Below are 54,741 nucleotides of genomic sequence, written 5' to 3'. Positions count from 1 at the left end.
TTGCCCAGCGATTTGCTGGCCTGGCTGGGGCCCTGCATCGGCCCCATGGCCTACGAGGTGGGGCCGGATGTCCGATCCGCGTTCGAGGCCTGGGACCGGCAGGCGGCTTCCTTGTTCCGGCCCGTGCCCGGCAAGACCAGTAAGTGGCTGGCCGACCTGCCCGGACTGGCCCGCCAACGCCTGCACGCATTGGGCGTGCAGCAGATCTATGGCAACAACGGCTCGGACAACTGGTGCACCGTCACCCAGCGGTCACGGTTCTTTTCGCACCGGCGCGACCGCGTCAGCGGTCGCATGGCCGCTTGCATCTGGCTGGGCTGAGGCTATCGTCTCCTGGGTGGGCGGCCGCAGATCCTCGGCCGTGACCACTTCGCTCGTGTTCTGCTCCTGCGTCTCCTTGAGACGGCGCAGCTTCTTGCGCAGCGGCGTTCCCAGGATGTAGAGGAGCAACGCGACCGGGCCCACGCCGTACAGCAGGAAAGTGACGATGGCGCCCAGCACGCTGCCGATCGGGCTGCTGGCCTCGGCCACGGCCATCATGAGGGCCACGTAGAGCCAGGCGATCGCGATCAGGGGAAGGAACATGGCGGCTAAACCCGATGAAAGAAGCGGGCCGTGTCTTGGCACGGCGGGCGGCGCCTGCAATACTGGGCGCCGAACCTGTGACGCGGCATCGTGCCGCGCCGGATGCGAGGAGCGTACATGAGCGGGGCGAGCGGGTCAGAAGGCCAGAACGCGCAGGGGCATGAGCATACCGCCGAAGCGATGTCGTCCTGGGGGACTTGGATGCAAGCCGTGGTCCAGGCCCAGCAGGCGCAGTTGGCCACATTCGCCGCCTCCATGACCCAAGGCGTGGCCCCGGGGTTGCAGGGGCTGTTCAACTGGCCTGCTGGCGGGTCTGCCGCGTCCGCGTCGATCCCGGCTGCTGCTGTGCCTCCCGTCAGTGGCGCTTTGCCCTTGGGTATGCCGGCCTCGGCTTTTCCCTCGCACGAATTGCCGCGCATTCCCCCCGACACCTTGCAATCCTTGCAGCAGCAGTACCTGAATGACTGCGTCCAACTCGGCAGAGAGGGCTGGAAGGAAGGCACGGCCCAGGCCCTGCACGCCCTGAATGCCCGCTTGCTCACCCAGATGGCCGAGGCTGTGCAAGCCGACGCCAAGACCCGGGCGCGCATCCGCTTTGGGGTCGATCAATGGGTGGCCGCCAGCGCACCCGCCAATTTCATGGCCTTCAACCTCGAGGCCCAGCGCAAGGCCATCGACACCCAAGGGCGCAGCGTGGCACAGGGCTTGCAAAACCTCTTGCACGACCTGGGGCGAGGCCAGGTGAGCATGACGGACGCGAGTCAGTTCGAGGTGGGCCGCAATGTCGCCACCACGCCGGGTGCGGTGGTCTACGAGAACGAGCTGTTCCAATTGATCGAGTATCAGCCCATCACGGAGCAGGTGCACGCACGGCCGCTGTTGCTGGTGCCGCCGTGCATCAACAAGTTCTACATCCTGGATCTGCAGCCGGGCAACTCCTTGATCCGCTACGCGCTCAGCCAAGGCCATCGCGTATTCGTCATCAGTTGGCGCAATCCGCCCGTCGATCCCGCTGATCCTGACCATGCCAGCCTGGCTGCCAAGACCTGGGACGACTATGTGGAGCACGCCGTCATCCGCGCCATCACGGTGACGCGGGAGATCTCCGCGCACAGGCCCAAGAAGAGCGATGTCGTGGGTCCGGACGAGGCCGACGCCGACGGCCAGGGCACCATCAACGCGCTGGGTTTCTGCGTGGGGGGCACCTTGCTCGGCACGGCCCTCGCGGTGCTGGCGGCGCGTGGGCAAAAACCAGTGACCAGTCTCACCTTGCTCACCACTTTCCTGGATTTTTCCGACACCGGTGTGCTCGATGTGTTCATCGACGAGGCCGCGGTGCGCTTGCGCGAGCAGCAATTCGCCCAAGGCGGCGTGATGTCGGGGCGTGATCTGGCCACTACCTTCAGCTTCTTGCGGCCGACCGAACTGGTCTGGAACTATGTGGCGCGCAATTATTTGAAGGGCGAGACGCCACCGCCTTTTGACCTGCTGTACTGGAACGGCGACAGCACCAATCTGCCCGGCCCTTGGTATGCCTGGTACCTGCGCAACACCTACCTCGAAAACAATCTGGTCCAGCCCGGACGGCTGAAGGTCTGCGGGCAGAGCATTGATCTGCGCCGCATCGACTTGCCGGTCTACATCTACGGTTCGCGCGAGGACCACATCGTGCCCGTGGCCAGTGCCTATGCCAGCACCCAGGTCTTGTCCGGTCCGCGGCGCTTCGTGATGGGTGCCTCGGGTCACATCGCGGGGGTCATCAATCCGCCCGAAAAAAAGAAGCGCAGCCATTGGGTGCGTGGCGATGGCCAGCTGCCGCAGCGGCTGGACGACTGGCTGTCGGGCGCGCAAGAGCAGCCGGGGAGCTGGTGGCCCGATTGGGCTGCATGGCTGGCCCAGCACGCGGGCCCATGGGTTCCTGCCCCCAAGAAGTTTGGCAAAGGCAGGTACAAGGCGATTGAGCCAGCGCCGGGGCGTTACGCTCGTCAGCCTGCCTGAATCCTCTCAGACTTGGCCAGGCCTGGGGCGCAGTCTGAATCTGGACTCAAACCAAACTGCTTGGGGCGGAATCAAAAAAAGGGAGCCTAAGCTCCCTCTCGGGTCTGTGGCGTCTGCGCGCTTATTTCCTGGCAGCGATGGCTTTTTTCGCAGCGTTGACGAGTTCGACGCCGATGGTCTGTTTCCATTTGTCATAGACCGGGCGCGAGGCCTTCACAAAGGCCTCGCGCTCGGCGGGCGTCAACTGAGTCACCGTCACGCCGAAGCCCGCGATTTCCTTGAGCAGGGGCTTGTCGGCTTCGATCAGTCCCTTGCGGGCGATGGCCACGCCTTGCTTGCCCGCGTCGATGGCGGCCTGGCGCACGATGGCCTGGTCGGCGGGCGTCCACGAGGCCCAGACGTCCTTGTTCACCACGAAGACCAGCGGGTCCGCCATGTAGCCCCAGGTGGTGACGAACTTCTGGCCCAGGTTGTGCAGCTTGAGCAGGGGGAACATGAAGAGCGGGTTCTCCTGCCCATCCACCGCGCCGCTGGCCAGCGCCGGTTGCGCGTCCGCCCAGCTCATCTGCGTGGGGTTGGCGCCCAGGGCCGTGAACATGTCGGCGAACAGCGGCGACCCTACCACGCGGATCTTCATGCCCTTGAGGTCGGCCGGTGAGCGGACCGCGCGCTTGGAGTTGGTCAGCTCGCGGTAGCCGTTCTCGCTCCAGGCCAGGGGCAGCACGCCTGCCTTGTCGATGGCAGCGAAGATCTCCTGGCCCACCTCGCCTTGCGTGAGCGCGTCCACCGCCTTGTAGTCCGGCATCAGGAAGGGCATCGAGAACAGATTGAGCTGCTTGACCTGGGGTGACCAGTTGATGGTGGAGCCCACGGCCATGTCGATGATGCCTTGGCGGATGGCACTGAACTCGCGCGTTTGGTCACCCTGGATCAGCGAGACGCCGGGGTAGAGCTTGATGTTGATGCGGCCCTGCGTGCGCTCCTTCACCAAGTCAGCCCAGATCTGGCCGGATTGGCCCCAGGGCGTGGGCGGGCCCAGCACCAGCGAAAGGCGGTACTCGGGTTTGTAGTTGCTCTGGGCCAACGCGGCGCCCGCCAGCAGGGCGGTGGCCAGGCCGGTCGTCAGCGCGCGAACGATGCGATGCAGTTTCATGGTCTTGTCTCCTTGGGGTTGCGTTGTTGGATTCGTTGAAACTCAGGTGAAAATTTGAACGCTGGTGGCGCCGAGCCTTGACCTCAATAACCCAGCGCGTTGGGCAGCCACAAGGCCAGCGGCGGGAAGGCGATCACCAGCACCATGACCAAGGCCATGGACACCAGCAGCCAGCCCACCCAGCGCATCGTGGCTTCCATCGGGATGCCCGCGATGCGGCTGGACACCATCAGGTTGACCGCCAGCGGCGGCGTGAACTGGCCGAGCGCCACCTTGAGCGTGAGCACCACGCCGAACCACACCGGGTCCCAGCCGTAGTGGCGCATGATGGGCAGCAGCAGTGGCACGAAGATCAGGAAGATGGACACGCCGTCAAGGAACATGCCCACCGTCACCAGCAGCACGATGAGCAAGGCCAGCACGCCGTACTCGCCCAGGCCTGAGTGGACGATGGCGTTGGTCACCGGGTCGATCACGCCCAGGGTCGAGAGCGAGAAGGCAAAGATGCCCGCCAGCGAGATCACCACCAGCAGCACGGCCGACAGCTCACCCGACTCGCGCAAGATCTCGAACAGATCGCGGACCTTGATCGTGCGGTGGATCACCATGCCCACGAACAGGCCGTAGAACACCGCGACCACGGCCGCTTCGGTGGGGGTGAACCAACCCGCGCGCATGCCCCCCAGGATCAGCACCGGCGCGGCCAGGCCCCAGAGCGATTCGCGCAGGCTGCGCCAGAACGGCGGACGCGGTAGCTCAGCCTCCAGCAGGCCCATCTTGTGCTTGCGCGCCAGCCAGACGGCTGGAACCATGAGGGCCAGCCCCGCCAACACGCCCGGCACCATGCCTGCGGCAAAGAGGGCCGGCACGGAGGCGCCAGGCACCAGCACCGAATAAACGATGAAAGCCACCGAGGGTGGAATCAGGATGTCCGTCGCGGCCGCCGCGCCGACGATACTGGCTGAGTAGGCGGGCGGGTAACCCGCGCGCTTCATGGCGGTGATCATCACCGCGCCCACGGCGGCGGCGTTGGCGGGGCCAGAGCCCGATATACCACCCAAGAACATGGCCACCGCGATCGCGACCAGTGGCAACATGCCCGGACCACGTCCTACGATGGCCACCGCGAAGTTCACCAAGCGAGAGGCTACGCCCGATCGGTCGAAGATGCTGCCCACCAGCACGAACATGGGAACGGCCAGCAGCGGGTATTTGCCCAGGCCCGCATAGAAATTCTGCGGCACGGCCAACAGACCGAACCAGGGCGCGTCCAGGTTCGCCAGGGCAATGCAGACCGCACCGGCCAGACCCAAGGCGGCTCCGATGGGCACGCCGAGGAACAGCAGGGCCAGAAAGGCGGTGAAGAGCAGGGTGGCGATCATGAGGAGGCCCCCCCACGCTCACTCTCCACTGGACGTTCGCTGTCCGGTGGTGGCCCGCCCTGCTGTTCGTCCTCGCCTTTCTTGCCATGGCGCAAGAACAGGCAGAGCGCTCGCAGCGCGATCACGGCGGAGAGCAAGGGCAGCCAGACCGTGTACCACCACTGTGGCACGCCGATGCCCGGCGATGTCTCTCCCCAGCGGATGTCGTCGTACAGCGTGCGACTGCTCAACACGGCGATCAAGGTGAAGAGCAGGGCCACCATCAGCGCGCCAAAGCGTGCCAGCAAGCGACGGCGCCGCGCCGGCCCGTTGTCAGCGAAGAATTCGATGCGTATGTGGCTGTTGCGCACCACGGCGGCCGAGCTTCCGACCAGGGCCAACACGATCATCAGGAAGACGGAGATTTCCTCCGTCCAGGCGAACGATTGGTTGGTGAAATAGCGCACCAGCACATTCGCGAAGGTGATGAGCGCCAGCAGCGCCATCGCGATGACGGTGAGCCGGTCTTCGAGTTTGGGTGGATCCGATGGTGTGGATCGATCGAGGTCGTTGTCGGGGGTGGGCTGGGGCGTTGCGGGATCGGAGTTCACAAGGCGCTGTTGGAAATTGGAATGGCGTGGCGATCGGAGCCGCTTGCAAGCTTGTCGTCTGCGGGGAAGCGGAAAAACGCGGGCCTTCCAGCTTGTGACCGGGGCACCGGCAGATGCCGTTGTGGGACGCGGGAATTCTAGGCCAGGGCATCGCGGGCGCGCGCCAATGCGACGCCCCACCGTCCCCGTGTTTTCCTAGGGAGACAGCCTTCTGGTTTTGGGTACAGTTCTTGCGGAGATTCAAGGCACATCGCACATCAGAGGAGGACACCGTGCAACAGAAAGTCGCTTACGTGACCGGCGGCATGGGCGGCATCGGCACCGCGATTTGCCAGCGCCTGCACCGTGATGGTTTCAAGGTCATTGCCGGTTGCGGACCGACGCGCGACCATGTCAAGTGGCTGGCAGAACAGCAGGCCTTGGGCTACACCTTCCATGCCTCGGTGGGCAACGTCGGTGTCTGGGAATCGACCGTGGAAGCCTTCGCCAAGGCCAAAGCTGCGCATGGCCCGATCGACGTGCTGGTCAACAACGCGGGCATCACCCGTGACCGCATGTTCCTCAAGATGACCCGTGAGGACTGGGATGCCGTGATCAACACCAATCTCACCTCGATGTTCAACGTGACCAAGCAGGTCGTGGGGGACATGGTCGAAAAAGGCTGGGGCCGCATCATCAACATCAGCAGCGTCAATGGCGAGAAAGGCCAGGCTGGTCAGACCAACTACTCCGCCGCCAAGGCGGGCATGCATGGTTTCACGATGGCCTTGGCCCAGGAGTTGGCGGGCAAGGGCGTGACGGTGAACACCGTGAGCCCGGGCTACATCGGCACCGACATGGTCAAGGCCATCCGTCCCGACGTGCTTGAAAAGATTGTGGGCACCATCCCGGTCAAGCGCCTGGGGGAGCCGGGCGAGATTGCTTCCATCATCGCTTGGCTCGCGAGCGACGAAAGCGGCTATTCGACCGGGGCCGACTTCTCGGTCAATGGTGGCCTGCACATGGGCTGAGCTGCGGTCGTTCTGCCCCCAAGGGCGCTGGCCTGTAGGGTGCCCTCGTTGACAATCGAGGCCATGCTGCCCGAACTCAAAACCCTGGCCCTGTTCTTGCTGACCGCGTTGGCTGAAATTGCAGGGTGCTACTTGTCCTGGCTCTGGCTGCGCGAGGGCAAAAGCGCTTGGTTGCTATTGCCTGGTGCGCTGTGCTTGGCGCTCTTTGCTTGGTTACTCACCCTGCACCCCACTGCGGCGGGCCGTGTCTATGCCGCATACGGCGGTGTCTACGTTTGTGCGGCCTTGCTCTGGCTTTGGTGCGTGGAGGGCATCCGGCCGGGCCTCTGGGATGTCGTAGGAGGCGTTGTGGCCCTGTCCGGCATGGCCATCATCATGTTCGCGCCGAGGCACTCCTAGAGGGTTCCGTCGCCGAGCCCTTGCGCAGCGTGGCTTGCGCGAAGATCCAAGTCATGGTCGCTGCGCCCGCGATGCACGCCACCATGGGCAGACCGGTGCCATCGGCGACCTGGCCAGAGATGGCGATCATGAGCGCGCCAGTGCCGAACTGCAAGGTGCCCAGCAGCGCCGACGCGGTGCCGGCGATCGGGCCGTGGCTTTCCAGCGCCAGGATGGCCGAGGTGGGCACGATGAGGCCGAGAAAGCCAAAGCCGATGAAGAGCAGCCCCAGCATCACGGGCAAGGCTTCAACACCCAGGGCGAACAGCATCAGCAGGGTGAGCATCACCGCAGCGTGGCCGTGCGCGGCCACCCGCACCATGGGCTTGAGACCGAAACGTCGGCTCAAGCGGCTGGTCAATTGCGACATCCCGATGAAGGCCGCCGCGTTCGACGCAAATGCGATGCTGAACTGCCGTGTCGTGAGTCCGTAGTGGTTGATCAGCACGAAGGACGAATTCGCGAGGTAGGTGAAGAAGGCCGCGATGCCAAAGGCACCAATGAAGACCAAGCCCAGAAAGTGCCGATCCGTCACCAGCGTGCGGTAACTGCCAAGCACCATCGACCAGTCACCGATCGGCTTCTGCGTTCCGTGGCCGACGCGCGCTTCTCGTTCTGTCGCGCGAACCTCGGCGGGACGCGTTTCCCTCAATTGCGTCCCCATCAGCAGCAGACCCAGCAAACTGGCGCCCAGCATGCCCCAAAAACTGCTACGCCAGCCCAAGGCATCGATCAAGAAGCTGCCGAGCAGCGGGGCCAGGATGGGGGCGACGCTGAAGACGAGCATGAGCATGGACATCATGCGCAAGGCCTCGTGTCCGGTGTAGAGGTCGCGCACCACGGCGCGCGGAATGACCGTGCATGCGCAGGCGCCCAGGCCTTGGAAGAAGCGCATGAACAGCAGGAACTCCACGTTGGGCGCAAAGGCGCAGCCCACACTGCCGACCGCGAAGAGAACCAGGCCAAAGTACAGCGGAGGTTTGCGTCCCAGCATGTCCGAGACGGGCCCGTAGACCAACTGGCCGACACCCAGCGCGATGAAGAAGATCATCAAACTGGCTTGCACTGCGCCGATGGAGGCTTGGAGTTCTTGCCCGATCAGGGGTAGGGCGGGCAGGTAGAGGTCGATGCCGAGGGGGCCGACGGCGGACAGCAGGCCCAGGACGAGGGCCGTGCGCAAGAAATTCTGTTGCATGGGGGAGCGGAATGACAGCGGGGGCGGATTGTGGCACGCCCTGGCTTGGCTTGCTGGCGCTTGGGCATGCCACCCGCATTAGACGCCACGGTTCCTTCCGGGCCCTACTTGCGCCGCAATTCCTCGCGCTCGCGTTCGTAACTGTCGTAGCTCTTGCCGCCCACGCCTTCGTTCACCCTGCGCATGCAGTCCTCGTAAGCCCCGGGCGGCTGTTGATTGCACTGCTGGCGGGCGCTGGCGCGGGAGCCTTCGTACCAGGCTTGCGTCGTGCACCCCGCAAGCAGTGACGCGCCGGCCAAGATCAGCAAAAAGGCCCGGCGCCAGCGGGAATGGATGTCCGGGCGTGGCGGCCGGGTCGTCATGTCAGATCACCTTGGCGCTGCGCAGTTCTTCGATCCGCGCCTTGCCATAGCCCATCTGAGCCAGCACTTCCTCGGTGTGCTCGCCCAGCAGCGGTGAACGTGTCACGTCCACGGGACTGTCCGAGAGCTTGATGGGATTGCCCACGGTCAGGTACTTCCCGCGCACCGGATGGTCCACTTCCACGATGGTCCCCGTGGCGCGCAGGGAGGTGTCTTCGGCGATCTCCTTCATGGACAGGATGGGACCGCAAGGAATGTCATGCTCGTTGAGGATGTCCATGGCCTCGAACTTGGTCTTGGTCTTGGTCCATTCCTCGATGCGCGCGAAGATCATCTTCAGGTGCGGCAGGCGCGCCTCGGGCGTGGCGAAGTGCGGGTTGGTGATCCAGTCTTCCTCGCCGATGACCTTGCAGATCGCGGGCCAGACGGCACCTTGCGTGATGAAGTAGATGTAGGCGTTCGGGTCTTTCTGCCAACCCTTGCACTTCAGGATGGAGCCGGGCTGGCCACCACCCGAAGCATTGCCTGCGCGCGGCACGGCCTCCCCAAACTCGATGTCCGGATACTGAGGATATTCCTTGAGCACGCCCGTGCGTTCCAGGCGCTGCTGGTCGCGCAGCTTGACGCGGCAGAGGTTGAGCACGGCGTCCTGCATGGCGGCGCTGACCTTCTGTCCGCGACCCGTTTTCTCGCGCTGGAAGAGGGCGGTCACGATGCCCAGGGCCAAGTGCAGACCGGTCCCGCTGTCGCCGATCTGAGCCCCCGTCACCGTGGGCAAGCCATCCGGGTCACCGGTGGTGGAGGCTGCGCCGCCCGTGCATTGCGCGACGTTCTCGTAGACCTTGCAATCTTCGTAGGGACCGGGGCCGAAGCCCTTGATCGAGGCCAAGATGATGCGTGGGTTGATTTCCTGAATTCGTTCCCAACTGAACCCCATGCGATCGAGCGCGCCCGGCGCGAAGTTCTCGACCATGACATCGCATTGCTTGATCAGGTCCACCAACACGTCCTTGCCCTTGGGGTCCTTGGTGTTGAGCGTGATGGACCTCTTGTTGTGGTTGAGCATGGTGAAGTACAGGCTGTCCGCGCCTGGGATGTCGCGCAGCTGCGCTCGCGTGGCGTCGCCTTCGCCCGCTTTTTCCACCTTGATCACGTCCGCGCCAAACCATGCCAACAATTGCGTGCAGGTGGGGCCCGACTGCACGTGCGTGAAGTCGAGGATGCGGACTCCTTCGAGCGCCTTGGTCATGAAAAAAACTCCAGAAGTTGAAAACTCTTGTGGTGAATGCGGCATTTTTTGCCGCCGGACCGCTCCAAGGCAAAAAAGCACCCCCTCGGGGGGCAGCGACCCGCGCAGCGGCGGAGCTTGGGAGCATTCATTCAATTGTTGCTTGAAATGCGCGCATCACCTCGCCGAGGACCCATGGTCATCGGCATGTCAAATATTCCAAATGATTATAGGGAGCACCCTTGTGTACGCAGCCTGCGCGATCGCACTGTTCCATGCAGAACACCTTTGCTTTTTTGGGTGTGCTCCTGCGCAGTGAAAAGGGGTTTCGTTAAAGGAAAAAAATCGAGAAAGTGTTGACCAAGAAAAACGGCGCCACTCCCAAAGGAGTGGCGCCGTCTCAGGCACGTTGCAGAGGTCGGTCAGACCGCCTTGTTGCTGTGCATCTTGGTGATTTGGTCCTTGCTGTAACCCAGCTCGGCCAGCACCTCGTCGGTATGTTCGCCCAGAAGCGGGGAGGCCGTCACCTCGGGCTTGAGATCCGAGAACTTGATCGGGCTGCCCACCGTCCAGTAGCTACCGCGCACCTTGTGCGGCACTTCGACGATGGAGCCGGAGGCGCGCAGCGACTTGTCGTGCAGCAATTCCTTCATGGACAGCACCGGCGCGCAAGGGATGTCGTACTTGCGGAAGATGTCCACCGCTTCGAACTTGGTCTTGTCCTTGATGAAGTTCTCGATGGTGGCGAAGATGTCCATGATGTGCGGCTGGCGCGCCTTGGCCGTGGTGTAGTTGGGGTCCGTCTTCCATTCCGGTTTGCCCAGCGCGTCGCAGATCGGTTCCCAGGCATGGCCCTGAATCGTGAAGTAGATGTAGGCGTTGGGGTCGGTTTCCCAGCCCTTGCACTTCAAGATCCAGCCCGGCTGGCCGCCGCCGCCCGCGTTGCCACCGCGCGGCACCACGTCGCCGAACTTCTCGTGCGGGTACTGGGGGTACTCCTCCAGATAGCCGACTTTGTCCAGGCGCAGTTGGTCGCGCATCTTGACGCGGCAGAGGTTCAGCACGGCATCCTGCATGGACACGGCCACCTTCTGGCCCTTGCCGGTTTGCTGGCGGCCGATGATGGCGGTCAGGATGCCGATGGCCAAATGCATGCCGGTGTTGGAGTCACCCAGGGCGGCCGCTGAGATGGTTGGGCCTGCGTTCTCGCCCTTCCACCAACCGGTGGTGGACGCCGCGCCGCCCGCGCACTGCGCCACGTTTTCATAAACCTTGAGGTCTTCGTAGTGGTGGCCGTCGGAGAATCCCTTGACGGAGGCGAGGATCATGCCGGGGTTCAGTTCCTGAATGCGCTGCCAGGTGAAGCCCATGCGGTCCAGCGCGCCGGGACCGAAGTTCTCGACCATCACGTCGGACTTCTTGATCAGCTTCTCCAGCACTTCCTTGCCCTCGGGGGTCTTGGTGTCCAGCGTCAGCGAACGCTTGTTGCTGTTGAGCATCGTGAAGTAGAGCGCGTCGGCGTCAGGGATATCACGCAGCTGGCTGCGTGTGACGTCGCCGGCACCCGGGCGCTCGACCTTGATGACGTCAGCGCCGAACCAGGCCAGCAACTGCGTGCAGGCGGGGCCGGCTTGCACGTGCGTGAAGTCGATGATCTTGATGCCCTTGAGGGGTTTGTTTCCGGACATTTTCTGCTCCTTCTGAAATAAGTCCCGTCGATGCGGAACGGGTTTTGAATGGGTGTTGTATCTAGGATTACTTCTTGATCGCGGCAGCCGGGTTCAGGCTCGTGATGCGGCCGCTTTCCGTGCCCGCCGTCTCGTCGATGATGGCGTTGATCAGCGTGGGCTTGCCGGACTTGAGGGCGTCCTCAATGCCTTTGCGCAGCTCGGCCGTGGTCTGGGCATAGACGCCCACGCCGCCGAAGGCTTCCATCAGCTTTTCGTAGCGCGCGTCCTTGACGAACACGGTCGGGGCCACGTCGGCGCCGCCGGTCGGGTTCACGTCGGTACCGCGGTAGACACCGTTGTTGTTGAAGATCACCACGCAGACCGGGAGGTTGTAGCGGGCGATGGTTTCCACTTCCATGCCCGAGAAGCCAAAGGCGCTGTCGCCGCAGACGGCGACGACCCGCTGGTTGCTCTCGACCGCGGCGGCGACGGCGAAGCCCATGCCGATGCCCATCACGCCCCAGGTGCCCACGTCCAGGCGCTTGCGCGGCTTGTACATGTCCACGATGGAGCGGGTGAAGTCCAGGGCGTTCGCACCTTCGTTCACCAGCAGGGTGTCGGGGTAGGCCTTGAAGATGTCGCGCACCACGTTGAGCGCGCTGTGGAAGTTCATCGGCTTCGGATCCTTGGCCAGGGTCTCGGCCATCTTGGCGATGTTCTTGCTCTTCTTGTCGTTGATGGCGCTGGTCCACTCGGCGGGCGGCTTGGCCCAGCTGTTGCCGATGCCGTTCAGCAGCGCCGCGACGCAGGAACCGATGTCCCCGGCGATGGGCGCGTCGATGCGCACATTGCTGTCGAATTCAGTCGAGGCGATGTCGATCTGGATGAACTTTTGGCCCCCCCAGTCCTTATGATCCTTGCCGCCCCAGGTCTTGCCCTTGCCGTGCGACAGCAGCCAGTTGAGGCGCGCGCCAATCAGCAGCACCACGTCGGCCTCGGGCAGCACGAAAGACCGTGCCGCCGCCGCCGATTGCGGGTGGGTGTCGGGCAAGATGCCCTTGGCCATGGACATGGGCAGGTAGGGGATACCCGTCTTCTCGACCAGGGCCTGGATGTCGGCATCGGCCTGCGCGTAAGCCGCACCCTTGCCCAACAGGATCAGGGGCTTCTTCGCGCCCTTGAGCAGGTTCAGTGCGCGCGTGATGGATTCCGGCGCGGGGATCTGGCGCGGAGCCGGGTCGACCACCTTGATCAGCGAGGCCTTGCCCGCAGCGGCGTCCATGGTCTGCGAGAACAGCTTGGCTGGCAGGTCCAGATAGACACCGCCCGGACGGCCTGAGACCGCAGCGCGGATGGCGCGGGCGATGCCCACGCCGATGTCTTCGGCATTGAGCACGCGGAAGGCCGCCTTGCACAGCGGCTTGGCGATGGCGAGCTGGTCCATTTCTTCGTAGTCGCCTTGCGACAGATCCACGATTTCACGCTCGGAAGAGCCGGAAATCAGAATCATGGGCCAGCAGTTGGTGGTGGCGTTGGCCAGGGCGACCAGGGCATTCAGGAAGCCAGGCGCGGACACGGTGAGGCACACACCAGGCACGCCTTTCGCGCCGTTCATGAAACCGGCGATCGCCGCTGCATTGCCGGCATTGGCTTCATGGCGGAAGGAGATCACCCGCATGCCTTCGGCCTGCATCATGCGGGTCAGGTCGGTGACCGGGATGCCGGGCAAGCCGTAGATGTTGCTGATGCCGTTGAGCTTGAGCGCATCGATGACGAGGTGGAAGCCATCGGTCAGCGTGCTGGTTTGGGCGTCGTTGGACATGGTGCGTCTCTCTGCTGTGTTGCTGTAAAAGTTATCGTCGGCCATTGCGCGCGGCATGCCGCACAGGGGCGGCAGGCACGCGAAGGTGCAACGCGGGGGTATGATAGGAAGCTGTTTTGGAGGCTCCATTGACCACGGTCAATTTCGGAACAAAGACCTCGGTCAATCAGAGTAGCGCTAACCCGGAGCCCCCTGCCGGCGCGGAGGGCGTGTGCGCGTGGAAAGCATGAGCAGTATCGAGAATCACCCGGAAAAAAACATCATCCGGGTCCAGTTGCGCCAAAACCAAGTGCTCAAGGATCTGGGCGTGGAGGCTCATCAGTTCCTCGAACCCCATTTGACTGTCGTGGATTGCAGCAAAGGCGATTTCCTGCTGCATCAAGGCGTCCACGAGATGGAACAGTATTTCATCCTCGACGGCGTGCTCAAACGCGTCGTGGCCAATCCCCAGGGCAAGGAAATGATCCTGCGCTTCGCGGCAGAGCGGGAGATGGAAACCAGCTACGCCGCCTGGATGCTGAAAACTCCGGCGCCCTACAGCATCGTGTCCGTGACCAAGGCCCGGGTGGTCAAATTGCCCATGCCCGAATGGATCGCCTTCCTGGAGCAACACGCCGAGGAAAAGCGCTTGTTCGAGCACAGTGTGATGAGCCACATGAGCGAGATCATGGCGCACACCATCACCCTGCACCTGCTGGACGCGCCAGGGCGGGTGCACCGCTTTCTTCGCAAGCATGGTGAACTGTTTGACCGCATTCCCAAGAAGGAATTGGCGGCCTATCTGAATCTCTCGGCCGAGACACTCAGTCGCCTGAAACAGCGCGGCAAGATTTGAACCTCGGGCTCGTCGCATGGTTTGAAGCCTCATCCAGCGAACCACCCGCTGTGCCTGCACGAAAAAAGGCCCGCTTCGATCAGAAGCGGGCCTTTCGCCTTGAGTTGCAGTGCCTGTCGCCGGGTATCAATCCACCGGGCGTTCGGCCGCGAACTGCTGCTGCTTGGGCGTCTTGACCAGCGCAATCAGCTTGGAGATCAGCGGCCAGAACAGCATGACCAGCGCCAGGGCAGTGATGCCACCCACCAGGGCGTTGGAGAACATGATGCTCAGGTCACCCTGTGACAGCAGCATCGACTGTCGGAACGCGTCTTCTGCCTTGTCGCCTAGCACCAGGGCCAGCACCAGCGGAGCAAGCGGGTAATCCAGTTTCTTGAACACGTACCCGACCACGCCGAACAGCAGCATGAACCAGATGTCGAGCATGGCGTTGTGCACGGTGTAGGCACCGATCGCGCAGATCACGATGATCACCGGGGCAATGATCGAGAAGGGGATGCGCAAGATCGAGGCGAACAGCGGAACGGTGGTCAGCACGACGATCAAGCCTACCAAGTTGCCCAGGTACATGGATGCGATCAGGCCCCAAACGAAGTCCTTTTGCTCGACGAAGAGCAGCGGGCCGGGTTGCAGGCCCCAGATCAGCAGACCGCCCAGCAGCACGGCCGCCGTCGGGGAGCCAGGGATGCCAAGGGCCAGCATGGGCAGCAGAGCGCTGGTGCCAGCGGCGTGTGCGGCGGTCTCCGGTGCGACCACACCCTCCAGTTCACCATTGCCGAAGTTGTTGCCGTTCTTGGACATCTTCTTGGCCACGCCATAGCTCATGAAGGAAGCCGGCGTCGCGCCACCGGGCGTGATGCCCATCCAAATGCCGATCAGGGAGCCGCGCAGCGATGTTGCCCAGTAGGCAGGGAGTTGCTTCCAGGTATTGAACACCACCTTCGGGTCGATGCGTGCGCTCTTGCCGTTGAAGGCCAAGCCTTCTTCCATCGACAGCAGGATTTCGCCGATGCCGAACAGGCCGATCACCGCGATCAGGAAGTCGAAGCCGCGCATCAGTTCGTGGAAGCCGAAGGTCAGACGCAGTTGGCCCGTCACCGTGTCCATGCCGACACAGGCCAGCGCGAAGCCCAGGGTCATCGAGGCCAGGATCTTGAACGGCGAGCCCTTGCCCATGCCCACGAAAGAGCAGAAGGTCAGAAGGTAGACCGAGAAGAACTCCGGCGGGCCGAACTTCAGCGCGAATTTAGCGACCAGCGGTGCGAGGAAGGTGATCATGACCACCGCGACGAAGGCGCCGATGAAGGACGAGGTGAAAGCACCCGTGAGCGCCTCGCCGGCCTTGCCCTGTTGGGCCATCGGATAGCCGTCGAACGTCGTCGCGACGGACCAGGGCTCACCCGGAATGTTGAACAGCACCGAAGTGATCGCACCGCCGAACAGCGCGCCCCAGTAGATGCACGACAGCATGATGATGGCCGAGGTGGGGTTCATGCTGAAGGTCAGCGGCAGCAAGATGGCCACGCCGTTGGCGCCGCCCAAGCCCGGCAGCACGCCAATCAGAACGCCCAGGATGATGCCCACGAACATCAACAGGAAGTTCATTGGTGATATGACGGTCGCAAACCCGTGGAACAGTGCGTTGAGTTCTTCCATTTTCTTTTGTCTCCGAGATTGATCCGCGTGTTTGTTTTCAATATCCCAGGAAGCTCAGCGGATCCAACGAGCCTTTGTGCAGCGGTACTTTGAACCAGACTTCGAACATCAGGAAGAACAGGGTGTTCACGGCCAAGCCGACGATCAAGCTCTTGATCCAGCCGTATTTGCCCAGGTACACCATGAAGAGGGTGATGTAGATCGCCGAAGCGACGTAGATGCCGATCAGGCTCACCGCCGCCACGTAGACGATGGCAGGGACCAGCACAGCCAGCACGCGGCCCATGGACTCACGGTCCACGAAAGCCTCGGCGTTCTTTTCCTTGGCCTTGCCTTTGGCCAACAGGTTTTGAGCGAGCACGCCCAAGCCCGAGATGCAGAGGATGACGCCAATGTAGTAGGGGAAATATCCCGGTCCGGGGCCGTCGTCGCCCCACTCGGCGCCGAGTTGTCGGCTGCCGAAAACCACGAGCACGCCCAGGAGAAAGACCAACACCGCGACCACGGCGTCGACCGTGCCGTTGGTGGCGAGGGCGCGGCCCTCCTCGGAAGTTTGATTGGATTCCATGACGAGATGACTTCTGACGATTACTGACTCAAAAAAAGCCGGGCCTCGCTGACGGTGCTGTGTCGTCCTTCAAGGCCCGGCGTGCTGTCTACTTCCGTAGGTCGACCGGTTTACTTCGCCAGGAAGCCGGCTTCGGTCATCAGTTGGCGGTGGTTCGCTTCCGCGGTGGTCAGCCACTTGGTGAAGTCAGCACCGCTCATGCTGGTCTGGTTGAAGGCGCCTTGTTCCATGGCGGCCTTCCAATCCGGTGTTTCACGCACCTTGGCCAGCAGATCGACGTAGTACTTGATCTGGTCGGCGCTGACACCGGGGGACGTGAAGATGCCGCGCAGCATCACGTAGTCGGTGGGCACGCCCGATTCCTTGCAGGTCGGAATGTCGTTCCAGCTCTGCGTGTCCGTCACCTTGGCCTTGTAGGGCAGGCGTTGGTCATCGAACACGCACAGCGCGCGCAGCTTGCCCGCGCGCCATTGGGCCACGGCTTCGGCGGGGTTGTTCACCGTGGAGTCGATGTGGCCCCCCACGAGTTGCACGGCCACTTCGCCGCCGCCCTTGAAGGGAACGTAAATGAACTTGGTTCCGGTGGCCTTTTCAAGACCCACGGTGATGATCTGGTCTTCCTGCTTGGAGCCGGTGCCACCCATCTTCATCTTGTTCGGGCCAGCGGCCTTCACGGCATCGATGTACTGCTTGGCGGTCTTGTAGGGCGTGTCGGCGTTGACCCAGAGCACGAATTGGTCCAGCGCCATCATCGACACCGGTGTCATGTCCTTCCAGTTGAAGGGCACGCCGGTTGCCAGCGGGGTGGTGAACAGGTTGGACAGGGTGATGATGATCTTGTGCGGATCACCCTTGGCCTCCTTCACGGACAGAAAACCTTCCGCGCCTGCGCCGCCCGACTTGTTGACGACGATGAGCGACTGCTTCATGAGGTTGTGCTTAACGATGATGCCCTGGATCAAGCGGGCCATCTGGTCAGCGCCGCCACCCGTGCCAGCGGGCACCACGAACTCGACCGGCTTGCTCGGTTCCCAGGCCTGAGCCGCCATTGGGGCGACCAGGCCAGCGGCCGCGATGACAGCGGCGGCCACCGTGGCCACCTTGGTTTTCAGTCTGGCTTGAAAGCTCTTCATCTTTGTCTCCTGTTGACGTTGCACCGTCGCGGACGGTTTTAGGACGTGGATTTCTTCTTCGATAGCCGCATCGAATGGACTCATTCGCATCAGCACCAATCGATGGGGCGTACTCTAAATTTTGGAGCTGAAATCCTCTTGATTGCGGTCAACTTTCTTTATTTTTAAGAGGCCTCCTAGGGTTTCCGTGATTGGGGCTACTCCGAGTGTGGGGGATCGCAGCATGGGCCAAAGCGAGGGCAAACACCAATGAAAGCGCGTTTCGCAGGCGCAACAAAAAAGGCAGCCCCGTCGTGTGACGGGACTGCCTTGCAGTGTGAGTTTCAAAAATTCGTAAAGTGACTTCAGCCTTGCCTGAACATCGCCAGTGTCATCTCGCTGACTCTTGCAGTTGGCAAAAAGTCATCTCTCCATGTGCCACGCGAACCGTGAGATTCAGCTTGCCGCACGCAGCCCGTGTTCGCGAGCGAAGGTTGCGGCGTCCACCTTCTTGCCGCCTGCCCCCCCGATCTGCGCCTTGACCCGCAGCACCTCGATTTCGCCGCCTTGCACCGCGATGAAGATGGACTGCGCCGCGATCTCCACGATGTCACCCGGCTTGCCTCGCACGCCAGCGAAAGTTCGGGTCACATGCTTGCGACAGTCATAGACCGAGACCTTCATCGGTCGGCCTTGGCTGTCGCTCATCTCGAACCAGGCCCCTGGCGCAGGATTGCAGGCGCGAATGAGGTTGTAGACCTGGTCCACATGCCGAGCCCAGTGAATCCGCGCCTCCTCGGCCTTGAACCAGCCTTCGTAGCTGGCCTGGCTTTCGTCTTGGATGCTCTCGGTGTGCCGTCCCGTGACAACCAAGTCAGCGGCTTCCAGCAGAGCCTGCACGCCCAAGGGGAAGAGCTTGTTGAAGTAGACGTCGCCCAGCGTGTCATCGGCCTCGATCGTGCAACGCTTTTGCAGGATGACGGGGCCTTCGTCGAGTCCATCGGTGGGCCGGAAGATGGTCAAGCCAGTTTCGGTCGCGCCCAACGCAATCGGCCAATTGATGGAGGAAGGGCCGCGATGCCTGGGCAGCAGGGAGGGGTGGTACTGGATGGTGCCATGCTTCGGAAGGTTCACGAAGCTCTGCGGGGCGAATTGCAGCACATAGGCCATCACGCCCAGGTCTGCATCCAGCGCGCGCAGAGCGGCATGCGCTTCCTCGCTCTTGAGGCTAGCGAATTGAAAGACCGGCAGACCGGCCGCCTGCGCAGCCTCCCGCAGGGCGTCTGGCTTCTCTCCGGGCTGCTCGGGTTTGCAGAACACGCCCACGACGGTGTCACCCTGGGAGGCGCCGCGCGCGAGAAAGGCGTGCAACACGGCCTTGCCGAAATCCTGTTGACCGATGAGGGCGATGCGCATGAAGTGGGCGGGGGAGTGTCGCTGGCTGATGTGCCGATGCGCGTGAAGGCAGCGGCGCGGAAAGAGGGTGTCTGCAATGGTCCCACCGGACCGGCATCCTGAACCAGGGGTTCAGGTGGGCGAGGTCAACCCAGCCTTGGGTTCATCTGACGCGAGACGATCACGCTGGCGGGGCAATGTTCCAAGCCCTTGCTCAAAGAGCATTGGTTCAAGGAAATATAAAGCCCGGCAGGCATTGCAGACCGGCACATTGTAGGCGCAGCGCGCCGACCTGCACAGGCGCGCGCCTTCAATCAAATAAGACGCCCGTCCTCGCCCAGCGCGACGTCCAGCCGCTCGATCAAGGCATTGAGCGCCGCTTCGCTCTGGGTGGAGTCCGGCGGGACGGACGAAGAGGGTGCCATGGCTTCCGAGCGCCCCGCCTTTTCGTCGCTCGCTGGCGACGCACCCAGATCAAACGCCAGGTTCAGCGCCGCGAGCACGGCGATACGCTCGCGCGCCTTGATCTTGCCCGCGTCGCGGATCTTGCACATCGCATCGTCCACGCGCTGCACCGCCTGGCGCAGACGCTCCTCACCGCCTTCAGGCGCGCCCAACAAATAGCTTTGTCCCATGATCTGAACTTCGAGCTGTTTCATGGGCTGTCCTTGAGGTCTTCCTTGTTGACCGGCTCGCCGATGCGTTCCAGCAGCGCGTCCACGCGCGTGCGCGCCGCCAACAGGCGCTGCTTGAGCTGATCACGTTCCGCGGTCAGCTCGTCGACCTGGCCGACCAGCAGTTGATTGGTGCGCTGCAATTCTTCGTATCGCACGAGCAGGCGGTCGACGCGTTCGACCAATGCTTCGATGGGGGTGGGTTCGGACATGGATCGGTGGTGAAAGTGTTCCCATTCTAGGGTTTGCGAGAGATTTCGAACGTAGAATCTCCGCCGTTGGTGCTCGCGGCGTGGTTCACAGGCCGCAGTTCAACGGGAAGCAGGAAGGCGCGCCGTCACGCGGTCAGCCCAACCTGCGCTGCCCCCGCAACGGTAAGTGGACGCGCCTCCAATCTAAAACGAGGCGCCGCTTTCCTCACTGGCCACTGACTGCCCTGAACAAGCAGCTGGGAAGGCGAGGAAGGTTGCTTCCATCAGCCCGGATACCGGCCAACGAGGTGGATGCGTGCTTCTGTGCGCATCCGTGACGTCCATGCCCTGGCGGGGAAGCCGGGGAAGGACTTCGTTTGCGTTCCCTTTCCAATGAAAAATTGCGTTTCCTGTCAGCGCTCGATTGTGCTCGTGCTGACCCTGGTCGCCGCGGCCTCCCTGCACGCCCAATCGGCTGAACTCCCACCCACTGTCGTGACGGCCACGCGCACCGAATCGCGCGCCGACGCGGTGCTCAGCGACATCACCGTCATTACCCGAGATGACATCGAACAGGGCACCGGTCGCACCGTGGCCGAGCTGCTGGCCCGCGTCGCTGGCGTGCAGATGTCGTCCAATGGCGGCTTGGGCAAGACGTCCAGCATCTATATCCGTGGCGCCGAGAGTCGCCACGTGCTGCTCCTGGTGGACGGTGTGCGCGTGGGTTCGGCCACCACCGGCACCCCCAATTTCGACACCATTGCGCTTGAGAGCATTGAACGCATTGAAGTGCTCAAGGGGCCGGCCTCGGCGCTGTACGGCAGCGACGCCATCGGCGGCGTGATCCAGATCTTCACCCGCCAAGGGCGCGAAGGCTTTTTCCCTCAGGCCACGGCTACGGTGGGCAGTGCCGGTCGACGTGAGGTCAGTACCGGTCTGAGTGGCGGCGGCAAGGAGGTGTCGTACAGCCTGGGCGTGCAAACCTTGCGGGAAAAGGGCTACTCGGCTACCAATTCCAATGTCAAAAGCCGCTACCACGATGACCTGGACGGGTTCTCCCAGGACAGCGCCAACGCCTCCCTGGCCTGGCGCTTTGCACCCGGATGGAAACTCGACGCGCGCGTGCTCTATGCGGACGGCGTGAATGACTCCGACAGTGGCTCTGGCAGCTATGACACGCATACCGATTTCCAGGCCCAGAACTATGGCTTGGGCCTGGAAGGCCGCTTGTTGCCAAGCTGGACATCTCGCCTGGCCTACGGTGGCAATGACGACAAGTCGACCTACTATTCAAGCAGCACGACATCGCGCACGGACACGCACCAGGATCAATGGTCCTGGCTCAACGAGATCGGCACACCGCTGGGCTTGTTGCTGGTCGGCCTGGAGCGTCTGGAGCAAAACGTCAGCAGCACCACGGACTATGCGTTGACCCAGCGCAGCGTCGATTCGATCTTCGTAGGTCTCAATGGCAATGCTGGCAGCCATGGCTGGCAGCTCAACGTACGCCAGGACGACAATTCGCAGTATGGCGACGCGACCACCGGCTTGGTGGGCTATGGCTACAAGCTGACTTCGCAGCTGCAGGTGCATGCCTCGTACGCCACTTCGTTCAAGGCCCCGACATTCAACCAGCTGTATTACCCCCCTGACTCCGATGGCGATGGCGGCAATCCCGACCTGCATCCCGAAGAAGGGCGCAACCGCGAGTACGGTGTGAGCTATACGCCGGGCACGCAGGAATACAAGGTCGTCTACTTTGACAACCGTGTCCACAACCTGATCACCGGCTGGCCACCAGAGAACATCGACAAGGCACGTCTGCGAGGCTGGACCTTGAGTCACAGCAGCCAATTCGATGCCTTGGCGCTGCGTGCCACGCTGGATGTGTTGGAGGCCCGTGACGAAAAGACAGGCAACCACTTGCCGCGCCGCGCCGATGAGCAATTGACCCTGGGGGTAGACCATCGGATTGGCGCCTGGAAGTATGGCGCGACCCTGCTGGCGGCATCTGAGCGCTACGACAACGCCGCCAACACCGTCAAGTTGCCCGGCTTCGCCACCTTGGACACCTATGTGGACTACGCCCTGGCACGCGACTGGTCCGTGCAGGCGCGCCTGAACAACTTGGGCGATAAGGAGTACCAGACAGCCAATGGCTACAACCAGCAGGGCCGCGCTGCTTACCTGACCCTGCGCTGGGCGCCCCGCTAAGCTAGGCCCATGACCACCCCCTCACGCTGTCCCGCCCTGCTGATCGCTGCCCCGTCCTCGGGCCAAGGCAAAACCACGGTCACGGCGGCCCTGGCACGCCTGCATGCGCGTCAGGGGCGGCGGGTGCGGGTCTTCAAGTGCGGCCCGGATTTCCTGGACCCGTTCTGGCATACGCTGGCCAGCGGTGCGCCCGTGCACCAGCTGGACCTGTGGATGACGGGCGAGGCCGATTGCCGCGCACGCCTGCACGCGGCGGCGCAGGAGGCCGACCTGATCCTGGTCGAGGGGGTGATGGGCCTTTACGACGGCCAGCCCAGCGCGGCCGACCTGGCGCGCCGCTTCGGTCTGCCGGTGTTGGCCGTGATCGACGCTTCGGGCATGGCGGGCACCTTGGGGGCCTTGGTTCACGGTCTGCAGCATTACCAGCAAGACTTGCCCTGGTTTGGCGTGCTGGCCAACCGCGTCGGCAGCGAGCGTCATGCCAGCATGTTGCGGCAGGGCTTGCGTGAGCCCGGGCATTGGCGGGGCGCTTTGTCACGCAATCCGGCGTGGGTTTTGCCTGAACGCCATCTCGGCTTGGTCGCCGCGACCGAACTGGACGATGCGCTGCAGCGCCTCGACCTCGCCGCTGACGCGCTGTCAGATACCCCGCTGGGCCGCATGACGCTCGATGAGCTTCGCTCGCGCTGCGGCGTGGACTTCGACTTCCCATTGCCAGGCACCAGCGCGCCTTCGCCCGCGCTGCTCCAAGGCCGCACGGTGGCCGTGGCCCGTGACGCGGCCTTCTGCTTCCTCTACGCCGCGAACCTCGAATGCCTGCGGGCCCTGGGCGCGCGGCTGGTCTTTTTCTCGCCACTCACCGACGGTGTCTTGCCCGCCTGCGATGCGGTCTGGCTGCCCGGTGGGTATCCCGAATTGCACGCCGCGCGCCTGGCCGCGAACCACGGCCTGCGCGACAGCCTGCGCGCGCACGTCGCCGCGGGGCGGCCCTTGTGGGCCGAGTGCGGCGGCATGATGGCTTTGTTGGAGCGCATCACGGACGGGCAGGGCGTGACCCATGCGCTCTGGGGCTTGCTGCCCGGCGCGGTCACCCTGCAAAAGCGCCTGGCCGCCCTGGGGCCGCAGGCGCTGCGGATCGACGGCTTTGAGCTTCGCGGCCACACCTTCCATTACTCCACCTGCGACACGCCGCTGCCAGCGCGTTGGCGCACCCACTCGCCGCTGGGCGAGTCGGTGGTCGGCGAAGGCGAGGCGGTTTACGCGCACGGCAGCATCGTCGCCAGTTATTTCCATGCCTGGTACCCTTCGGCGCCCGAGCTGGTGGCACGTTGGTTCGGCGCGGGCCAGCCACAGTCCGAGGCCTTGGCCGCATGAACACCACCCTGACCCTCGCCCGCAGCGAACTCATCCTCGGCGGCCAGCGCAGCGGCAAGTCGCGTCGCGCCGAACTGCTGGCGCGTGACTGGCTGGCCGCGTCCGCCGATCACCAGGCGGTGCTGATCGCCACCGGGCGTGCGCACGACGAGGAGATGCGTGCGCGCATCGCGCGGCACCAGCAGGATCGCGCCTTGCGCGTGCCGGGCCTGCGCACGGTGGAAGAACCCTTGCGGCTGGAGGAGGCCATCGCGGCGCACAGTCGTCCCGGCACCCTGCTCGTGGTGGACTGCCTGACCCTGTGGCTGACCAACCATCTGATGCCCATGGAGGGCGTCGCGGCAGAGGCGCCCGTGGACGCGCTGCTGCAGGCGCTGCGCGCCGCGCCCGGCCCGGTGATCCTCGTCGGCAACGAAATCGGCCTGGGCGTGATCCCGCTTGGGCGCGACGTGCGTCAGTTCGTGGACGCCCTGGGTCGACTCAACCAGGAGGTGGCCGCGATCTGTGAGCGCGTCACCTTCATGGCCGCGGGCCTGCCGCTCACGCTGAAAGGAAGCGCATGACCTTGCGCCTTGCCATCGCGCTCGTCCTCACGCTGCTGATGGCCCAGGCCGGGCCTGCCCAGGCGCTGACCATCACCGACCAGCGCGGCGTCACCGTGCGTTTCGCGCAGAGCCCGCAACGCATCGTGAGCCTGTTGCCCTCGCTGACCGAGAGCATTTGCGCGCTGGGCCAGTGCCAGCGCCTGGTCGGCGTGGATCGATATTCCAACCACCCTGACAGCATCGCGCGCCTGCCCCGACTGGGGGGGGGCCTGGACCCGAGCATCGAGGCCGTGGTGGCCTTGCGGCCCGATGTGGTGTTGTTGTCGATCTCGTCCCGCGCCAGCGAACGCCTGGAAGCCCTGGGCCTCAAAGTCGTCGCGCTCGAACTCAAAACCCATGCCGATGTGCGGCGCGTGTTGCAGACCCTGGGTCAGCTGCTGGAGGTGCCCGCCACCGAGCCTGAACGGCTCTGGCGCGAGATCCAGGACGGCGTGGACGCCGCCGCGCGCAGCCTGCCGCCCGCCGCGCGCGGTCTGCGTGTGTACTTCGAGGTCAGCCGTGGGCCCTACGGCGCGGGCGAGGTCTCGTTCATCGGCGAGACCTTGACACGCCTGGGCGCGAAGAACGTGATCCCGGCCGAGTTGGGGCCTTTCCCGCGCCTCAACCCCGAGTTCGTGGTGCGTGCCGACCCCGACCTCATCATGATCGGCAACCGCAGCATGCAAGCGCGCGCGCCGTACCCCGGCTGGGACCAGATGCGCGCCGTGCGCGGCCAGCGCCTGTGTGTTTACGGCGTAGAGGACTCGGACGTGGTCGTGCGGCCCGGTCCGCGCATGGCCGAGGCAGCGCGCATCATGGCGCGCTGCATGGCCGAGAAGTTGGCCCTGCCGGAGTCCGTCGGCCCGGCTTCCGCGCCGAATCGGGAGCGCCCATGAGGCATAAGGCGTCCGCCCTCGGCCTGGTTCTGTTGCTGCTGTCGGTCCTGCTGCTTGCGCTGGGCGCCAGCGTGGGCAGCACGGGATTTGAGAGCCTGTTGCGCGCCGCGCAGGACCCGGTGGCCGCGCAGATCGTCGGGCAGATCCGTCTGCCCCGCACCCTGGGCGCCTGGTGGGCCGGTGCGCTGCTGGGCCTGGCTGGCGCCGTGGCGCAGGGCCTGTTTCGCAATCCGCTGGCCGATCCTTTCCTGCTGGGCAGCGCCTCGGGGGCCTCGCTGGGCGTGGCTTCGTCCATCGCCCTGCTGGGCACCCACTCGGGGGGAACATCCAGTCTGGCCTGGTTCACGCGCCTGGGGCTCACGGGCGCGGCCTTCCTTGGCGCCGTGCTCGCGGTGCTCTTGACCCTGCAGCTTGCGCGTGGCGTGCAGCACACCTTGCGTCTGCTGCTGGCCGGCGTCATCGTGGGCGTGGTGCTGGGCGCGGCCAAGGACTTGATCACGCTGGCTGCGCCGGACATCGTGCCTGCCATGCTCGGTTTCAACCTCGGCAGCGCGGGATTCGTGGGCTGGTCGGGCTGCGCGCTGATGGCCAGCATCGGCTTGCTCTGCGCGCTGGCGGCTTGGGTCTGCGCGCGCGCGCTCGATGGCCTGAGCCTGGGCGAAGCCACGGCGGCCAGTCTGGGCCTGCCCTTGGCGCGCATGCGTGTGGTCCTGGTCGCCGTGCTCGCGCTGGCCACGGGCACGGCGGTGGCCCAAACGGGACTGATCGCTTTCGTGGGCCTGGCCGCACCTCACCTGGTGCGCTCCATCGTCAAGACCACGCACGACCGCTCGCTCCTGCTGTCGGCCTGCATGGGCGGCGTGTTGTTGATGTCGGCTGACATCTTGGCGCGCTGGCTGATCGCGCCGCAAGAGCTGCCCGTGGGCGTGCTGACCGCCGTGCTGGGAGGCAGCTACCTGCTCTGGCTCATGCACCGGCGCACGCGGGGCGGGGGAGGGCTGGCATGACGCGGCGTGACGCACATCCCGCGTTCCCGCTCGCGGCGGATGCGCTTTCGGTGGCTGTGCCCGTCTTGAGCGCGCGCGGCCTGTACGTGAGCCTGGGTGCCACCGGGGTGTTGCGCGCGGTGGACCTGGACCTGCGCGCCGGTCGGTGGACCAGCATCGTGGGCCCCAACGGCGCGGGCAAATCCACGCTGCTCAAGGCCTTGGCGGGCTTGCTGCCCCTGGCCGGTGGCGAGGTGCGCCTGCTGGGTGAACCCTTGCAGCGCTTGCCCGCCCGCACCCGCGCGCGCCGCCTGGCCTGGCTGGGCCAGAACGAGGGCGCGAGTGACGATCTGACGGTGCACGACGTGGCGATGCTCGGCCGGCTGCCCCACCAGGCCTGGCTGGCCCCGCCCAGCGCCGCCGACCATGCCGCCGTTGAGCGCGCCCTGCGGTCCACCCAAGCTTGGGATTGGCGCGACCGGCCGCTCGGCCAACTTTCGGGCGGCGAGCGCCAGCGCGTGCTGTTGGCGCGCGCGCTCGCCGTCGAGGCTGAGGTGCTCCTGATGGACGAGCCCCTGGCCAACCTCGACCCACCGCACCAGGCCGACTGGCTGGCCGTGGTGCGCGCTCTGGTGGCGCAAGGGCACACCGTGGTCAGCGTGCTGCATGAGATCAGCATGGCCTTGCAGGCCGACGATGTGGTGGTCATGGCGCAGGGCCGCTTGAGCCACCATGGCGCGAGCGGCGACGCCACCACCCACGCCGCGCTCAAGGAGGTCTTCGAGCACCGCATCGCCATCCACGCGATGGATGGGCAGTGGGTGGCACTGCCCCAGGCACCCCTGGCACCCCAGGCACATCCGCGCTGATACGCTTGCAAGACCGACGCCACCTGATTTTTTTTCCCGTTGTTCCATTCACACCAAGGAGTCACACCATGCACATCGAACCCGGACTGGTGGATGCCAGCAAGATTTTCCTGAGCTACGCTACCGGCACCGCCGCGGCGCTTTACGCCAGCAAGCTGGCTTGGGAGGCGCTCAAGAAAGACGGCCCGTTCTCCCTGCTCGCGCGCAGCCTGCTGTGCGTCGGGCTGGTGTTCTGCTTTTTTGAAGTGCTGCCCCACCATCCGGTGGGCGTGTCGGAGGTGCACCTCATCCTGGGCACCACCTTGCTGCTGGTCTTTGGCGTGGCGCCGGCCGCGCTGGGCCTCGCGGGGGGCCTGGCGATCCAGAGCTTGTTCTTCGCCCAGCAAGACTTGCCGCAGTACGGCATGAACGTGACCACCTTGCTGGTGCCCCTGTTCGCCACGCACGCCCTGGTGCGCCGCATCGTGCCCGAGCACCTGGCCTATGTGGACTTGAGCTACCAGCAGGCCTTCAAACTGTCGGTGGCCTACCAGGGCGGCATCGTGGTCTGGGTGGCTTTCTGGGCGCTCTACGGCCAGGGATTCAACGCGGCCAATCTGGCCCAGATCGGCAGTTTTGGCGCCGCCTACATGACCGTCGTGGTGCTGGAGCCCCTGGTAGACCTGGCCATGCTGGCCTTGGCCAAGGCGCTGCATCGCCTGCGCGGTAGCGCCTGGGTTGAGCAGCGCCTCTACGCCGCGGCTTGAGTTCACGCGCCATGTCACGCGGACCGCTGCGCCCCGTTCGGCTCCCACCGTGCCTTCGGCTCGGTTGACCCCGTGCGATTGACACGCATGGCCGAGCCAATGCTCTTGCACGCCAACGGGGCCTGCGCGCCCGTTCGGGCCGTTCAGGTGAAGGGGTGGTGCCCGGGCGCCTTGCGGCCCATGGCCGCGGGCGACGGGCTCTTGGTGCGCGTGCGACCGCGCGCCGGGCGGCTCAGTGGTGAACAGGCTCAGGGACTGGCCGCGTTGGCCCTGCGGCATGCCCGGCCTGAACTGGAGCTGACCAACCGGGCCAATTTGCAGCTGCGGGGCGTGCAAGCCGCGCAGTACCCGGCTCTGCTGGAGGGACTGCGCTCGCTCGGGCTGCTGGACGCCAGCGCCGAGGCCGAAGCCCGACGCAATGTGCAGGTGCAGCCATTCTGGACCGACGCTGACCCCACGCCAGCGCTGGCCCGCGAACTGTCCGATTTGTTGGCGCGCGACGACGCACCCAGCTTGCCCGCCAAGTTCGGTTTCGCGGTGGACACCGGCCCGCATCCCTGTCTGCGTGGCGCGCTCGCCGACGTGCGGCTGGAGCGCCATGGCGACGCCGTGCTGGTCTGGGCCCAGGGCGCCCAACACGGTCGCGTGGTGGCTTTTGCCGATGCCGCGGCAGCCGCGCTGGCGTTGGCGCGGTGGTTCCTCGATTTCGGTGCCGTGGACCCTGGCTGCACCCGCATGGCCGATGCGCTGCGCCGTCAGACGCTGCCCACGGCATGGACGACGGTGCCGGTGCCGCCAGCCAACGATCAGGCGCCTGCTCTCGGCCCGCATGCGGCAGGGCAGCTGCTGGGATTGCCCTTGGGCCTGGTCCACGCCCGCACGCTGGCGGCGCTGGGCCAGCGCGGTGGGCTGCGCCTGACGCCTTGGCGCTGCCTGCTGCTGGAAACAGGGGGCCCTGTTCCGGCCTGGCCTGAACTCATCACCGCGTCCGACGATGCGCGGCTGCGCGTGGCCGCCTGCACAGGCGCACCCGCCTGCGAGCAGGCGGCACGGTCCGATGTAGCCCCTCGCGCGCTGGCCCTCGCGCTGGCACCCTTGGTGCCCGCGGGGCAGCGCTTGCATGTCTCGGGCTGTGCCAAGGGCTGCGCCCATCCCAGAGCAGCCACCACCCTGGTCGCCACGGAGCAAGGGCTGGATCTGATCTGGAACGGCACGGCCGCCAGCCGGCCTGACCACCGTGGCCTGAACCCCGAGACCGTCACTCGACTCTTCCAACCCTTCCCGCCTTCCCATGCCGCACAGTTTTGAACGCGATGGCGAGGCCATCTACCGGCAGTCGTTCGCGATCATCCGATCCGAGGCCGCGCTCGACCGCTTCTCGCCCTTGGAAGAGCAGGCGGTGGTCCGCATGATCCACGCCGCGGGACTGGTCGGGCTGGAGCGGCACGTGGCCTTCACGGACGGCGCGGCCGAGGCCGTGCGCGACGCGCTGCGCGCCGGCGCGCCCATCCTGTGCGACGCGCGCATGGTCAGCGAGGGCATCACCCGCAAGCGGCTGCCCGCCGACAACGCCGTGATCTGCACCTTGCAGGACCCACGCGTGGCTGAATGGGCCCGTCAGTTGGCAACCACGCGCAGCGCCGCGGCCTTGGAACTGTGGCGGCCGCACTTGGCGGGCGCCGTGGTCGCGATTGGCAACGCGCCCACGGCGCTGTTCCATTTGCTCAACATGTTGCAAGACCCGGCTTGCCCGCGCCCTGCGGCGGTCATCGGCTGCCCGGTGGGTTTTGTCGGGGCTGCGGAGTCCAAGGCCGCGCTGTTGGACACCCAGGGCCTGCCAGCCCTGGTGGTGCAAGGCCGCCTGGGTGGTTCGGCCATCACGGTCGCCGCCGTCAACGCGCTGGCCTGCGAGAAGGAGATTTGATGGGGCGCATCATCTGTGCCGGTCTGGGGCCGGGCGATCCCGAGCTGATGAGTGTGCGCGCTGACCGTCTGGTGCGGTCCGCGAGTCACGTGGCTTACTTTCGCAAGAAGGGCCGTCCGGGCCAGGCTCGCAAAATGGTGGAGGGTCTGCTGGCCCCCGGCGTGACCGAGTATGCGATGGAGTACCCCGTCACCACGGAGCTGCCTTTTGACAGCGCGGACTACAACGACTGCCTGGCCCGGTTCTATGACGGTTGGGCGGACCGCTTGGCCCACGAGGCGAGCGCGCGGGACGTCGTGGTCCTGTGCGAGGGGGACCCGTTCTTCTATGGCTCCTTCATGCACCTCTACACCCGGCTGCGCGGCCGCGTGGCGGTGGACGTGGTGCCCGGTATTCCAGGGATGGTGGGGTGCTGGTGGGCCACGGGCTCGCCCATGACCTGGGGCGATGACGTGCTCACCGTGCTCATGGGCACCATGCCCGAGGATGATCTCGTGCGCCACATCGAAGCGGCCGACGCCATCGCCATCATGAAAACGGGCCGCAACCTGCCGCGCGTGCGCAGCGCGCTGGCGCGCGCGGGCAAACTGGAGCAAGCCTGGTTGGTGCAGCACGGCACCATGCCGCAGCAACAGATGAGTCGCCTGGCCGACACGGCGCACGAGGTTTGCCCGTATTTCGCCATCGTGCTGGTGCACGGGCAGGGCCGCAGGCCGGAGGTGGCGGAATGAGCGCGGGCAAGTGGCTGCAGCGGTTGCAGCGGTTGCGAACGGCACTCGTGCAAGCCCCGTGCGGCGAGTCACGCAAACAACGCGGAGGCGCCTCGTGAGCGGCTGGCTGTGCATCGCAGGTCTGGGCCCGGGCAGCGAGGCGCTGGTGACGCCCGAGGTGCGTGATGTCTTGGCCGAGGCCACGGATGTGCTGGGCTACATCCCCTACGTGGCCCGCGTGGCGCCGCGCTCGGGCCTGACCCTGCACCCCTCCGACAATCGGCAGGAGTTGGACCGCGCCCGTGCCGCGCTCGCACTCGCCGCCGCGGGCGGTCGGGTGGTGGTGGTGTCGTCCGGCGATCCCGGGGTGTTCGCCATGGCCTGTGCCGTGTTCGAGGTCATGGAAGGGCGCCCCGACTGGCAAGCGCTGGACGTGCGGGTGCTGCCCGGCATCACCGCCATGCTGGCCGCCGCGGCGCGGGCTGGCGCGCCGCTGGGTCACGACTTCTGCACCCTCAACCTCAGCGACAACCTCAAGCCCTGGGCCTTGATCGAAAAACGATTGCGCGCGGCGCTGGGGGCCGACATGGCCATCGCTTGCTATAACCCGCGCTCGGCCAGTCGTCCACACGGCTTCGAGCATACGCTGCAGGTGCTGCGCGAGACCTGCGAACCCGACCGCTTGCTCGTGTTCGCGCGCGCCGTCACCACGCCAAACGAACATCTGGTTTGTGTGCCCTTGGCCGAGGCGCGGGCGGACATGGCGGACATGCGCACCCTGGTCATCGTTGGCAGTTCGACCACGCGCCGCGTGGGGCGCTTTGTCTACACCCCCCGTTCGGTGGTGGGGGAGTGCGCATGAACGTCCGACACCCCCAGCCACTGCAAGGCCTGCGCGACCGAGGCGGCGACGGGGCGCGAGGCAATGACCGGCCGATCGATCAGGATCACCGGGCAGCCGCGCAGGCGCGCAGCGTCCAACTTGGCTTGCGCGCCCTGGCCCCCCGAGTTCTTCGCCACCACATGGGTGATGCCGTGGCGTTCGAGCAGGGCCAGGTCCTGGGCCAAGGTGTAGGGGCCGCGGTCCAGCACCACGGCGCCGCGTTCCGAGGGCACATCAAATCCTGGGTCCACCAGGCGCAGCAGATACCAATGCTGGCCCACGTCCAAAAAGGGCTGAAGGTGCTGGCGGCCGATGGCCAGGAACACCCGCGCTGGTTCGATGGGCAGCGCGGCCACGGCGCGCGCCAAATCGGAGACGTGATGCCAGCGGTCCCCCGGCTGCGCTTGCCAGGCGGGCCGTTCCAGGGCCAGCAGCGGCAGCGCCAGATCGGTGCAAGCTCGCACCGCGTTACCGCTCATCTGCGCGGCGAACGGGTGGGTGGCGTCGATCACGTGGGTAATGCCTGCGCGTCGCAGATAGTCGATCAGCCCCGCCACGCCGCCGAAGCCGCCCACGCGGGTGGGCAGCGGCTGCTTCATGGGCGTCTCGGTGCGGCCCGCGTAGGAAAACACCGCGTCCACCCGCGCCACGGCCAAGGCCTGGGCCAGCAGGCTGGCCTCGGTGGTGCCGCCCAGCAGGAGAACGCGTCGCATGGCTGAAGCTTGGTTGTCGATCATCGGCATGGGGGAAGAGGGGCTGGCGGGGCTCAGCGATGGTAGCCGCGCCGCGCTCGCCTCTGCCCGCCACGTGTTTGGGGGGGCGCGTCACCTGGCGCTGGCCGGTGTCGCGGCGCGTGGCATTCCCTGGAACGTGCCGTTTGACGTGGCGCCGGTGTTGGCCCTGCGTGGGCAAGCGGTGGCGGTGCTGGCCTCGGGCGATCCGTTTTGGTTTGGCGCGGGGGGCAGTTTGACGCCGCACTTGGACGCGGGCGAATGGGTGGCCTACCCGGCGCCATCCACTTTTTCGCTCGCGGCGGCGGCGCTGGGCTGGCGGCTGGAAACGCTGACCTGCCTGGGCTTGCACGCGCTGCCGCTGACGGCGGTGCGGCCGAGCTTGCGGCGCGGCCAACGCCTGATTTGCTTGGTGCGCGATGGCGAGGCCCTGCTTGCCCTGGCCCAGATGGTCTGCGATCACGGGTTCGGTGCCAGCCCTGGCTGGGCCCTGGAGCGTCTGGGCGGCCCGCACGAACGCATCCAGCGTTTCCGTCTGGACACCCCCGATCTGCCTGCGCTGCAAGCACCCGTGGCTTTGGCGCTGGACCTGCATGAGGGTCCGCCCGGCCTGCCCGCCAGTGCGGGCCTGCCCGATGAATGGTTCGTCCATGACGGGCAAATCACCAAGTCGCCGGTGCGGGCGCTGACCCTGCGCGCGTTGGCGCCACGCCCCGGCGAATGCCTGTGGGATCTGGGGGCGGGCTCGGGGTCCGTTTCCGTGGAATGGTGCCTGGCCGGTGGGGTGGCGCATGCGGTGGAGCGTTCGCCCTCACGGGTCGCCAACATCCACCGCAACGCCGAGCAACTGGGCGTGCCGCACCGCCTGCGGGTGCACCACGCGGATTCGCTCGACGTCTTGACCACGCTGCCCGCCGCCGACGCGGTGTTCGTGGGGGGCGGTCTGGACGTCCCCCTGTTCGACGCCTTGCGGGCCGTGTTGCGGCCGGGGTGTCGTTTGGTCGCCAACAGCGTGACCCTGGAAACCGAGACCTTGCTGACACAGTGGCACGAGCGACACGGTGGCGACCTGTTGCAGGTGTCGCTGGCCCAAGCCCAGCCCTTGGGCAGCTTGCGCGGCTGGCAGCCCGCGCGCCCCGTCGTGCAGTGGAGTGTGGTGCTGTGAACGACGTGACCAACCCGGTGATCGCTGGAATCGGCCTGCGTCAGCGCGCGAGCGTTCAGGCCTTGCAGCAGGTGCTTTCCGCGGCCCTGGCGGCGGCGCAACAGCGCGGCTCGGCCGTGTCGCTGGCTGCGCTGGCCAGCGCAGCCGACAAATGCCAGCACCCGGCCTTGCTGCAACTGGCCCGTGAATGGGGGCTGCCCTTGCATGCGGTGGCGCTCGAACGCTTGCACATGCAGCAGGCGCGACCCAGTGCGCAGGTGCCCGAACGCTATGGCGCGCGCAGCGTGGCCGAAGCCTCGGCGTTGGCCGTGGCGGGCCCCGGCGCGGTGCTGGCCTGCGTTCGGCAGGTCAGCGCCGACGGGACCGCGACCGCCGCCATCGCCTTTCCTTCTTCCGAACACCTGATGCCATGACCGTCCACTTCATCGGCGCCGGACCCGGTGCCCCCGATTTGCTCACCCTGCGGGGCCGCGACCTCATCGCCGCCAGCCCGGTGTGCCTGTACGCGGGATCGCTCGTGCCCGAAGGCGTGCTCGCCCATTGCCCGCCCGGCGCGCGCATCGTCAACACCGCGCCCCTGTCGCTGGACCAGATCGTGCAAGAGATCCAACACGCCCACGCGCGCGGTCAGGACGTGGCTCGGCTGCACTCGGGTGATCTGTCCGTCTGGTCGGCCATGGGGGAGCAGCTGCGGGCCTTGCGCGAGGCGGGCATCCCCTACACCGTCACGCCGGGGGTGCCCTCGTTCGCCGCGGCCGCGGCCACGTTGGGTGCCGAGTTGACCTTGCCTGGCATGAGCCAGTCGGTGGTGCTCACGCGCACCAGCGGGCGGGCCTCTCCCATGCCCGAAGGAGAGGCGCTGGCGAACTTCGCGCGCACCGGCGCCACGCTGGCGATCCACCTGTCCGTCCATGTGTTGCGGCAGGTGGTGCAAGACTTGCTGCCGCACTACGGCGCCGACTGCCCGGTGGCCGTGGTCTGGCGCGCCAGCTGGCCGGACGAACGCGTGGTGCAGGGGACGCTCGCCACCATCGAAGCCGCCATGGACGAGGGCATCGACCGCACCGCGCTGATTTTGGTGGGGCGCAATCTGGGCGCGGCCGATTTCGGCCACAGCCGCCTCTACGCGGCGGACTACGACCGACGCTACCGTCCCATTGGCGCAGCGCCACGTTTCCCGGAGTCTGGCGCATGAAGGTTCACCTCAGCCTGATCGGCATGGGCACGGGCAACCCCGACCACATCACCCGGCAAGGCATGGCCGAACTGCGGCGGGCGCAGCTGGTGTTGGTGCCCCGCAAGGGGGACGACAAGGCCGATCTGGCCGAGGTGCGCCTGGCCCTGTGCCGCGAACTGCTGCCGCCCGAGGGCACGATGGTCGCTAACTTCGAGATGCCGGTGCGCGAAGGCGGCCAGACCGATTACCTGGGGGCCGTGAACCGTTGGCACGACGCGATTGCCCAGGCTTGGCTGGACGCCATCCAGCAGCACTTGCCCGCAGGCGGCGCCGTGGCCTTGTTGGTCTGGGGCGACCCCTCGCTGTACGACAGCAGCTTGCGCATCGCCCAGCGCCTGGCCTTGAGGATGGATTTGTCAGTCTCCCTGGTGCCCGGCATCACCGCGCTCCAAGCCTTGACGGCCGCGCACGCCATCCCGCTCAACGAAATCAACGCCTCGGTGCTGATCACCACGGGGCGCCAATTGCGTGCCAGTGGCTGGCCTGCCTGCGCGGACACCGTGGCCGTGCTGCTCGATGGGCAAGCGTCATTCCAAGACCTGAACGCGGATGGCCTGCACATCTGGTGGGGCGCGTTCCTGGGCATGCCCGATCAGCTCTGCGTCAGTGGCCCGCTGGCCGAGGTGTCCGCTACCATCATGCGCGAGCGGGAGCAGGCGCGCGCGCGGCATGGCTGGGTCATGGACACTTACTTGCTCAGGCGCGAACGCGCCATCGTTGAACACCATGCAGATTGAATCTCCCCCCATCCATCGCGACACCCCCAAGCCCCAGGGCGAGCGCCGTGGCCTGGTGCTCGTGCATACCGGCAGCGGCAAGGGCAAGAGCACGGCCGCCTTTGGCCTGGCGCTGCGCGCGCACGGTCGCGGCAAGGCCGTCAAGGTGTATCAGTTCATGAAAGTGCCCACGGCGCGCTTCGGCGAGCACCGCTTGTTCGAGCAACTGGGCATCCCGATCGTGGGCCTGGGCGATGGTTTCAGCTGGAAGAGCCGTGACCTGGACCACTCGGCCCAGCTTGCGCAGGACGGCTGGGCCAAGGCCGAGGCCACGGTCCGCGCGGGCGAGCATTTCATGGTGGTGCTGGACGAGATCATGTACCCGCTGCGTTACGGCTGGATTGAACTCGAGGCCGTCCTGACCTGCCTGCGCGAGCGTCCGGCCCATGTGCACGTGGTGCTGACGGGACGCAATGCGCCCGCCGAGCTGATCGAGTTGGCCGACACGGTGACCGAGATGACGCTCATCAAGCACCACTTCAACGCGGGGGTCCCAGCGCAACGTGGCATCGAGGACTAGGCCCGCCAGCGCGATGCCGTCCAGCATGTCTCCCGACCTTGTTCCACCGACGCCGCGCTGCCTGGCCCCCGCCCAAGCGTCGCGTTGACTGAACCCGAATTTTTTCTTCAAGGACTTCTTTCATGCCATCCCGAAAAATCCCCGCCACCATCGTCACCGGCTTCCTGGGCAGCGGCAAGACCACGCTGCTGCGCCACTTGCTGGCCAACGCCCAGGGCCGACGCATCGCGGTCATCGTCAACGAGTTTGGCGAGCTGGGCATCGACGGCGAAATCATGCGCGGCTGCGGCATCGGCTGCGACGAGAACGGTGACGACAACGGCCAGCTGTTCGAGCTGGCCAATGGCTGCCTGTGCTGCACCGTGCAGGAAGAGTTCGCGCCCGTGATGGAGATGCTGGCGGCGCGGCGCGACCAGATCGATCACCTCGTGATCGAGACCTCGGGCCTGGCCTTGCCCAAGCCCCTTGTGCAGGCCTTCCAGTGGCCCGCCTTGCGCAACGCGTTCACGGTGGACGCCGTCGTCACCGTGGTCGATGCGCCCGCAGTCGCGGCGGGCGATTTCGCCGACGACCCCGTGGCCGTGGACGCCCAGCGCCGCGCCGACGAGAACCTGGACCACGACTCGCCGCTGCACGAGCTGTTCGAAGACCAACTGGCCACGGCCGATCTGGTGGTGGTGCACAAGACGGACGGGGTGAGCGCGGCCGAACTGGCGACCGTGGAAGCAGCCATCCGCGCCGAGACCCTGCCTGGCGTGAAGCTGGTGCATGCGCAGCACGGCCGTGTGGACATCGACGTGCTGCTGGGCCTGCAACGCGCGGTGGAAGACCAGATCGACCAGCGCAAGACCCACCACGACGAGGAAGAAGATCACGACCACGATGCGTTCGATTCGGCCCAGGTTGCCCTGGACGTGCCCGACCGCGAGCGCTTGCTGGCGGCGCTGCGCGATCTGGTGGCGCGTCACGAGATCTACCGCGTCAAGGGCTTCGTGGCCTTGCCCGGCGCGGCCATGCGTCTGGTGGTGCAGGGCGTGGGCGGCCGATTTGACAGTTACTTCGACCGACCCTGGGGCTTTGGCGAGAACCGCCAATCGCGCCTGGTGCTGATCGGTTCCGAGTTGGACGAAGCGGTGTTGCAAGCCGAACTGGAAGCGGCGCTGGCCTTGCCTGCAAGCTCACCCGTGACCGCCTGAACCTGCGCGACACGACGACCTGGAGCTCGCCCATGCATCTGCTTTCCACCCGCCCAGGCGGCCACGTCGACGACGGTGGTCAGGGTGTGGTGCGCGTGGCGCAAACGCCCGGCGACATCGTGGTGCTCAGCGCGGCCGATACGACGCTGGCCCTGTTGTCCGACGCGGCGCGGGCCTTGCCCGACGATTTTCCGACCGTGCGCCTGGCCAATCTCATGTGGCTGCGCCAGCCCGCTTCGGTCGATCTGTACGTGGACGAGGTGCTGCGGCACGCGCGCGTGGTGGTGATCGACCACCTGGGCGCCGCCGCCGACTGGGCCTACCTGGTCGAGCGGGCGCAGGAGCAGGCCCGCGCCCAAGGGCAATGGCTGGCCTTGTTTTCAGGTGACTTTGGCGAAGACCTGCAACTGCTGATGCGCAGCACGGCCTCGCACGAAGACTGCCGCCATCTGTGGCGCTGCCTGCGCGAAGGCGGGCCTGACCACGCGCGCAGCTTCTTCACCTTGATTGGCCATGCCGCTTTTGGTCGAGGTGCTCGGCCCGCCGCCCCGGCCGCGTTGCCGCCTGCGCTGGTGGTCCCGCCCCAGGGCGCGGCGGCGGATCTGCTCTGGCGCGTCGGGGCACCCGTGGCCTTGCTGGTGTACTACCGCGCGCACTGGCAGTCCGGCAACACGGCGGTGTTCGAGGCCTTGCAGGCCGCTTTGTCCGCGCAGGGGCTCAACAGCGTGGCCGTGGCCGTGGATTCGCTCAAGAACCCCGCCAGCCTGGCCTTGCTGCGCGAGGTGGCGAGGGCGCATCGTGTTGGCGTGGTGCTCAATGCCACCAGTTTTGCGCTGAGCAGCCTGGATGCGGGGGACGGCGACAGCCCGCTGGGCAACTTGGCCGAAGCGCTGGCGGGCGATGCCCCGGTGCTGCAGCTCATCACCGCGGGCTGCGGACAAGATCAGTGGCAGGCCGATCCGCACGGTCTGAGCCCGCGTGACCTGGCCATGCAGGTGGTGCTGCCCGAGGTGGACGGGCGCATCGTCACGCGTGCCATCAGCTTCAAGGGCCTGGCCTGGCGTTGCGAGCGCACCGAGGTGGACGTGGCGCGTTACCAAGCCGAGCCCGAGCGCATCGCCTTCGTGGCCGAACTCGCGCGCCGCTGGTGCGCGCTGCGCGACAAGCCGAACGCGGACAAGCGCGTGGCCCTCATCCTCGCCAACTATCCGAACGACGACGCGCGCCTGGCCAATGGCGTGGGCCTGGACACGCCCGCGTCCACCGTGGCCTTGTTGCGCGCCATGCAGGAGGCGGGCTATGCCACCGGTGATGTGCCCGACAGCGGCGACGCGCTGATCGCCGCCCTGGTAGCGGGCGTGACCAACGACCTGGACGCCAACGACGCCCGACCCGCCGGGCAGAGCCTGTCCATGGCCGACTACGTGAACGACTTCAACCGCCTGGACGCGGCCAGCCGCGAAGCGGTCAACGCCCTGTGGGGCGCGCCCGAGGACGACCCGATGGTGCGCGGCGGCCGTTTCATGGTCGCTGGCCTGCGCCTGGGGCAGGTGTTCGTGGGCATCCAACCCGCGCGCGGGCGCGATCTGGATTTGGTCGCCAGCTACCACGATGCCGACCTGGTGCCCCCGCACAACTACCTGGCCTTTTACTTCTGGCTGCGCCGCCAGTTCGCGGTGGACGCCGTGGTGCACGTGGGCAAGCACGGCAACCTGGAATGGCTGCCGGGCAAGAGCGTGGCCCTGGGCGCGGCCTGCTGGCCCGACGCCCTGCTGGGCCCGCTGCCGCATCTCTACCCCTTCATCGTCAACGACCCGGGCGAGGGCAGCCAAGCCAAGCGCCGCGCGCAGGCCGTCATCATCGACCACCTGATGCCCGCACTGACCCGCGCCGAGACCTACGGGCCCTTGCACACGCTCGAGCGGCAGATGGACGAGTACTACGAGGCCCTGTCGCTGGACCCGCGACGCGCCCGACTGCTGCGCGCCGGCCTCCTTGAGCACGTACTGCGCGAGGGTCTGCACGCCGATCTGGGCTTTGCCGAGCCTGTTGATGACGCGGGTCGCGAGGCGCTGCTGCAACGCCTGGACGCCTACCTCTGCGAGATCAAGGAATCTCAGATCCGCGACGGTCTGCACATCCTGGGCAGCTCACCGCAAGGCCGGCAGCGCGTCGACACCCTGGTGGCCCTGGCGCGTTTTCCCGCGGGCTCGGCGCCTGGACAACTCAGCCTGCTGCAGGCCTTGGCGCGCGATCTGGGCCTGGAGGGCGTGGACGGTTTCCAAGCGCTCAACCCCGACTGGGCCACCCCTTGGCAAGGGCCACGCCCGGCCGTGCTGCAAGCCCTGAGCAACGACGCCTGGCGCCACGCTGGCCACACGCGCGAGCGCTTGGAGCTGCTGGCGCGCGAGCTGGTGCAGCGCCACGTGCTGGACGATGCGCAGGCCACGACCGATGCCGAAGTCGGTTCGCAGGCCTGGCCCCACGCCGCCCCCGTGTTGCAGCGCCTGCGCGCCGTGCTGCGCCCGCGCCTGGACGCCTGCGGCCCGCAGGAGATCGCGCAGTGCTTGGCGGGCTTGGCCGGGCGACATGTGCCGGCCGGGCCCAGCGGTGCGCCTTCACGCGGCCGGTCTGACGTGCTTCCCACCGGGCGCAACTTCTATTCGGTGGACACGCGCGCCGTGCCCACGCAGACGGCCTATGCCATGGGCGCCGTCGCGGCCGAGCGCTTGATCGAACGCCATCTGCAAGACCATGGTGTGATGCCGGGGCAGGTGGGCCTCTCGGTCTGGGGCACCAGCACCATGCGCACGGGCGGCGAGGACATCGCCCAGGCCTTTGCCTTGCTGGGCGTGCGGCCCAAGTGGGCGGCGGGCAGCAGCCGGGTGGTGGACATCGAAGTGCTGCCCATGGCCGTGCGCAACCGCCCGCGCGTGGACGTGACGCTGCGCGTCTCGGGCTTTTTCCGCGACGCCTTTCCCAATGTGATCGACCTGTTCGACACCGCCGTGCGCGCGGTCGCCGCCATCGCGGAAGACGACGAGCCCGATGACGTGAACCCCATCCGCGCCCGCGTGCGGCGCGAGGCCGCGCAGGCCCAGCTCCAGCAGGGCCTGGACGCCGAGGCGGCGCATCGGCAGGCCACTTGGCGGGTGTTCGGCCCGCGGCCCGGAGGGTACGGCGCCGGTTTGCAGGAGTTGATGGCCAGCGGTCGCTGGAACGACGGTGCTGACCTGGCCCAGGCTTATTTGCGCGCCGGTGCCTTTGCCTATGGGCGAGGCCAGGGGCCCGACCAGGAAGGCCAGGGCGGCGGCCACGGTGTGCCCGCGCGCGCCAGCTTCGAGCAGCGCCTGGCCGGCCTGGATGCGGTCCTGCACAACCAGGACAACCGCGAACATGACGTGCTGGACTCGGACGACTACTACCAGTTCCAGGGCGGCATGGCCGTGGCCGTCGCCCAGCTCGCGGGCCAGGCCGCCGCGCTCTACCACGGTGACTTCAGCGTGCCCGGCGCCCCGCGCATCCGCAGCCTGGGCGAAGAGGTGGCGCGCGTGGTGCGTTCGCGCGCCGTCAATCCCAAGTGGCTGGAAGGCGTGCGCCGCCATGGCTACAAGGGCGCGTTCGAAATGGCGGCCACGGTGGACTACCTCTTTGCCTTCGACGCCACCACCGGCGTGGTGGGTGACCACCAGTACGCGCTGGTGGCCGAGGCCTATTTGCACGACGACACCAACCGCGACTTCCTGCAGCAGCACAACCCCGGTGCCCTGCGCAGCATCGGCGAGCGCCTCTTGGAAGCCATGGAGCGCGGCCTGTGGGCCGAGCCCGGTGAACACCGCGCGCGCATCGAAGACCATTTGCTGGCGCTGGAGCGCCGGCTCGAAGAACACGGAGCAGGACCTTTGCCATGACAAGCTTTCATCCATCCTCGTCCTCCCCCCTGGCCGGGACCGAAGCCGCTGCCGCGCTGCGCCCGACGTTCCCCTTCACCGCGCTGATCGGCCAGCCGCGGCTGCAATTGGCGCTGCAACTGGCCGCCATCGACCCGGGCATCGGCGGCGTGCTGATCAGCGGCCCGCGCGGCACGGCCAAGTCCACGGCGGCCCGCGCGCTCGCCGCCTTGCTGCCCGGCGCGCCTTTTGTGACCCTGCCCCTGGCCGCCAGCTTGGAGCAAGTGGTGGGCACGCTCAATGTCGAGGACGTGCTGCGCGACGGCCACGTGCGACTGGCGCCGGGCCTGGTCGCCCGCGCCCACGGCGGCGTGCTCTACGTGGACGAGGTCAACCTGTTGCCCGACGCCCTGGTGGACGCCTTGCTGGACGTGGCCGCCAGCGGCGTGAACACGGTGGAGCGCGACGGCATCTCCCAGCAGCATGCCGCGCGCTTCGTGCTGGTGGGCACCATGAACCCGGAGGAGGGCGATCTGCGCCCGCAACTGCTGGACCGCTTTGGCCTCTCCGTGACGCTGGACAACCCGGCGGACGCGCAACAGCGTGCCGCCATCCTGCGCGCGCGCCTGGATTTCGACGCGCACCCGGCCGCGCTCATCGCTCAGCATGCGGCGCGGCAGCAGGCCTTGAGCGACACCTTGGTTGCCGCCCGGGCGGCTTTGCCGCGACTGGCCTGGTCGGACGAGGTGCTGCGCCATGCCGCCGACCACGCGCTGCAGGCGGGCGTGGATGGCGTGCGCGCCGACCTGGTCATGCTGCGCGCCGCGCGCGCACTGGCCGCGCTGCAAGCCCGTGACGCGGTGACGGCCGCCGATGTGGACGCGGTGGCCGAATTCGCCTTGGCGCACCGCAGGCTGGGCTCCTTCGATTCCAGCAGCACGGATGAACGCGGCGGTGCGGGAACGCAGGCGCAGGGCTCGGCCACGGCGCCCTCCCGGCAGACCTCTGCCGCGTCCACGCGCTCACCCACGCTTTCAGCTTCACCGACCCTGACCGCTTCCGCGCCACCCCGCCAGCCGCAGCCGGGCTCAGGCAACGCGGCGGGCACTCCCGGCGGGGGCTCCAGCCCCCAGCCGGATGGCGACTGGGGCGCCTTGCCCGCCCAGCCGGTGGGCATGGTCGCGGCGCCGCGCCTCGCGGGGTGGCCCGCAAAAAAAGCCTAGGCCACCCCGACCGCCCAAGCCCAGGAGGGGCGGGCGGGCGGCGGTGGCCTCCCTCCACACCACGGCTTGCTCGACCTCGCGCGAGCGAGCCCATGCGCGGCGCGGACATTCCCAGTGCCCCGATCGCCTGGCTGCCGACCTTGCTGGCCAAGGGCCCCGTGCCCTTGCAACGCGAGCACCTGCGCCGTCACCCGCACACCGCGCGTGCCATGCGGCTGCACTGCATCGTGCTCGACACCTCCGGCTCCATGCAGCGGCAAGGCCGACTGGCCCGGGCCAAGGGGCAAGTGGCCGCCTTGCTGGAGCAGGCCGCGCGCCAGCGGGACGACGTGGCCGTGCTGTGCTTTGGCGGTCAGGGGGTGGAGCTGCTGATGCCGCCCGGGCCGGCGCGCTCGTCGGCCCGCCAGCGTCTGCGGCCCTTGGGCGGCGGCGGGGGCACGCCCTTGGCACGCGCGCTGTCGGAGGCGGATCGTCTGCTGCAAGCAGCCTCGCGCACCCCCGCCTCATCCCGTGCCGCCTTGGGCAAAGGGTCCGGCGCCGGACGCGCGAGAGCGATCGAAGGCTGGCTCTGGCTGCTCAGCGACGGCCGCACGCTGGAGCAGCCCCGCCCACCCCGCGCCGCGCGGCACGTGGTCATCGTGGACTTCGACGACCCGCTCAAGCCCGCAGGCCGCTGCGCCGCCTGGGCCGAGGCCTGGGGCGCCCGCTACCTGCGCCCGGAATATGGCGCAAACGCCGCGCAGCCCGTCACCCCTGCGCACCTCCTGAACTGAATGCCAGACCTGACCTCACCATGACCGCAACCCCCAGTCCCGAGCCGAGCCTGAGCGGCCGTCTCACGCCCAACACCTCCCTGAACGCCGGGGCGCAGGGCGCGATTCACGCAGCGAGTGCCACGACCACGATGACCAAGGTGACAGACACGACCCGGGCGACACCGACCTCCGCCACCGAAATCGTGGTCTGCACCACTTGCCGCCCTGCGGGGGTTCCCCGCGACCAGACCGCGCCGGGTCAGTTGCTCTATGAGGCCGTGCAGGCCGCGCTCGCGTTGGGCGCAGCCGGGCAGGGCGATGCGGGACTTGGCGCGCAGACCACGGCAGCGTCCGCAGCGGGTTCGACCCCAGGCCTCAAGCTGCGCGGCCTGGCCTGCATGAGCGGCTGTGACCGGGCCTGCACGGTGGCCTTGCAGGCGCCGGGCAAGTTCAGCTACTACTTTGGTGATCTGAGCGCGGACGTCGAGACCGCCGCGCAACTCATCGCCTGCGCGCAACTGCACCAAGCCAGCACCGATGGCACCTTGCTGCGCAACGCACGGCCCGAGCGCCTGCGCAGTGGCATCCTGGCCCGCCTGCCTGCCGTGGAGCCCGCGACCCCATGAGCACGTTGCTCCCGCAGCTGGTGGGTGGCGCGCAGGGCGACGCGTGGGGTGACCTGCTGGGCGTCGTGCTGTGCTGCGCCCTGGTGGTCTGGGTCGCCCTGGTGGTGGATCGCTGCTGGGGCGAACCCCGTGCGCGCCTGCACCCGGTCGTGTGGATGGGCCGCTACCTGGGCTGGGCAGGGGCGCTGGTGCAGCGCCACGCGGTGCAGCAGCCTGGGCAGGTGGACTGGCCCGCCTTCTGGCGCGCGGCCGGCGCGTGGTGCCTGGGGGCGGCCTGGGTTTGCGCCGCCGCCTGGGGCCTGCAGTCGGCCGTGTTCCTGTTGCCGTGGTGGGGCGCGGTGGTGTGGCTGGGCGTGCTGCTCAAGCCGCTGCTGGCCTGGGCCTTGCTGCGCAGTGAGGTTGAGGCCGTCGAGGCGGCGCTCGGCCAATCGCTGGACGCGGGTCGCGAGCGCCTGCGCTGGCTGGTCAGCCGCGACGTCGCGCCGCTGGGCGACACCCAGGTGCGCGAAAGCGCCATCGAGACCTTGGCCGAGAACCTCAATGACTCGGTGGTGGCGCCCCTGTTCTGGTTCGCTCTGTTCGGTCTGCCAGGCGCCGCGCTTTACCGCTTCGCCAACACGGCCGACGCGATGTGGGGCTACCCCGGGCTCTACCAGGGCCGCAACTGGGCCTGGGCTGGCAAGTGGGCGGCGCGCGCGGACGATGTGCTGAGCTGGGTGCCAGCACGCATCACGGCGGTCTTGCTCCTGCTGGCCGCAGGCGTGCGCGGCCTGGCCCAAGCAGGGCGACTGCCTGTCCAGGCCCGTCAGACGCCATCGCCCAACAGCGGTTGGCCCATGGCGGCCATGGCCCTCGCTTTGGATGTGCGCCTGAGCAAGCCCGGTGTCTATGCCTTGCACCCGCAGGGCCGCGCACCCCAGTCCGAGGACACCGCGCGCGCCGTGCGCTTGGCGGGGAGTGCACTGCTGGCCTGGGCGCTGCTCGTGCCCCTCCTGTCCGCGTTCGGTGCGCTCAGCATGGGGGGAGGGCTGTGGCCTTGAACACCGCTGCCGACATGCCTGTGAATGTGCATGGCGGGCCGGACGCCTTGGGCGTGCCGACCCACGACTTTTCCACCAACGCCAATGCCTGCGGGCCTTGCCCCAGCGCGTTGGCCGCCGTGCGGGACGCTGATGCCGCGCATTACCCGGACCCCAGCTACCTTGCGCTGCGACGAGGGCTGGCCGAGTTCCATGGCGTGGCACCCGAGCGGGTCGTGCTGGCTGCCAGCGCCAGCGAGTTCATCCACCGCGTCAGTGCCTGGGTGGCACAACACGGTCCGCGCAGCGTCTGCCTGCCCGAACACAGTTACCGCGACTACGCGGCGGCCGCCCAGGCCTGGGGTTTGCGCCCGGTTCCATCGCCCCGCGACGCGGGCCTGAGTTGGGCCTGCGAGCCCTCCAGCCCGCTGGGCCAGGCGCAGCAAGGCCTGGACGCCCTCGTGCATGAGTCGCCCCTGTGCGTGCTGGACCGGGCCTACGAGCCGCTGCGTCTGGAAGGCGCGCCCAGCTTGCACGCGCGTGAACTGGACTCAGTCTGGCAACTCTGGTCGCCCAACAAAGCGCTGGGGCTGACGGGCGTGCGCGCGGCTTATGTGATCGCGCCGCAGGATGCTGTTCGAGCCGATCACGCTGGCGCGGCCGTGGCCCAGCTCGAGGCCTTGTGCCCGTCCTGGCCGCTGGGCGCGCACGGCGTGGCGCTCTTGCACGCTTGGACGCACGCCGAGACGCAAGACTGGCTGCGGGCCAGCTTGCGCACCTTGCAGGGCTGGAAGATGCGGCAGATGAATCTGTGCACGGCGCTGGGGTGGCGCTGCGCGCCCAGCCTCGCCAATTTCTTCTGCGCCGACACGGGTTTGTCGGCCGCCGCGCTGGCGCCCGTGTTGCAGGCCTTGCGCGCGCGTGGCATCAAGCTGCGTGATGCCGCGTCCTTCGGTTTGCCGGGTTGGGTGCGCCTGGGTGTGCTCGCGCCCGAGTCCCAAGATGCCTTGCACGAGGCTTGGCTTGCGCTGGCGCCGGTGCCATCTTCACCCAAGCTGCATGAGCGCGCACACGAAGGGAAGGTGCAACGATGAACGTTCCGAAACGCGCGCGAGCGGTCATGGTGCTGGGCACCACCAGCGGCGCGGGCAAAAGCTGGCTCACCACCGCCTTGTGCCGCCACTACACGCGCCTGGGGCTGAAGGTGGCGCCCTTCAAGGCGCAGAACATGAGCAACAACGCGCGGGTCGTCGCCGCACCGATGCGCTCGGCGCAGCCTCAGCTTGCCAGCGGGCTCTCGGGCGCAACGCGCCCTCCGACGGTCGATGCGCAGTCTGCTTCTGTTGGCGGGGATTCGCTCGTCATGCCGTGGGGGCAGGGCGGCGGCGAAATTGGCTCGGCCCAATATTTCCAGGCCTTGGCCGCGCGCGCCGAACCCGAGGTGCGCATGAACCCGCTGTTGCTCAAGCCGGAGCGTGACACGCACAGCCAGGTCGTGCTGTTGGGCCAGGTCGATGAAGCCCTCACGCGTTTGGGTTGGCGCGGGCGCAGCGAGAAGGTCTGGCCGACGGTGGCGCGCGCGCTTGACGAGCTGATGGCAGAGAACGATGTTGTGGTGATCGAGGGCGCGGGCTCACCGGCCGAGATCAACCTGATGGACAGTGACATCGTGAACCTGCGTGTCGCGCGCCATGCGCAGGCGCGTTGCCTGCTGGTCACCGACATTGACCGGGGTGGGGCCTTCGCGCATCTCTATGGCACCTGGGCCTTGCTGCCCGAGGCGGACCGCGCGCTGATCCGCGGTTTCGTGCTCAATAAGTTTCGGGGCGATGCGAAGCTGCTCGCGCCCGGCCCTCAGCAATTGCAGGAACTCACGGGCGTGCCCACCGTCGCCACCTTGCCGATGTGGTGGCAGCACGGCCTGCCTGAAGAAGACGGTGTGTTTGACATGACCCCCACGCTCGGCACGGGCGTGTCCTCGCTGCCCCCCGAGGGGGCCCTCGTGCCTTGGGGCGGCCCGGCGGCGCTCGACCGTCGCTCTGGCGGCGGTGCGATCCACACCCGCATCGCGGTGGTGGCTTATCCGCGCATCAGCAACCTGGACGAGTTCCAGCCGCTCAAAAACGTGCCCGGCGTGGCACTGCGGTGGGCCCGCAGCCCGGCCGATCTGGTGGAGGTGGACTGCATCATCCTGCCGGGCTCCAAGCACACCAGCGGCGACCTGGCCTGGCTGCGTGCCCAAGGCCTGGACCGCGCCATCGCCGCGCACGCGGCGCAGGGCAAGGCGGTGCTGGGCGTCTGCGGTGGCTTGCAGATGCTGGGCGAGGCGCTGATCGACACCCATGGCATCGATGGCAACGCGCCTGGCCTGGGCCTCTTGCCCTTGGTCACGGCCTTTGAGCCGGCCAAGACGGTGCGGCGCACGGCCGCGCGTTTCGGCCCGGCCCGCGGTGCCTGGGCCGCCTTGTCGGGCGTGGGTGTGCAGGGCTACGAGATCCACCATGGCCAGACCGCGCAACACCCCGCCATGGCCGCCGCAGGCAACGTGGCCTTCGAATTGATGCCCGGCCTGGCCTGGCAGAACGCCGCGGGCAATGTGCTGGGCGTCTACCTGCATGGCTTGTTCGAAGACCCGGCCGTGCTGCAAGCCCTGTTCGGCGCCCAAGTGCCCACGCTGGAAAGCGTGTTCGAGCGCATGGCCGATTTCATCGCCACCCATTTCGAGCCCGGCGTCTTGGACACGCTGGTGGCCGAGTGAAGCTTTTTCCAACCCACTGATCCACCATGACTTTGCGTTTTGACATCCCCGCTGTGGCTGACCTGCACGACGCCACGCTCGCCGCGCGCTTGCAACACAAGATCGACCAGAAGACCAAGCCCTTGGGCTCGCTCGGACGCCTCGAAACCTTGGCTTTGCAGCTTGGCCTCATCCTGGGCAGCGAGACCCCCGAGTTGCGCGCGCCGCAGATGCTGGTCTGCGCGGGCGACCACGGCCTGGCCGCGCGCGGCGTGTCGGCCTTTCCCAGCGACGTGACCTGGCAGATGGTGGAGAACTTCCTGGCCGGTGGCGCTTGCGTCAGCGTGCTCGCGCGCCAGCACGGCATCGCGCTCACCGTGGCGGACTGCGGCGTGCGCCATGACTTCGCGCCGCGACCGGGGCTCGTCGATGCGAAAGTCGCGCCCGGCACGGCCGACGCGCTCAGCGGTCCGGCCATGACGGCCGAACAGTGCGCGTTGGCCCTCGGCAATGGCGCGCGCATCGTCAAGGCCCTGCCTGGCAATGCGCTGCTGCTCGGCGAGATGGGCATCGGCAATACCTCGGCCGCCTCGCTGCTGCTGGCGCGGCTGGGCGGGCTCGACATCGCCGATTGCACGGGCGCGGGCACGGGCCTGGACGCGGCGGCCGTGGCGCGCAAGACCGAGGTGCTGCGCGAGGTCTTGCTCAAACACCCGCAGGCGCAGGCGCCGCTGGAGGTGCTCGCGGCCTTCGGGGGCTTCGAAATCGCCACGCTGGCGGGCGCGGTGCTGCAAGCCGCGGCCGAGCGCCGGGTGATCGTGGTCGACGGTTTCATCGCCAGCGCCGCCGTGCTCGTGGCCACCCGCCTCAACGCGCAACAGGCGTCGGCCGTGCTGCAGCGCTGCGTCTTCGCGCACCGCTCGGGCGAGCGCGGCCATGCGCTGCTGCTGGCCCAGCTCCAGGCCCAACCGCTGCTGGACCTGGGCCTGCGCCTGGGTGAGGGCTCGGGCGCGGCCCTGGCCTGGCCGCTGCTGGTGTCGGCCTGTGCCGTGCTGCGCGAGATGGCCAGTTTCGAATCGGCGGGCGTTTCCGAGAAAAACGTCTGAACCAGGCGCTGGAGCCGCGACATGAACTTCGTCCGCCATTACCTGCTGGCCCTGCAGTTCTTCACCCGCGTTCCCGTCACCGGGCCACTCGCGGCCTGGGTGGGCTACAGCCCGGAGATGCTGCGCAAGTCGGCTGCGCATTTCCCTGGCGTGGGCTGGCCGGTGGGTTTGCTGGCCGCGCTTTTGTACGCCGTTCTGGCCTGGGCGCTGCCCGACAGCGGCTACGCGCCCCTGGTCGCGGCGGTGCTGGTGACGGTGTTCACGGTCTTGCTGACCGGCGCTTTCCACGAGGACGGCCTGGCCGATGTGGCCGATGGCCTGGGCGGGACGCAGGACCGTGAGCGCGCCTTGGACATCATGAAGGATTCGCGCGTGGGCGCCTTTGGTGTGCTGGCCGTGGTGTTGGCCTTGGTGAGCAAGGTGGCGCTGTTGGCCCTGCTGGGCGACGCCGATCTTGCCCTGGCCTGTGGCGCCTTGTTCTACGCCCATGTGCTCACGCGCTACTTGCCGCTGTGGCTGATTCGCCTGCTGCCGCACGTGGGCGACACGGCGCGCTCCAAGTCCAAACCCTTGGCGGACCAGATCAGCGCGGGCAGCCTGGCCGTGGCCACGTTGTGGACGGTGGCCGCCATCGCGCTGGCGGGCTGGTGGTTGCCGCAGGGCTGGTTCTGGTTCGCTGGCACGGCGGCGAGCCTGCTGGCGGCGCTCTGGATGGGGCGTCTTTTCTCAAGGCGGCTCCAGGGTTACACGGGCGACTGCCTGGGCGCGACGCAACAGGTGTGTGAAATCGCCTGCTACCTCGGTCTGGCGCTGAGTTTGACCTGGATTCCATGAAGCTCTGGCTGGTCCGCCACGCGCCGCCCTTGATCGCGTCCGGTGTCTGCTACGGCGCCAGCGACGTCGAGGCCGATGCCGAACGCACGGCGGACTGCGCGGCGCGGCTGGCGGCTGAGTTGCCGCGCGGTCTCAGGATCCACTGCTCGCCCTTGAGGCGCTGCACCCAACTCGCGCAGGTGCTGTGCACGCTGCGCCCCGATCTGCACCTGCGGCAGGACGCCCGATTGCGGGAAATGGATTTTGGGCGTTGGGAGGGCGTGCGCTGGGACGACATCCCTCGCGCGGCGTATGACGCCTGGACGGCCCACTTCGCCACCGAGCGCTTTGGTGGCCATGAGAGTGCCAATGAGCTCTTGCAACGTGTGGCCGCCGCGCGCGCGGACGTTCAGGCGGCGGGGCAGGACGCTGTGTGGGTCACGCACGCAGGCGTGCTGCGTGCCATGACCGTGCTGAAAGAGGGACTGACGCGCTTGGAGCGCGCCGACCAGTGGCCCAAGGCCGTGGCGGGCTGGGGGGAGTGGCAGACCGTCACGCTGTAGCGCATGGGTGCCAGGTCGGCGCCGGCCTGGGCCTGCTCACGCGGCCCCCGGTCTCTCAGCGCTTCGGCTCTTGGGGGCTTCAGCCTTTCAGCCCCAAACTTCCTGCGCCGTCTCGACGACCAGCCGCAGCTTCTTGCGCTGGTCTTCCACCGCGATGTTGTTGCCGTGCACGGTGCTGGAGAAGCCGCACTGCGGGCTCAGGGCCAGTTGGTCGAGGTCGGCGTACTGGCTGGCTTCTTCGATGCGGCGCTTGAGCGCGTCCTTGGTTTCCAGTTGGCCGAACTTGGTGGTCACCAGACCCAGCACCACGATCTTGCCCTTGGACAGGTAGCGCAGCGGGCGGAAGTCACCCGAGCGGTCGTCGTCGTATTCGAGGAAGAAGGCGTCGAGGTTCATTTCCTTGAGCAGGGCCTCGGCCACGGGCTCGTAGTTGCCCGCCGCCGCGTGCGTGCTCTTGAAGTTGCCGCGGCACAGGTGCATGGCCAGGGTCATGCCCGCAGGCTTCTTCGCGACGACCTTGTTGATGAACCAGGCGTAGCGGTGGGGCAATTCGTTGGGGTCGTCACCGCGCTGACGCGCGGCTTCGCGCATGCGCTCGTCGCACAGGTAGGCCAGGTTGGTGTCGTCCATCTGCACGTAGCGGCAGCCGGCGTCGTAGAGCGATTGCAACTCTTCGCCGTAGGCCTGGGCCACGTCGTCGTAGAACACCGGGTCGAGTTCGGGGTAGGCGTCCTTGCTGATGCCCGCGCGGCCACCACGGAAGTGCAGCATGGTCGGGCTGGGGATGGTGACCTTGGGGGTCATGCCCGCCGCGACTTGGCTCTTGAGGTACTCAAAGTCGGCGCGCTGGATGTCCTTGACGTGCTTGACCTTGTCCACCACGCGGATCACTGGGGGCGCCAGTTCTTCCGTGCCGTCGGGCTTCTTGATCGTCACGGGCACGTCGGTTTTCACGCCGCCGAGTTGTTCCAGGAAGTCAATGTGAAAGTAGGTGCGGCGGAACTCGCCGTCGGTGATGGACTGCAGGCCCACGTCCTGTTGGAACTTCACGATCTCGGTGATGGCCCGGTCCTCCACCGCGCGCAACTGGGCCGCGCTGATGGACTTCTTGACGAAGAATTGCTCGCGCGCTTCCAGCAGGTACTGCGGGCGCAGGAAGCTGCCGACGTGGTCGGCGCGAAACGGTGGGGTGGTGCGTAGTGTCACGGTGAGGTCTCCTGTGGGTGCGACGATTGGGGTAATGAATGACTGTACGGTAATCGGGGGGCTTGGCTGCTCGGGGAACTCCTAGGACTTTGGGAAGAAGGTCAGTGTGGGCGCGACCGTGACCGGCTTCAGGCCACGGCCACGAACACCAGCGTGCCCGTGGTGCAGTGCCTGCGCTCGCCGGTGGTGGGGGATTCGGCCCACATGTCCACGTGCACGTGGATGGAGCGCCGTCCCGTCGCGATCACGGTGGCCGTCACCTCCACCACGTCGCCCACGTGGGCGGGGGCCTTGAAGTCCAGCTTCTCGCTGCTGGCCATGACGATGGCGCGACGCATGCGCCGGGTGGCGGCCGCGAATCCGGCCTTGGCCATCCACTCCATGGCCGGGCCACCGTGCAGCATGCCGCGGTGGTTGGCATGGCCCGGGAAGACAATCTCCGCGACCATGGCGCTGGCCTTGCCGCTGTCGGTGAACACCGGGGGCTTGGAGGGGTAGGGCGCCTGCGCGGGCACAGGGGGGGTGCTGGCCGCTGCGGTCGCCGTGGTCTCGGCCTGGCGGACCATGACGAACTCGCCCGACAGGCACTCGGTGCGCGTGCCGCTGAGCAGGTCTTCGGCCACCAGGCGCGTGCCCACGGTGACGGATCGCTTGCCCTGGCGCAGCACCTGCGCGCTGCATTCCACCAAGTGGCCCGCGGGCGCGGGGGCGGCGAAGTTCAGATCGCTCACCGAGGCGGTGACGACCGAGCCCCGCAAGGCCTTGCTGCCCACGATGAAGGCCAGCCGGTCCAGCATCGACAAGGCCGCGCCGCCGAACAGCGTGCCGTGGTGGTTGGATTGGTCGGGCCAGACCATGTCGATGACCACCATGGGTGGCGTGGTGGGGCCCGAAAGCAGTTCAGGATCAGTGGTTGCGGATGACAAGGCGTACTCCGATGGCGCGTGGACACACCCCGTCCCATGCAGCATCACATCGCTCCGTGGCAGGTCTCCTGGCTATCGGGTCCTCACCCGATGCGGCCTTCCCGGCGCGTGGCCAGTGGCGGAGGGCATCGGATTCGCCGATCACAGTTGCGGGGGCAGCCGCAGCGCGGGGTGGGTGAACCACCCTCCGCTGCTGTTCCCTTTTCATTCCTGCGCTGGGCAGGAAACCGCGGGGCGGGCGCAGTGTATACGAAGCAGGGTTGGCCACGGCTCGTGCCGTATCGGTCTCAGCGCGTGCCGTCTAGGTCTCGCACAGCCAGGGTGCACGGCGTGCAGCCACGGAAATGCATTGCTTCCACGCTTGCGCGCCTGGGCCGCAAGTACCATGACGACCCGGAGCCCGCGACATGACCACCCCTAACCTCACCATCACCGAAATCAAGGCCTTCGTGCCCGCCAAGGACTTCGCGCTGTCCAAGCGCTTCTACGCCGACCTGGGGTTTCAACAGAAGTCCGAAGGCGGCGGCGTAGCCTACTTCGCGCATGGCCCACACGCCTTCTTGCTGCAGGACTACTACAACCAGGCCTTCGCCGAGAACCTGGCCCTCCACCTGCTGGTGCAGGACGTTCAGGCCTGGAGCCGCCATGTGGCCGAGCGCTGCATCGCCGAGCGCTACGGCGTGCGCGTGACTGCGCTCACTGAGCAACCCTGGGGCATCACCGATTTCACGGTCACCGACCCCTGCGGCGTGTGCTGGACCATAGGCCAGAACACGCCCGGCTTCGCGGCGGTCGGACGGCTGGACTCGGCCTGAACGGCGTCTCCATCGGCGTGTTGCGTGGTCCTCTCGGGCCATCGCGCTGCCAGCGCCTCGGCCGCCGCCTTGCTCTTGCAGCACAATTGCCCGGTGCTTCCCCGTCTTTTCATCCTGTTGCTCTGGCGTGTCCTCGCGGTCGTCTGCGTGGCGCTGGGCGTCATCGGCGCCTTCCTGCCCGTGATGCCCACCGTGGTGTTCCTGCTCGTCGCCGCTTGGGCCGCGGGCAAGGGCTGGCCGCAGCTGGAGGTCTGGCTGCTCACGCACCCGCGTCATGGCGCCTCCATCCGGGCCTGGCGCGAACGGGGCGCGGTTCCGCGACGTGCCAAGTGGCTAGCCTCCTTGATGATGGGGGTGAGCAGCGTGGCCCTCGCGGCCTCGCCCCTGGCCCTGTGGTGGCGCATCGGCTTGCCGCTGGGCATGGGCTGCGTCGCGCTGTGGTTGTGGACCCGGCCGGAGGTGTGAGGTTGCTCGACGACCCCGGTTGGGGCGCGGTTCAGCCCCTGGCCCCATGAGGGCTTGCCGCCCTGATTGGCTTCAGGCAGCATGCGAAGCCTCATGCGACGCTTGCTGACTTTGATCCCCCGTTGGGCCCCGTCCCGCGCCAAGGCGCTGGGCTGGATCTCCCTCTTGCTCCTCGTGGCCGGTTGTTCGACGCTGCAGTTTGGCTACGGCCAACTGCCGCGCCTGGCGGCCTGGCAAATGGACAGTTACTTCGACCTGGACCGCGCGCAAAGCCGCCAGCTGGATGCCGCCTTGGCCGAGCTGCACGCTTGGCATCGCCGCGAGGAACTGCCGCGCGTGCGCGCCGTGCTGGTCCGTGCCGACACGCTGTGGGGTGAGCCCGCCAGCGGGCGGGACGTCACCGTCGAGGAATTGAACGCCATCGAGCGCGAGGCCATCGCGGCCCTGAATCGCGTCTTGGTGCGCGCCGAGCCCCTGGCTCAGCCCTTGTTGGCGAGCCTGCGTCCGGCGCAATGGGAGCATCTGCGCGCGAAGCAGCGCAAGCGCCTGGACGAATGGCTGGAGGAAGAGGGCGATCCCGAGGAGCGCGGGGACCGTTTCGTCGACAACCTGGAGCGCTGGTTGGGCAGCCTGGAGCGCCCCTTGCGCAAGATGGCGCGCGCCGAGGCGGCACGGTGGCCGGTGCAGGATCGCGAGGCCCTGCGTCAGACCTGGGAGGCTCGCCAGCAGCGCGTCGTCGACGCGCTACGTGCAGTGGCCCAAGGTCAGCGCGAGCAGGGCCTGGCCGTCCTGTCAGCCTCGCTGTCCGAGCCGATCGATCCCGCCTTGAGCATGGCCATGCGAGCGTCCGTGCTGCGCGTGCTCAATGCCGCCACGCCCGCGCAACGCGCCCAAGCCCGTGAACGCTGGGCACACTGGCGCGAAGATTTGCGGCAACTGGAATCGGTGCAAACCGCGCAGGCCACCCCCTGAGCCTGGACCGTTTCAAAAGACCAGCCTGGATTGGTTCTTGACCTCTTCCATCACGGCGTAGGTGCGGGTCTCGCGCACCCCCGGCAACTGCCAGAGCACGGTGCCCGCGAACTCCCGGTAGGCCGCCATGTCGGCCACGCGGGTCTTGAGCAGGTAGTCGAAGCCGCCCGCCACCATGTGGCATTCCATGATCTCGTCGCGCACCTGCACCGCCGCCTTGAACTGCTCGAACACATTGGGCGTGGTGCGGTCCAGCAGCACCTCCACGAAAACCAGCATGCCCCGGCCGAGCTTCAAGGGGTTGAGCCGTGCTTCGTAGCCCAGGATGTAGCCCTCGCGCGTCAGTCGCTGGGTGCGCGCGAGCACGGCCGTGGGCGAGAGCCCCACGGTCTCGGCCAGCTTGAGGTTGGACAGGCGGCCATCGGTCTGTAGCAGGTGCAGGATGCGCCGGTCGATGCGGTCCAGGGAGTCGTCGGGTTCCAAATTTTTCTCTATGCGTCGGGGCCTATTTGGTGAATTATTCACCATGAAAGCGCGGAATATCGCGGCGATTTCTACTTTCAACCCTATCGCCACGAGTTTTCCCATGCGCCTGCCCACCCCTTACCGAGCCGAAGCCGACATCCTGGCCCAGCGCCTGCAGACCCTGGTCCACCACCTCGACTGGGCCGCCGCCGCACGCGTGGCTGCACCCTGGGTGCAGGCCGTGCGCGAGAACCCGCCGCCCTTCTGGGCCATGGAAAGTCTGCTCAAGGAGTACCCCATCTCCAGCGCCGAGGGCCTGGCGTTGATGCGCCTGGCCGAGGCGCTGTTGCGCGTGCCCGACGCTGAAACCGCGATCGCGCTCACCGCGGACCAACTGGGACGAGCCGAATTCGACGCTGCAGGTCAGCCCGCGTTGGCACGCTTGTCGTCCAGCGCCATGGGCCTGGCCAAGCAATTCCTGCCGC

The 54,741-nt window shown here is 67.0% G+C and carries 54 protein-coding genes, 1 pseudogene and 2 riboswitches (1 of these 57 only partly in view); of the genes and pseudogenes, 36 read left to right on the top strand and 19 right to left on the bottom strand.

What is annotated here, in order from left to right; translation table 11 throughout:
• A protein-coding gene (pgeF, locus tag ACLBKS_RS15625; protein WP_410193730.1) for a peptidoglycan editing factor PgeF crosses the window boundary here: on the top strand, positions 1–321 show its final stretch. Its footprint begins 492 nt before the window's first position; 321 of the gene's 813 nt are visible here — the last part of the coding sequence; its start codon lies off the left edge, out of view; the stop codon is at positions 319–321.
• Here pgeF and ACLBKS_RS15620 read toward each other — a convergent pair.
• Positions 253–585, bottom strand: a complete 333-nt coding sequence (locus tag ACLBKS_RS15620; RefSeq protein ID WP_410193729.1) for a hypothetical protein — start codon at positions 583–585, stop codon at positions 253–255. The two genes, pgeF and ACLBKS_RS15620, sit on opposite strands and share 69 nt — an antisense overlap.
• A gap of 180 nt (positions 586–765) precedes the next feature.
• Here ACLBKS_RS15620 and ACLBKS_RS15615 point away from each other — a divergent pair, with 180 nt between their 5' ends.
• Complete coding sequence (locus ACLBKS_RS15615; RefSeq protein ID WP_410193752.1) at positions 766–2,583, top strand: PHA/PHB synthase family protein; 1,818 nt, start codon at positions 766–768, stop codon at positions 2,581–2,583.
• A gap of 121 nt (positions 2,584–2,704) precedes the next feature.
• Here ACLBKS_RS15615 and ACLBKS_RS15610 read toward each other — a convergent pair whose 3' ends face one another.
• The 3 genes from ACLBKS_RS15610 to ACLBKS_RS15600 form a co-directional block, all read right to left on the bottom strand.
• Positions 2,705–3,736 (bottom strand): DctP family TRAP transporter solute-binding subunit, encoded by a 1,032-nt coding sequence (locus tag ACLBKS_RS15610; RefSeq protein WP_410193728.1) that lies wholly within the window; start codon positions 3,734–3,736, stop codon positions 2,705–2,707.
• Between the two features lie 83 nt (positions 3,737–3,819).
• Positions 3,820–5,118 carry a TRAP transporter large permease gene (locus ACLBKS_RS15605; RefSeq protein WP_410193727.1) on the bottom strand — a complete coding sequence of 433 codons (1,299 nt, stop codon included), beginning with the start codon at positions 5,116–5,118 and terminating at the stop codon, positions 3,820–3,822.
• Positions 5,115–5,603 carry a TRAP transporter small permease gene (locus tag ACLBKS_RS15600; RefSeq protein WP_410193751.1) on the bottom strand — a complete coding sequence of 163 codons (489 nt, stop codon included), beginning with the start codon at positions 5,601–5,603 and terminating at the stop codon, positions 5,115–5,117. The genes ACLBKS_RS15605 and ACLBKS_RS15600 overlap by 4 nt, the downstream gene beginning before the upstream one ends.
• A 377-nt stretch (positions 5,604–5,980) precedes the next feature.
• Here ACLBKS_RS15600 and phbB point away from each other — a divergent pair, with 377 nt between their 5' ends.
• On the top strand, positions 5,981–6,718 hold the full coding sequence (gene phbB / locus ACLBKS_RS15595) for an acetoacetyl-CoA reductase (RefSeq protein WP_410193726.1): 738 nt from the start codon (positions 5,981–5,983) through the stop codon (positions 6,716–6,718).
• Positions 6,719–6,784: 66 nt separating this feature from the next.
• Positions 6,785–7,117: a YnfA family protein gene (locus ACLBKS_RS15590; RefSeq protein WP_410193750.1), complete on the top strand. Its 333-nt coding sequence runs from the start codon at positions 6,785–6,787 to the stop codon at positions 7,115–7,117.
• Here the strand turns inward: ACLBKS_RS15590 and ACLBKS_RS15585 are convergent.
• From ACLBKS_RS15585 to oxc, 5 genes are all read right to left on the bottom strand, one after another.
• Positions 7,092–8,351, bottom strand: a complete 1,260-nt coding sequence (locus ACLBKS_RS15585) for a multidrug effflux MFS transporter (protein WP_410193725.1) — start codon at positions 8,349–8,351, stop codon at positions 7,092–7,094. The genes ACLBKS_RS15590 and ACLBKS_RS15585 overlap by 26 nt on opposite strands.
• 104 nt (positions 8,352–8,455) lie before the next feature.
• The gene (locus ACLBKS_RS15580) at positions 8,456–8,713 is read right to left on the bottom strand and encodes a hypothetical protein (RefSeq protein ID WP_410193724.1); all 258 of its coding nucleotides are present in this window, start codon (positions 8,711–8,713) and stop codon (positions 8,456–8,458) included.
• Position 8,714: 1 nt separating this feature from the next.
• Complete coding sequence (frc, locus tag ACLBKS_RS15575) at positions 8,715–9,962, bottom strand: formyl-CoA transferase (protein ID WP_410193723.1); 1,248 nt, start codon at positions 9,960–9,962, stop codon at positions 8,715–8,717.
• A 401-nt stretch (positions 9,963–10,363) separates the two neighbouring features.
• Positions 10,364–11,629, bottom strand: a complete 1,266-nt coding sequence (gene frc / locus ACLBKS_RS15570; protein WP_410193722.1) for a formyl-CoA transferase — start codon at positions 11,627–11,629, stop codon at positions 10,364–10,366.
• Positions 11,630–11,696: 67 nt separating this feature from the next.
• The gene (gene oxc, locus ACLBKS_RS15565) at positions 11,697–13,433 is read right to left on the bottom strand and encodes an oxalyl-CoA decarboxylase (protein WP_410193721.1); all 1,737 of its coding nucleotides are present in this window, start codon (positions 13,431–13,433) and stop codon (positions 11,697–11,699) included.
• A gap of 226 nt (positions 13,434–13,659) precedes the next feature.
• On the opposite strand from oxc, the gene ACLBKS_RS15560 reads away from it, so the two are divergent.
• Positions 13,660–14,268 (top strand): Crp/Fnr family transcriptional regulator, encoded by a 609-nt coding sequence (locus ACLBKS_RS15560; protein ID WP_410193720.1) that lies wholly within the window; start codon positions 13,660–13,662, stop codon positions 14,266–14,268.
• A gap of 126 nt (positions 14,269–14,394) precedes the next feature.
• Here ACLBKS_RS15560 and ACLBKS_RS15555 read toward each other — a convergent pair whose 3' ends face one another.
• The 6 genes from ACLBKS_RS15555 to zapB form a co-directional block, all read right to left on the bottom strand.
• On the bottom strand, positions 14,395–15,924 hold the full coding sequence (locus ACLBKS_RS15555; RefSeq protein ID WP_410193719.1) for a tripartite tricarboxylate transporter permease: 1,530 nt from the start codon (positions 15,922–15,924) through the stop codon (positions 14,395–14,397).
• Positions 15,925–15,961: 37 nt separating this feature from the next.
• Positions 15,962–16,492, bottom strand: coding sequence for a tripartite tricarboxylate transporter TctB family protein (locus ACLBKS_RS15550; RefSeq protein WP_410193718.1), 531 nt, complete (start codon positions 16,490–16,492; stop codon positions 15,962–15,964).
• A 110-nt stretch (positions 16,493–16,602) separates the two neighbouring features.
• Positions 16,603–17,625 (bottom strand): Bug family tripartite tricarboxylate transporter substrate binding protein, encoded by a 1,023-nt coding sequence (locus tag ACLBKS_RS15545; RefSeq protein WP_410193717.1) that lies wholly within the window; start codon positions 17,623–17,625, stop codon positions 16,603–16,605.
• 435 nt (positions 17,626–18,060) lie between these two features.
• Positions 18,061–19,020, bottom strand: coding sequence for a methionyl-tRNA formyltransferase (locus ACLBKS_RS15540; protein WP_410193716.1), 960 nt, complete (start codon positions 19,018–19,020; stop codon positions 18,061–18,063).
• Between the two features lie 293 nt (positions 19,021–19,313).
• Entirely contained in the window at positions 19,314–19,658 is a 345-nt protein-coding gene (locus tag ACLBKS_RS15535; protein ID WP_410193715.1) for a cell division protein ZapA, read from the bottom strand.
• Positions 19,655–19,885 (bottom strand): cell division protein ZapB, encoded by a 231-nt coding sequence (zapB, locus tag ACLBKS_RS15530; protein WP_410193714.1) that lies wholly within the window; start codon positions 19,883–19,885, stop codon positions 19,655–19,657. The genes ACLBKS_RS15535 and zapB overlap by 4 nt, the downstream gene beginning before the upstream one ends.
• 50 nt (positions 19,886–19,935) lie before the next feature.
• Positions 19,936–20,184: riboswitch (cobalamin riboswitch) on the top strand.
• Between the two features lie 112 nt (positions 20,185–20,296).
• On the opposite strand from zapB, the gene ACLBKS_RS15525 reads away from it, so the two are divergent.
• The 11 genes from ACLBKS_RS15525 (at position 20,297) to cobJ (ending at position 31,029) form a co-directional block, all read left to right on the top strand.
• Positions 20,297–22,078 carry a TonB-dependent receptor domain-containing protein gene (locus ACLBKS_RS15525; protein WP_410193713.1) on the top strand — a complete coding sequence of 594 codons (1,782 nt, stop codon included), beginning with the start codon at positions 20,297–20,299 and terminating at the stop codon, positions 22,076–22,078.
• 9 nt (positions 22,079–22,087) lie between these two features.
• Positions 22,088–23,452 (top strand): cobyrinate a,c-diamide synthase, encoded by a 1,365-nt coding sequence (locus ACLBKS_RS15520; protein WP_410193712.1) that lies wholly within the window; start codon positions 22,088–22,090, stop codon positions 23,450–23,452.
• A complete protein-coding gene (gene cobU, locus ACLBKS_RS15515) occupies positions 23,449–24,015 on the top strand; it encodes a bifunctional adenosylcobinamide kinase/adenosylcobinamide-phosphate guanylyltransferase (RefSeq protein WP_410193711.1) in 567 nt (188 codons plus the stop codon). The genes ACLBKS_RS15520 and cobU overlap by 4 nt, the downstream gene beginning before the upstream one ends.
• Positions 24,012–24,932, top strand: a complete 921-nt coding sequence (locus ACLBKS_RS15510; protein ID WP_410193710.1) for an ABC transporter substrate-binding protein — start codon at positions 24,012–24,014, stop codon at positions 24,930–24,932. The genes cobU and ACLBKS_RS15510 overlap by 4 nt, the downstream gene beginning before the upstream one ends.
• A complete protein-coding gene (locus ACLBKS_RS15505; protein ID WP_410193709.1) occupies positions 24,929–25,939 on the top strand; it encodes a FecCD family ABC transporter permease in 1,011 nt (336 codons plus the stop codon). Before ACLBKS_RS15510 ends, ACLBKS_RS15505 begins: the two co-directional genes overlap by 4 nt.
• Positions 25,936–26,787, top strand: a complete 852-nt coding sequence (locus tag ACLBKS_RS15500) for an ABC transporter ATP-binding protein (protein ID WP_410193708.1) — start codon at positions 25,936–25,938, stop codon at positions 26,785–26,787. The genes ACLBKS_RS15505 and ACLBKS_RS15500 overlap by 4 nt, the downstream gene beginning before the upstream one ends.
• 68 nt (positions 26,788–26,855) lie before the next feature.
• Positions 26,856–27,533, top strand: a complete 678-nt coding sequence (locus ACLBKS_RS15495; RefSeq protein ID WP_410193707.1) for an energy-coupling factor ABC transporter permease — start codon at positions 26,856–26,858, stop codon at positions 27,531–27,533.
• A gap of 87 nt (positions 27,534–27,620) precedes the next feature.
• The gene (locus tag ACLBKS_RS15490) at positions 27,621–28,841 is read left to right on the top strand and encodes a precorrin-3B synthase (protein ID WP_410193706.1); all 1,221 of its coding nucleotides are present in this window, start codon (positions 27,621–27,623) and stop codon (positions 28,839–28,841) included.
• Positions 28,825–29,457, top strand: a complete 633-nt coding sequence (locus tag ACLBKS_RS15485) for a precorrin-8X methylmutase (RefSeq protein WP_410193705.1) — start codon at positions 28,825–28,827, stop codon at positions 29,455–29,457. The genes ACLBKS_RS15490 and ACLBKS_RS15485 overlap by 17 nt, the downstream gene beginning before the upstream one ends.
• A complete protein-coding gene (cobI, locus tag ACLBKS_RS15480) occupies positions 29,457–30,188 on the top strand; it encodes a precorrin-2 C(20)-methyltransferase (protein WP_410193704.1) in 732 nt (243 codons plus the stop codon). Before ACLBKS_RS15485 ends, cobI begins: the two co-directional genes overlap by 1 nt.
• A gap of 94 nt (positions 30,189–30,282) precedes the next feature.
• Positions 30,283–31,029 carry a precorrin-3B C(17)-methyltransferase gene (gene cobJ, locus ACLBKS_RS15475; RefSeq protein WP_410193703.1) on the top strand — a complete coding sequence of 249 codons (747 nt, stop codon included), beginning with the start codon at positions 30,283–30,285 and terminating at the stop codon, positions 31,027–31,029.
• On the opposite strand, the gene ACLBKS_RS15470 is transcribed toward cobJ, so the two are convergent.
• Positions 30,993–31,763 carry a cobalt-precorrin-6A reductase gene (locus ACLBKS_RS15470; protein WP_410193702.1) on the bottom strand — a complete coding sequence of 257 codons (771 nt, stop codon included), beginning with the start codon at positions 31,761–31,763 and terminating at the stop codon, positions 30,993–30,995. The two genes, cobJ and ACLBKS_RS15470, sit on opposite strands and share 37 nt — an antisense overlap.
• Between ACLBKS_RS15470 and cbiT the strand changes: the two genes are divergently transcribed.
• The 16 genes from cbiT to ACLBKS_RS15390 all read left to right on the top strand — a co-directional run bounded on the left by cbiT (position 31,762) and on the right by ACLBKS_RS15390 (position 49,407).
• Positions 31,762–32,946, top strand: coding sequence for a precorrin-6Y C5,15-methyltransferase (decarboxylating) subunit CbiT (gene cbiT, locus ACLBKS_RS15465; RefSeq protein ID WP_410193701.1), 1,185 nt, complete (start codon positions 31,762–31,764; stop codon positions 32,944–32,946). The genes ACLBKS_RS15470 and cbiT overlap by 2 nt on opposite strands.
• Positions 32,943–33,359: a cobalamin biosynthesis protein gene (locus tag ACLBKS_RS15460; RefSeq protein WP_410193700.1), complete on the top strand. Its 417-nt coding sequence runs from the start codon at positions 32,943–32,945 to the stop codon at positions 33,357–33,359. Before cbiT ends, ACLBKS_RS15460 begins: the two co-directional genes overlap by 4 nt.
• The gene (gene cobM / locus ACLBKS_RS15455; RefSeq protein ID WP_410193699.1) at positions 33,356–34,141 is read left to right on the top strand and encodes a precorrin-4 C(11)-methyltransferase; all 786 of its coding nucleotides are present in this window, start codon (positions 33,356–33,358) and stop codon (positions 34,139–34,141) included. Before ACLBKS_RS15460 ends, cobM begins: the two co-directional genes overlap by 4 nt.
• Positions 34,138–34,920, top strand: coding sequence for a precorrin-6A synthase (deacetylating) (gene cobF / locus ACLBKS_RS15450; RefSeq protein WP_410193698.1), 783 nt, complete (start codon positions 34,138–34,140; stop codon positions 34,918–34,920). The genes cobM and cobF overlap by 4 nt, the downstream gene beginning before the upstream one ends.
• Positions 34,910–35,479 carry a cob(I)yrinic acid a,c-diamide adenosyltransferase gene (gene cobO / locus ACLBKS_RS15445; protein WP_410193697.1) on the top strand — a complete coding sequence of 190 codons (570 nt, stop codon included), beginning with the start codon at positions 34,910–34,912 and terminating at the stop codon, positions 35,477–35,479. The genes cobF and cobO overlap by 11 nt, the downstream gene beginning before the upstream one ends.
• 122 nt (positions 35,480–35,601) lie before the next feature.
• Positions 35,602–36,675, top strand: a complete 1,074-nt coding sequence (cobW, locus tag ACLBKS_RS15440; protein WP_410193696.1) for a cobalamin biosynthesis protein CobW — start codon at positions 35,602–35,604, stop codon at positions 36,673–36,675.
• Positions 36,676–36,707: 32 nt separating this feature from the next.
• Entirely contained in the window at positions 36,708–40,586 is a 3,879-nt protein-coding gene (gene cobN / locus ACLBKS_RS15435) for a cobaltochelatase subunit CobN (RefSeq protein WP_410193695.1), read from the top strand.
• The gene (locus ACLBKS_RS15430; protein WP_410193694.1) at positions 40,583–41,788 is read left to right on the top strand and encodes an ATP-binding protein; all 1,206 of its coding nucleotides are present in this window, start codon (positions 40,583–40,585) and stop codon (positions 41,786–41,788) included. Before cobN ends, ACLBKS_RS15430 begins: the two co-directional genes overlap by 4 nt.
• Before the next feature lie 92 nt (positions 41,789–41,880).
• Positions 41,881–42,561 (top strand): vWA domain-containing protein, encoded by a 681-nt coding sequence (locus ACLBKS_RS15425; RefSeq protein WP_410193693.1) that lies wholly within the window; start codon positions 41,881–41,883, stop codon positions 42,559–42,561.
• Between the two features lie 20 nt (positions 42,562–42,581).
• The gene (locus tag ACLBKS_RS15420; RefSeq protein WP_410193692.1) at positions 42,582–43,169 is read left to right on the top strand and encodes a DUF1636 family protein; all 588 of its coding nucleotides are present in this window, start codon (positions 42,582–42,584) and stop codon (positions 43,167–43,169) included.
• On the top strand, positions 43,166–44,209 hold the full coding sequence (gene cbiB, locus ACLBKS_RS15415; RefSeq protein ID WP_410193691.1) for an adenosylcobinamide-phosphate synthase CbiB: 1,044 nt from the start codon (positions 43,166–43,168) through the stop codon (positions 44,207–44,209). The genes ACLBKS_RS15420 and cbiB overlap by 4 nt, the downstream gene beginning before the upstream one ends.
• A 14-nt stretch (positions 44,210–44,223) precedes the next feature.
• A complete protein-coding gene (locus ACLBKS_RS15410; protein WP_410193749.1) occupies positions 44,224–45,282 on the top strand; it encodes an aminotransferase class I/II-fold pyridoxal phosphate-dependent enzyme in 1,059 nt (352 codons plus the stop codon).
• Positions 45,279–46,946 carry a cobyric acid synthase gene (locus ACLBKS_RS15405; protein ID WP_410193690.1) on the top strand — a complete coding sequence of 556 codons (1,668 nt, stop codon included), beginning with the start codon at positions 45,279–45,281 and terminating at the stop codon, positions 46,944–46,946. Before ACLBKS_RS15410 ends, ACLBKS_RS15405 begins: the two co-directional genes overlap by 4 nt.
• 26 nt (positions 46,947–46,972) lie before the next feature.
• The gene (gene cobT / locus ACLBKS_RS15400; protein ID WP_410193689.1) at positions 46,973–48,031 is read left to right on the top strand and encodes a nicotinate-nucleotide--dimethylbenzimidazole phosphoribosyltransferase; all 1,059 of its coding nucleotides are present in this window, start codon (positions 46,973–46,975) and stop codon (positions 48,029–48,031) included.
• A gap of 21 nt (positions 48,032–48,052) precedes the next feature.
• Positions 48,053–48,865 carry an adenosylcobinamide-GDP ribazoletransferase gene (locus tag ACLBKS_RS15395; protein ID WP_410193688.1) on the top strand — a complete coding sequence of 271 codons (813 nt, stop codon included), beginning with the start codon at positions 48,053–48,055 and terminating at the stop codon, positions 48,863–48,865.
• On the top strand, positions 48,862–49,407 hold the full coding sequence (locus tag ACLBKS_RS15390; RefSeq protein ID WP_410193687.1) for a histidine phosphatase family protein: 546 nt from the start codon (positions 48,862–48,864) through the stop codon (positions 49,405–49,407). The genes ACLBKS_RS15395 and ACLBKS_RS15390 overlap by 4 nt, the downstream gene beginning before the upstream one ends.
• 87 nt (positions 49,408–49,494) lie before the next feature.
• Here the strand turns inward: ACLBKS_RS15390 and ACLBKS_RS15385 are convergent, their stop codons facing one another.
• Together ACLBKS_RS15385 and ACLBKS_RS15380 are read right to left on the bottom strand one after the other, a co-directional pair.
• A complete protein-coding gene (locus ACLBKS_RS15385) occupies positions 49,495–50,613 on the bottom strand; it encodes a 5-methyltetrahydropteroyltriglutamate--homocysteine S-methyltransferase (RefSeq protein WP_410193686.1) in 1,119 nt (372 codons plus the stop codon).
• A gap of 128 nt (positions 50,614–50,741) precedes the next feature.
• Complete coding sequence (locus ACLBKS_RS15380; protein ID WP_410193685.1) at positions 50,742–51,539, bottom strand: acyl-CoA thioesterase; 798 nt, start codon at positions 51,537–51,539, stop codon at positions 50,742–50,744.
• A gap of 40 nt (positions 51,540–51,579) precedes the next feature.
• A riboswitch (cobalamin riboswitch) is annotated at positions 51,580–51,786 on the bottom strand.
• A 160-nt stretch (positions 51,787–51,946) separates the two neighbouring features.
• Between ACLBKS_RS15380 and ACLBKS_RS15375 the strand changes: the two genes are divergently transcribed.
• The 3 genes from ACLBKS_RS15375 to ACLBKS_RS15365 all read left to right on the top strand — a co-directional run bounded on the left by ACLBKS_RS15375 (position 51,947) and on the right by ACLBKS_RS15365 (position 53,791).
• Positions 51,947–52,354 (top strand): VOC family protein, encoded by a 408-nt coding sequence (locus tag ACLBKS_RS15375; protein WP_410193684.1) that lies wholly within the window; start codon positions 51,947–51,949, stop codon positions 52,352–52,354.
• A 93-nt stretch (positions 52,355–52,447) separates the two neighbouring features.
• On the top strand, positions 52,448–52,819 hold the full coding sequence (locus ACLBKS_RS15370) for a YbaN family protein (RefSeq protein WP_410193683.1): 372 nt from the start codon (positions 52,448–52,450) through the stop codon (positions 52,817–52,819).
• A 93-nt stretch (positions 52,820–52,912) separates the two neighbouring features.
• On the top strand, positions 52,913–53,791 hold the full coding sequence (locus ACLBKS_RS15365) for a DUF6279 family lipoprotein (protein WP_410193682.1): 879 nt from the start codon (positions 52,913–52,915) through the stop codon (positions 53,789–53,791).
• A gap of 12 nt (positions 53,792–53,803) precedes the next feature.
• Here ACLBKS_RS15365 and ACLBKS_RS15360 read toward each other — a convergent pair whose 3' ends face one another.
• On the bottom strand, positions 53,804–54,274 hold the full coding sequence (locus ACLBKS_RS15360) for an Lrp/AsnC ligand binding domain-containing protein (protein WP_410193681.1): 471 nt from the start codon (positions 54,272–54,274) through the stop codon (positions 53,804–53,806).
• 103 nt (positions 54,275–54,377) lie between these two features.
• Between ACLBKS_RS15360 and ACLBKS_RS15355 the strand changes: the two are divergent.
• Positions 54,378–54,741 (top strand): annotated as a pseudogene (locus ACLBKS_RS15355) (bifunctional proline dehydrogenase/L-glutamate gamma-semialdehyde dehydrogenase); the annotation flags it as partial.

The sequence above is a fragment of the Hylemonella sp. W303a genome, from assembly GCF_046452315.1.
GTDB lineage: Bacteria > Pseudomonadota > Gammaproteobacteria > Burkholderiales > Burkholderiaceae_C > Hylemonella.
Note: the sequence above shows the minus strand (reverse complement) of the source record. Positions and strands in the feature narration are given on the sequence as shown.

What these genes read in the sequence shown, in the direction of transcription:
- ACLBKS_RS15620 (WP_410193729.1), bottom strand. Translation starts at nt 585, where the DNA reads ATGTTCCTTCCCCTGATCGCGATCGCCTGGCTCTACGTGGCCCTCATG.
- ACLBKS_RS15615 (WP_410193752.1), top strand. Translation starts at nt 766, where the DNA reads ATGTCGTCCTGGGGGACTTGGATGCAAGCCGTGGTCCAGGCCCAGCAG.
- ACLBKS_RS15610 (WP_410193728.1), bottom strand. Translation starts at nt 3,736, where the DNA reads ATGAAACTGCATCGCATCGTTCGCGCGCTGACGACCGGCCTGGCCACC.
- ACLBKS_RS15605 (WP_410193727.1), bottom strand. Translation starts at nt 5,118, where the DNA reads ATGATCGCCACCCTGCTCTTCACCGCCTTTCTGGCCCTGCTGTTCCTC.
- ACLBKS_RS15600 (WP_410193751.1), bottom strand. Translation starts at nt 5,603, where the DNA reads ATGGCGCTGCTGGCGCTCATCACCTTCGCGAATGTGCTGGTGCGCTAT.
- ACLBKS_RS15585 (WP_410193725.1), bottom strand. Translation starts at nt 8,351, where the DNA reads ATGCAACAGAATTTCTTGCGCACGGCCCTCGTCCTGGGCCTGCTGTCC.
- ACLBKS_RS15580 (WP_410193724.1), bottom strand. Translation starts at nt 8,713, where the DNA reads ATGACGACCCGGCCGCCACGCCCGGACATCCATTCCCGCTGGCGCCGG.
- frc (WP_410193723.1), bottom strand. Translation starts at nt 9,962, where the DNA reads ATGACCAAGGCGCTCGAAGGAGTCCGCATCCTCGACTTCACGCACGTG.
- frc (WP_410193722.1), bottom strand. Translation starts at nt 11,629, where the DNA reads ATGTCCGGAAACAAACCCCTCAAGGGCATCAAGATCATCGACTTCACG.
- oxc (WP_410193721.1), bottom strand. Translation starts at nt 13,433, where the DNA reads ATGTCCAACGACGCCCAAACCAGCACGCTGACCGATGGCTTCCACCTC.
- ACLBKS_RS15560 (WP_410193720.1), top strand. Translation starts at nt 13,660, where the DNA reads ATGAGCAGTATCGAGAATCACCCGGAAAAAAACATCATCCGGGTCCAG.
- ACLBKS_RS15555 (WP_410193719.1), bottom strand. Translation starts at nt 15,924, where the DNA reads ATGGAAGAACTCAACGCACTGTTCCACGGGTTTGCGACCGTCATATCA.
- ACLBKS_RS15550 (WP_410193718.1), bottom strand. Translation starts at nt 16,492, where the DNA reads ATGGAATCCAATCAAACTTCCGAGGAGGGCCGCGCCCTCGCCACCAAC.
- ACLBKS_RS15545 (WP_410193717.1), bottom strand. Translation starts at nt 17,625, where the DNA reads ATGAAGAGCTTTCAAGCCAGACTGAAAACCAAGGTGGCCACGGTGGCC.
- ACLBKS_RS15540 (WP_410193716.1), bottom strand. Translation starts at nt 19,020, where the DNA reads ATGCGCATCGCCCTCATCGGTCAACAGGATTTCGGCAAGGCCGTGTTG.
- ACLBKS_RS15535 (WP_410193715.1), bottom strand. Translation starts at nt 19,658, where the DNA reads ATGAAACAGCTCGAAGTTCAGATCATGGGACAAAGCTATTTGTTGGGC.
- zapB (WP_410193714.1), bottom strand. Translation starts at nt 19,885, where the DNA reads ATGTCCGAACCCACCCCCATCGAAGCATTGGTCGAACGCGTCGACCGC.
- ACLBKS_RS15520 (WP_410193712.1), top strand. Translation starts at nt 22,088, where the DNA reads ATGACCACCCCCTCACGCTGTCCCGCCCTGCTGATCGCTGCCCCGTCC.
- cobU (WP_410193711.1), top strand. Translation starts at nt 23,449, where the DNA reads ATGAACACCACCCTGACCCTCGCCCGCAGCGAACTCATCCTCGGCGGC.
- ACLBKS_RS15510 (WP_410193710.1), top strand. Translation starts at nt 24,012, where the DNA reads ATGACCTTGCGCCTTGCCATCGCGCTCGTCCTCACGCTGCTGATGGCC.
- ACLBKS_RS15505 (WP_410193709.1), top strand. Translation starts at nt 24,929, where the DNA reads ATGAGGCATAAGGCGTCCGCCCTCGGCCTGGTTCTGTTGCTGCTGTCG.
- ACLBKS_RS15500 (WP_410193708.1), top strand. Translation starts at nt 25,936, where the DNA reads ATGACGCGGCGTGACGCACATCCCGCGTTCCCGCTCGCGGCGGATGCG.
- ACLBKS_RS15495 (WP_410193707.1), top strand. Translation starts at nt 26,856, where the DNA reads ATGCACATCGAACCCGGACTGGTGGATGCCAGCAAGATTTTCCTGAGC.
- ACLBKS_RS15490 (WP_410193706.1), top strand. Translation starts at nt 27,621, where the DNA reads ATGGCCGAGCCAATGCTCTTGCACGCCAACGGGGCCTGCGCGCCCGTT.
- ACLBKS_RS15485 (WP_410193705.1), top strand. Translation starts at nt 28,825, where the DNA reads ATGCCGCACAGTTTTGAACGCGATGGCGAGGCCATCTACCGGCAGTCG.
- cobI (WP_410193704.1), top strand. Translation starts at nt 29,457, where the DNA reads ATGGGGCGCATCATCTGTGCCGGTCTGGGGCCGGGCGATCCCGAGCTG.
- cbiT (WP_410193701.1), top strand. Translation starts at nt 31,762, where the DNA reads ATGGCTGAAGCTTGGTTGTCGATCATCGGCATGGGGGAAGAGGGGCTG.
- ACLBKS_RS15470 (WP_410193702.1), bottom strand. Translation starts at nt 31,763, where the DNA reads ATGCGACGCGTTCTCCTGCTGGGCGGCACCACCGAGGCCAGCCTGCTG.
- cobM (WP_410193699.1), top strand. Translation starts at nt 33,356, where the DNA reads ATGACCGTCCACTTCATCGGCGCCGGACCCGGTGCCCCCGATTTGCTC.
- cobF (WP_410193698.1), top strand. Translation starts at nt 34,138, where the DNA reads ATGAAGGTTCACCTCAGCCTGATCGGCATGGGCACGGGCAACCCCGAC.
- cobO (WP_410193697.1), top strand. Translation starts at nt 34,910, where the DNA reads ATGCAGATTGAATCTCCCCCCATCCATCGCGACACCCCCAAGCCCCAG.
- cobW (WP_410193696.1), top strand. Translation starts at nt 35,602, where the DNA reads ATGCCATCCCGAAAAATCCCCGCCACCATCGTCACCGGCTTCCTGGGC.
- cobN (WP_410193695.1), top strand. Translation starts at nt 36,708, where the DNA reads ATGCATCTGCTTTCCACCCGCCCAGGCGGCCACGTCGACGACGGTGGT.
- ACLBKS_RS15430 (WP_410193694.1), top strand. Translation starts at nt 40,583, where the DNA reads ATGACAAGCTTTCATCCATCCTCGTCCTCCCCCCTGGCCGGGACCGAA.
- ACLBKS_RS15425 (WP_410193693.1), top strand. Translation starts at nt 41,881, where the DNA reads ATGCGCGGCGCGGACATTCCCAGTGCCCCGATCGCCTGGCTGCCGACC.
- ACLBKS_RS15420 (WP_410193692.1), top strand. Translation starts at nt 42,582, where the DNA reads ATGACCGCAACCCCCAGTCCCGAGCCGAGCCTGAGCGGCCGTCTCACG.
- cbiB (WP_410193691.1), top strand. Translation starts at nt 43,166, where the DNA reads ATGAGCACGTTGCTCCCGCAGCTGGTGGGTGGCGCGCAGGGCGACGCG.
- ACLBKS_RS15410 (WP_410193749.1), top strand. Translation starts at nt 44,224, where the DNA reads ATGCCTGTGAATGTGCATGGCGGGCCGGACGCCTTGGGCGTGCCGACC.
- ACLBKS_RS15405 (WP_410193690.1), top strand. Translation starts at nt 45,279, where the DNA reads ATGAACGTTCCGAAACGCGCGCGAGCGGTCATGGTGCTGGGCACCACC.
- cobT (WP_410193689.1), top strand. Translation starts at nt 46,973, where the DNA reads ATGACTTTGCGTTTTGACATCCCCGCTGTGGCTGACCTGCACGACGCC.
- ACLBKS_RS15395 (WP_410193688.1), top strand. Translation starts at nt 48,053, where the DNA reads ATGAACTTCGTCCGCCATTACCTGCTGGCCCTGCAGTTCTTCACCCGC.
- ACLBKS_RS15390 (WP_410193687.1), top strand. Translation starts at nt 48,862, where the DNA reads ATGAAGCTCTGGCTGGTCCGCCACGCGCCGCCCTTGATCGCGTCCGGT.
- ACLBKS_RS15375 (WP_410193684.1), top strand. Translation starts at nt 51,947, where the DNA reads ATGACCACCCCTAACCTCACCATCACCGAAATCAAGGCCTTCGTGCCC.
- ACLBKS_RS15365 (WP_410193682.1), top strand. Translation starts at nt 52,913, where the DNA reads ATGCGACGCTTGCTGACTTTGATCCCCCGTTGGGCCCCGTCCCGCGCC.